60 protein-coding genes and 2 pseudogenes (2 of these 62 only partly in view) are annotated in these 56,982 nt (G+C 42.5%); 7 read left to right on the top strand and 55 right to left on the bottom strand.

What is annotated here, in order from left to right:
* From ABT997_RS04635 to ABT997_RS04585, 11 genes are all read right to left on the bottom strand, one after another.
* Positions 1–686: the 5' portion of a segregation/condensation protein A gene (locus tag ABT997_RS04635; RefSeq protein WP_154853585.1), read on the bottom strand. It extends 25 nt beyond the left edge of the window; 686 of the gene's 711 nt are visible here — the first part of the coding sequence; the start codon lies at positions 684–686; its stop codon lies off the left edge, out of view.
* A complete protein-coding gene (gene xerD, locus ABT997_RS04630) occupies positions 686–1,417 on the bottom strand; it encodes a site-specific tyrosine recombinase XerD (RefSeq protein WP_006595787.1) in 732 nt (243 codons plus the stop codon). Before xerD ends, ABT997_RS04635 begins: the two co-directional genes overlap by 1 nt.
* Positions 1,414–1,875, bottom strand: coding sequence for a cyclic-di-AMP-binding protein CbpB (gene cbpB / locus ABT997_RS04625; RefSeq protein WP_306474451.1), 462 nt, complete (start codon positions 1,873–1,875; stop codon positions 1,414–1,416). The genes xerD and cbpB overlap by 4 nt, the downstream gene beginning before the upstream one ends.
* Positions 1,872–2,393, bottom strand: a complete 522-nt coding sequence (locus ABT997_RS04620; protein ID WP_048688308.1) for a metallophosphoesterase — start codon at positions 2,391–2,393, stop codon at positions 1,872–1,874. The genes cbpB and ABT997_RS04620 overlap by 4 nt, the downstream gene beginning before the upstream one ends.
* The gene (locus ABT997_RS04615; RefSeq protein ID WP_048688311.1) at positions 2,378–3,346 is read right to left on the bottom strand and encodes a nucleoside-triphosphate diphosphatase; all 969 of its coding nucleotides are present in this window, start codon (positions 3,344–3,346) and stop codon (positions 2,378–2,380) included. The genes ABT997_RS04620 and ABT997_RS04615 overlap by 16 nt, the downstream gene beginning before the upstream one ends.
* Positions 3,343–4,137 (bottom strand): glutamate racemase, encoded by a 795-nt coding sequence (gene racE, locus ABT997_RS04610; RefSeq protein WP_350018858.1) that lies wholly within the window; start codon positions 4,135–4,137, stop codon positions 3,343–3,345. The genes ABT997_RS04615 and racE overlap by 4 nt, the downstream gene beginning before the upstream one ends.
* 79 nt (positions 4,138–4,216) lie before the next feature.
* Entirely contained in the window at positions 4,217–4,459 is a 243-nt protein-coding gene (locus ABT997_RS04605) for a YneF family protein (RefSeq protein WP_006595782.1), read from the bottom strand.
* A 56-nt stretch (positions 4,460–4,515) separates the two neighbouring features.
* Entirely contained in the window at positions 4,516–5,766 is a 1,251-nt protein-coding gene (locus ABT997_RS04600; RefSeq protein WP_350018857.1) for a diaminopimelate decarboxylase, read from the bottom strand.
* Between the two features lie 82 nt (positions 5,767–5,848).
* Positions 5,849–6,535 (bottom strand): Bax inhibitor-1/YccA family protein, encoded by a 687-nt coding sequence (locus ABT997_RS04595; RefSeq protein ID WP_350018856.1) that lies wholly within the window; start codon positions 6,533–6,535, stop codon positions 5,849–5,851.
* Between the two features lie 29 nt (positions 6,536–6,564).
* Entirely contained in the window at positions 6,565–7,029 is a 465-nt protein-coding gene (locus ABT997_RS04590) for an HDIG domain-containing metalloprotein (protein ID WP_117744891.1), read from the bottom strand.
* 55 nt (positions 7,030–7,084) lie between these two features.
* Entirely contained in the window at positions 7,085–7,831 is a 747-nt protein-coding gene (locus ABT997_RS04585; RefSeq protein WP_350018855.1) for a TrmH family RNA methyltransferase, read from the bottom strand.
* A gap of 73 nt (positions 7,832–7,904) precedes the next feature.
* Between ABT997_RS04585 and ABT997_RS04580 the strand changes: the two genes are divergently transcribed.
* Positions 7,905–8,183 carry an acylphosphatase gene (locus ABT997_RS04580; RefSeq protein ID WP_023024118.1) on the top strand — a complete coding sequence of 93 codons (279 nt, stop codon included), beginning with the start codon at positions 7,905–7,907 and terminating at the stop codon, positions 8,181–8,183.
* Positions 8,184–8,261: 78 nt separating this feature from the next.
* Entirely contained in the window at positions 8,262–9,200 is a 939-nt protein-coding gene (yidC, locus tag ABT997_RS04575; protein ID WP_350018854.1) for a membrane protein insertase YidC, read from the top strand.
* Positions 9,201–9,599: 399 nt separating this feature from the next.
* Here yidC and greA read toward each other — a convergent pair whose 3' ends face one another.
* The 19 genes from greA to ABT997_RS04480 all read right to left on the bottom strand — a co-directional run bounded on the left by greA (position 9,600) and on the right by ABT997_RS04480 (position 31,170).
* Positions 9,600–10,082 (bottom strand): transcription elongation factor GreA, encoded by a 483-nt coding sequence (gene greA, locus ABT997_RS04570; protein WP_154853600.1) that lies wholly within the window; start codon positions 10,080–10,082, stop codon positions 9,600–9,602.
* 61 nt (positions 10,083–10,143) lie between these two features.
* Entirely contained in the window at positions 10,144–11,745 is a 1,602-nt protein-coding gene (mltG, locus tag ABT997_RS04565; RefSeq protein WP_491009174.1) for an endolytic transglycosylase MltG, read from the bottom strand.
* A gap of 62 nt (positions 11,746–11,807) precedes the next feature.
* Positions 11,808–12,308, bottom strand: a complete 501-nt coding sequence (locus ABT997_RS04560; protein ID WP_117744578.1) for a GNAT family N-acetyltransferase — start codon at positions 12,306–12,308, stop codon at positions 11,808–11,810.
* 12 nt (positions 12,309–12,320) lie between these two features.
* Positions 12,321–12,749 (bottom strand): GNAT family N-acetyltransferase, encoded by a 429-nt coding sequence (locus tag ABT997_RS04555; protein WP_117744579.1) that lies wholly within the window; start codon positions 12,747–12,749, stop codon positions 12,321–12,323.
* 9 nt (positions 12,750–12,758) lie between these two features.
* The gene (gene murC / locus ABT997_RS04550) at positions 12,759–14,093 is read right to left on the bottom strand and encodes a UDP-N-acetylmuramate--L-alanine ligase (protein WP_195213678.1); all 1,335 of its coding nucleotides are present in this window, start codon (positions 14,091–14,093) and stop codon (positions 12,759–12,761) included.
* 14 nt (positions 14,094–14,107) lie between these two features.
* Positions 14,108–14,776 (bottom strand): divisome accessory protein ZapJ, encoded by a 669-nt coding sequence (gene zapJ, locus ABT997_RS04545; RefSeq protein WP_117744580.1) that lies wholly within the window; start codon positions 14,774–14,776, stop codon positions 14,108–14,110.
* Between the two features lie 57 nt (positions 14,777–14,833).
* The gene (locus ABT997_RS04540; RefSeq protein WP_350018852.1) at positions 14,834–17,929 is read right to left on the bottom strand and encodes a pilus expression-regulating Snf2 family helicase; all 3,096 of its coding nucleotides are present in this window, start codon (positions 17,927–17,929) and stop codon (positions 14,834–14,836) included.
* Between the two features lie 309 nt (positions 17,930–18,238).
* Entirely contained in the window at positions 18,239–18,685 is a 447-nt protein-coding gene (locus tag ABT997_RS04535) for a hypothetical protein (RefSeq protein ID WP_350018851.1), read from the bottom strand.
* A gap of 6 nt (positions 18,686–18,691) precedes the next feature.
* Positions 18,692–20,002: a ribosome biogenesis GTPase Der gene (gene der, locus ABT997_RS04530; RefSeq protein ID WP_195550065.1), complete on the bottom strand. Its 1,311-nt coding sequence runs from the start codon at positions 20,000–20,002 to the stop codon at positions 18,692–18,694.
* A 16-nt stretch (positions 20,003–20,018) separates the two neighbouring features.
* Positions 20,019–20,735 (bottom strand): NADPH-dependent oxidoreductase, encoded by a 717-nt coding sequence (locus tag ABT997_RS04525; RefSeq protein ID WP_350018850.1) that lies wholly within the window; start codon positions 20,733–20,735, stop codon positions 20,019–20,021.
* Complete coding sequence (gene dnaI / locus ABT997_RS04520; RefSeq protein WP_350018849.1) at positions 20,732–21,631, bottom strand: primosomal protein DnaI; 900 nt, start codon at positions 21,629–21,631, stop codon at positions 20,732–20,734. Before dnaI ends, ABT997_RS04525 begins: the two co-directional genes overlap by 4 nt.
* Positions 21,632–22,804: a replication initiation and membrane attachment family protein gene (locus ABT997_RS04515; protein ID WP_270285239.1), complete on the bottom strand. Its 1,173-nt coding sequence runs from the start codon at positions 22,802–22,804 to the stop codon at positions 21,632–21,634.
* On the bottom strand, positions 22,805–23,278 hold the full coding sequence (gene nrdR, locus ABT997_RS04510; RefSeq protein WP_006595763.1) for a transcriptional regulator NrdR: 474 nt from the start codon (positions 23,276–23,278) through the stop codon (positions 22,805–22,807).
* 113 nt (positions 23,279–23,391) lie between these two features.
* Complete coding sequence (locus ABT997_RS04505; RefSeq protein ID WP_023024137.1) at positions 23,392–24,207, bottom strand: endonuclease/exonuclease/phosphatase family protein; 816 nt, start codon at positions 24,205–24,207, stop codon at positions 23,392–23,394.
* Positions 24,208–24,270: 63 nt separating this feature from the next.
* Positions 24,271–26,460 (bottom strand): PTS transporter subunit IIBC, encoded by a 2,190-nt coding sequence (locus tag ABT997_RS04500; RefSeq protein WP_117744892.1) that lies wholly within the window; start codon positions 26,458–26,460, stop codon positions 24,271–24,273.
* A 275-nt stretch (positions 26,461–26,735) separates the two neighbouring features.
* Complete coding sequence (locus tag ABT997_RS04495; RefSeq protein ID WP_117744587.1) at positions 26,736–27,425, bottom strand: response regulator transcription factor; 690 nt, start codon at positions 27,423–27,425, stop codon at positions 26,736–26,738.
* 9 nt (positions 27,426–27,434) lie between these two features.
* On the bottom strand, positions 27,435–28,859 hold the full coding sequence (gnd, locus tag ABT997_RS04490) for an NADP-dependent phosphogluconate dehydrogenase (RefSeq protein WP_125334835.1): 1,425 nt from the start codon (positions 28,857–28,859) through the stop codon (positions 27,435–27,437).
* A 168-nt stretch (positions 28,860–29,027) separates the two neighbouring features.
* Positions 29,028–30,506, bottom strand: a complete 1,479-nt coding sequence (locus ABT997_RS04485) for a flotillin family protein (RefSeq protein WP_023027165.1) — start codon at positions 30,504–30,506, stop codon at positions 29,028–29,030.
* Between the two features lie 124 nt (positions 30,507–30,630).
* A complete protein-coding gene (locus ABT997_RS04480; protein WP_129822396.1) occupies positions 30,631–31,170 on the bottom strand; it encodes a YceD family protein in 540 nt (179 codons plus the stop codon).
* Positions 31,171–31,377: 207 nt separating this feature from the next.
* Here ABT997_RS04480 and ABT997_RS04475 point away from each other — a divergent pair, with 207 nt between their 5' ends.
* The 3 genes from ABT997_RS04475 (at position 31,378) to ABT997_RS04465 (ending at position 33,892) form a co-directional block, all read left to right on the top strand.
* Complete coding sequence (locus tag ABT997_RS04475) at positions 31,378–32,238, top strand: helix-turn-helix domain-containing protein (protein WP_350018848.1); 861 nt, start codon at positions 31,378–31,380, stop codon at positions 32,236–32,238.
* Positions 32,239–32,501: 263 nt separating this feature from the next.
* The gene (locus tag ABT997_RS04470; protein WP_314369094.1) at positions 32,502–32,678 is read left to right on the top strand and encodes a hypothetical protein; all 177 of its coding nucleotides are present in this window, start codon (positions 32,502–32,504) and stop codon (positions 32,676–32,678) included.
* Entirely contained in the window at positions 32,675–33,892 is a 1,218-nt protein-coding gene (locus ABT997_RS04465) for an MFS transporter (protein ID WP_350018847.1), read from the top strand. The genes ABT997_RS04470 and ABT997_RS04465 overlap by 4 nt, the downstream gene beginning before the upstream one ends.
* Positions 33,893–34,354: 462 nt before the next feature.
* Here ABT997_RS04465 and htpX read toward each other — a convergent pair whose 3' ends face one another.
* Together htpX and ABT997_RS04455 are read right to left on the bottom strand one after the other, a co-directional pair.
* Entirely contained in the window at positions 34,355–35,251 is an 897-nt protein-coding gene (gene htpX / locus ABT997_RS04460; protein WP_350018846.1) for a zinc metalloprotease HtpX, read from the bottom strand.
* A gap of 1 nt (position 35,252) precedes the next feature.
* Positions 35,253–35,813, bottom strand: coding sequence for a LemA family protein (locus ABT997_RS04455; protein WP_350018845.1), 561 nt, complete (start codon positions 35,811–35,813; stop codon positions 35,253–35,255).
* A 71-nt stretch (positions 35,814–35,884) separates the two neighbouring features.
* On the opposite strand from ABT997_RS04455, the gene rsmG reads away from it, so the two are divergent.
* On the top strand, positions 35,885–36,598 hold the full coding sequence (gene rsmG, locus ABT997_RS04450) for a 16S rRNA (guanine(527)-N(7))-methyltransferase RsmG (RefSeq protein WP_048716547.1): 714 nt from the start codon (positions 35,885–35,887) through the stop codon (positions 36,596–36,598).
* Positions 36,599–36,775: 177 nt separating this feature from the next.
* Here rsmG and ABT997_RS04445 read toward each other — a convergent pair whose 3' ends face one another.
* The 6 genes and pseudogenes from ABT997_RS04445 to ABT997_RS04425 all read right to left on the bottom strand — a co-directional run bounded on the left by ABT997_RS04445 (position 36,776) and on the right by ABT997_RS04425 (position 41,790).
* Positions 36,776–37,678 (bottom strand): carbohydrate kinase family protein, encoded by a 903-nt coding sequence (locus tag ABT997_RS04445; protein ID WP_350018844.1) that lies wholly within the window; start codon positions 37,676–37,678, stop codon positions 36,776–36,778.
* A gap of 72 nt (positions 37,679–37,750) precedes the next feature.
* A complete protein-coding gene (locus ABT997_RS04440; protein WP_350018843.1) occupies positions 37,751–38,506 on the bottom strand; it encodes an SDR family oxidoreductase in 756 nt (251 codons plus the stop codon).
* A 4-nt stretch (positions 38,507–38,510) separates the two neighbouring features.
* Complete coding sequence (locus ABT997_RS04435; RefSeq protein ID WP_125329119.1) at positions 38,511–39,341, bottom strand: energy-coupling factor transporter transmembrane component T family protein; 831 nt, start codon at positions 39,339–39,341, stop codon at positions 38,511–38,513.
* Positions 39,334–40,137, bottom strand: a pseudogene (locus tag ABT997_RS09810) (energy-coupling factor ABC transporter ATP-binding protein); the annotation flags it as partial. The pseudogene ABT997_RS09810 and the gene ABT997_RS04435, both read right to left, overlap by 8 nt.
* 27 nt (positions 40,138–40,164) lie before the next feature.
* Positions 40,165–41,016 (bottom strand): annotated as a pseudogene (locus ABT997_RS09805) (ATP-binding cassette domain-containing protein); the annotation flags it as partial.
* On the bottom strand, positions 41,017–41,790 hold the full coding sequence (locus tag ABT997_RS04425; RefSeq protein ID WP_350018881.1) for a nucleoside phosphorylase: 774 nt from the start codon (positions 41,788–41,790) through the stop codon (positions 41,017–41,019).
* A gap of 662 nt (positions 41,791–42,452) precedes the next feature.
* Between ABT997_RS04425 and ABT997_RS04420 the strand changes: the two genes are divergently transcribed.
* Positions 42,453–43,733, top strand: coding sequence for a uracil-xanthine permease family protein (locus ABT997_RS04420; RefSeq protein WP_167470833.1), 1,281 nt, complete (start codon positions 42,453–42,455; stop codon positions 43,731–43,733).
* 33 nt (positions 43,734–43,766) lie between these two features.
* On the opposite strand, the gene ABT997_RS04415 is transcribed toward ABT997_RS04420, so the two are convergent.
* From ABT997_RS04415 to ABT997_RS04335, 17 genes are all read right to left on the bottom strand, one after another.
* Positions 43,767–44,663 (bottom strand): DUF4299 family protein, encoded by an 897-nt coding sequence (locus tag ABT997_RS04415; RefSeq protein WP_350018841.1) that lies wholly within the window; start codon positions 44,661–44,663, stop codon positions 43,767–43,769.
* A gap of 93 nt (positions 44,664–44,756) precedes the next feature.
* Positions 44,757–45,740, bottom strand: coding sequence for an oxygen-dependent tRNA uridine(34) hydroxylase TrhO (gene trhO, locus ABT997_RS04410; RefSeq protein WP_006595741.1), 984 nt, complete (start codon positions 45,738–45,740; stop codon positions 44,757–44,759).
* 157 nt (positions 45,741–45,897) lie between these two features.
* Positions 45,898–46,374, bottom strand: a complete 477-nt coding sequence (locus ABT997_RS04405; RefSeq protein WP_350018840.1) for a DUF6773 family protein — start codon at positions 46,372–46,374, stop codon at positions 45,898–45,900.
* Positions 46,375–46,402: 28 nt separating this feature from the next.
* Positions 46,403–46,597 (bottom strand): helix-turn-helix transcriptional regulator, encoded by a 195-nt coding sequence (locus tag ABT997_RS04400; RefSeq protein ID WP_003005328.1) that lies wholly within the window; start codon positions 46,595–46,597, stop codon positions 46,403–46,405.
* Positions 46,598–46,889: 292 nt separating this feature from the next.
* On the bottom strand, positions 46,890–47,441 hold the full coding sequence (locus ABT997_RS04395; RefSeq protein WP_350018839.1) for an ECF-type riboflavin transporter substrate-binding protein: 552 nt from the start codon (positions 47,439–47,441) through the stop codon (positions 46,890–46,892).
* 13 nt (positions 47,442–47,454) lie between these two features.
* Complete coding sequence (locus ABT997_RS04390; RefSeq protein WP_006595737.1) at positions 47,455–48,303, bottom strand: SAM hydrolase/SAM-dependent halogenase family protein; 849 nt, start codon at positions 48,301–48,303, stop codon at positions 47,455–47,457.
* Positions 48,304–48,320: 17 nt separating this feature from the next.
* Positions 48,321–48,899 (bottom strand): MptD family putative ECF transporter S component, encoded by a 579-nt coding sequence (locus tag ABT997_RS04385; RefSeq protein WP_350018838.1) that lies wholly within the window; start codon positions 48,897–48,899, stop codon positions 48,321–48,323.
* 15 nt (positions 48,900–48,914) lie between these two features.
* Positions 48,915–49,607 (bottom strand): methionine ABC transporter permease, encoded by a 693-nt coding sequence (locus tag ABT997_RS04380; RefSeq protein ID WP_006595735.1) that lies wholly within the window; start codon positions 49,605–49,607, stop codon positions 48,915–48,917.
* A complete protein-coding gene (locus tag ABT997_RS04375; RefSeq protein WP_350018837.1) occupies positions 49,604–50,671 on the bottom strand; it encodes a methionine ABC transporter ATP-binding protein in 1,068 nt (355 codons plus the stop codon). The genes ABT997_RS04380 and ABT997_RS04375 overlap by 4 nt, the downstream gene beginning before the upstream one ends.
* On the bottom strand, positions 50,664–52,037 hold the full coding sequence (locus ABT997_RS04370) for a M20/M25/M40 family metallo-hydrolase (RefSeq protein WP_125334839.1): 1,374 nt from the start codon (positions 52,035–52,037) through the stop codon (positions 50,664–50,666). Before ABT997_RS04370 ends, ABT997_RS04375 begins: the two co-directional genes overlap by 8 nt.
* A 68-nt stretch (positions 52,038–52,105) precedes the next feature.
* Positions 52,106–52,978 carry a MetQ/NlpA family ABC transporter substrate-binding protein gene (locus ABT997_RS04365; RefSeq protein ID WP_135782720.1) on the bottom strand — a complete coding sequence of 291 codons (873 nt, stop codon included), beginning with the start codon at positions 52,976–52,978 and terminating at the stop codon, positions 52,106–52,108.
* A 32-nt stretch (positions 52,979–53,010) separates the two neighbouring features.
* Entirely contained in the window at positions 53,011–53,838 is an 828-nt protein-coding gene (locus tag ABT997_RS04360; RefSeq protein WP_129822409.1) for an amino acid ABC transporter substrate-binding protein, read from the bottom strand.
* Positions 53,839–53,965: 127 nt separating this feature from the next.
* Positions 53,966–55,108, bottom strand: a complete 1,143-nt coding sequence (locus tag ABT997_RS04355) for an amidohydrolase (RefSeq protein WP_129822410.1) — start codon at positions 55,106–55,108, stop codon at positions 53,966–53,968.
* A gap of 188 nt (positions 55,109–55,296) precedes the next feature.
* A complete protein-coding gene (locus ABT997_RS04350) occupies positions 55,297–56,013 on the bottom strand; it encodes a YebC/PmpR family DNA-binding transcriptional regulator (protein WP_126404732.1) in 717 nt (238 codons plus the stop codon).
* A gap of 173 nt (positions 56,014–56,186) precedes the next feature.
* Complete coding sequence (locus ABT997_RS04345) at positions 56,187–56,441, bottom strand: Txe/YoeB family addiction module toxin (protein WP_126404733.1); 255 nt, start codon at positions 56,439–56,441, stop codon at positions 56,187–56,189.
* Positions 56,442–56,444: 3 nt separating this feature from the next.
* Complete coding sequence (locus ABT997_RS04340; RefSeq protein ID WP_193389209.1) at positions 56,445–56,699, bottom strand: type II toxin-antitoxin system Phd/YefM family antitoxin; 255 nt, start codon at positions 56,697–56,699, stop codon at positions 56,445–56,447.
* Between the two features lie 233 nt (positions 56,700–56,932).
* Positions 56,933–56,982, bottom strand: partial view of a nucleotidyltransferase gene (locus ABT997_RS04335; protein ID WP_350018836.1) — the 3' portion only. Its footprint extends 1,045 nt past the window's final position; 50 of the gene's 1,095 nt are visible here — the last part of the coding sequence; its start codon lies beyond the right edge, outside the window; its stop codon occupies positions 56,933–56,935.

The following is a 56,982-nucleotide window of genomic DNA, read 5'->3' as shown; positions in this document are numbered from 1 at the left end:
ATAATATCTCCAAATGGTTCTTCCTGAAGAGCCTCAACTTCTTGTACTTTAATTAATTCCAAAGTCGCCAAAAAGACTGTAATCAGTTTGTTGACATCCTTGGCTTCCTCAAAAATATCTTGTAGTAAGATTCTCTTACCAGGTTGACACAAGTGACGAACAACATTCATCAGGTCTTCAATTTTATACTCGTCTCGAACAATGGTCGTATGATTTTGTCGAAATTCTTCCTTCTTTTTCGTTAACAATTTTGAAAAGGCCAAGAAAAGATCTATCGTGGTCTTGTCATGGACCAATTCAGCATCATCATAGACTAATTCCGTTTTGGGTTTTGAAAAGTACTGGGCTCTCTCCTCGTGTTGAAGGGCCATCTTTTCACCCAATAGTTTAAACTTCCGGTACTCTTCGATTTGAGACAGGAGATCCTGCTCCAAATCTTCTTCATCCGTTGCTTGCTCCGCAATTTTTGGAAGGAGACGCCGACTCTTAATCAAGGTCAATTGACTGGCCATCAGCATGTATTCACCAGCAACCTCAAGTCGCATGGCTTGAAGGGTCGTTAGATAGGCCAAGTACTGCTCGATCACCTCAATTAGAGGAACCTCATAAATATCCATTTGGTATTTTGAAACGAGGTGTAAGAGAAGATCCAAGGGACCTTCAAAATCCTTTATTTTAATATCCATTACTTATACTTTTCTAGGGTTACTAGGGTTTTTAAACCGAGCTCTCGGGCGATGCTAAACAGATCCATCCCCTGTTCTCTTTGTTTTAAAATGTATTGTTCCCGTAAGGATTGCGCCGAAAGATTTTCAAAACCTTTTTCCAATAGGAAGGACTCTAATTGACGGAAGCCCCACTGTCGTGAATAGGCCTTGCCCTTGTTATCAAATAAATAAGTCCCTGTCATCAAATCTGTCAACTCTCCCAGAAGTGCATCCGGGATACGCAAAACCCGTTTCTGTCCTTCTTTCCCTACTCGTAAAACCTGGAAATCCAGTTCAATATCAACGATTTTCAACTGAAGAATTTCACTAGGCAACAAGCCCATCTCGACAATCAATAGGGCAATCAAGCGTCCTTGAGATAAGTCTGATCCTTCCCACAAGAGGGATAAGTCCAATAGTTCTTGATCGTGGCTTTTCGGCACAGAGACTTTTGGAAGGACCAAACGATGGTAATCCTCAATAACCTGGTGCTGATAAAGATAAAACAGAAATTGGTTGACGGCTGATAGCTTCCGTTTTTGAACAGCTGGTTTAAAATCCTTAATCGAAGCTTGATAAATTCGAAGATTGGTATCTGAGACATGGTTATGAACAGTATCCACGAACTGATCCAAATCATAAGAATATGCCGTCTGTGAATTTTCACTTAAGTCTTTTTCTTTGATAAAACTAGCTATGTATTCTTTCATTTTTTCCTCATCTCATATTCATTTGAGAAATTGTGCATGAGGGAGTTGATGGCTTTTAAAATGGATTTTCGAGTGATGATCCCTTCAAAGACTCCATCCTCTGAAACAACTGGTAAAAAGGATTCCTCTACCAACTTATGCAAGACTTCTGTCAAATTATACTCTTTTTCTAAGTACTCTCCATCCTTCTTCGTCATATGAACGATATCCATGGATGAAAAGACTTCATCAGAATAATCATGTTTCATTTGGTAAGAAAGAATGTCTGTTAAAGAGATCGTCCCTACGTACTTCATCTGATCGGTTACAACAGGAACACGAGTGTAGCTAATTTGACTCAGCACCAAGATGGCATGATCCACATTGTGGGTATCAATTAAAACAGCCAAATTCCGCGCTGGTGTCAAAAAAGTCTTTTCTTCTTGAAGAATAAATTCTTCAAATTCCTTGGCGATCATCGATCAAACTCCTTTGTAAGAGGTTCATAGACCTCATGCTTCCGATTTAAAAATTCAACTCGATAGGAATCTGCATCAATTTCCACTTTAGCATAGAGGCACTCTTGAATAGGCCCCCTCGGTAAACTGACTGACCCAGGGTTCAGAAAAAGGGTACGCCCTTCCTTCCAAGCATCCGGAATATGCAGATGGCCATAGAGGCAGATATCTGCATCTTCTTCCTGGGCCCACAAATCTAACTTTTGAAAACTAAAATTAATTTGGAAAAGATGACCATGGGTTTGAATAATCCGAGTAGGACCCAATTGCGTCACCAACCGTTCTGGGTACTCCCCATAAAAGTCCATGTTCCCTTTAACAACATGAATGCCTTCCCATACAGGGTCGGTACTTTCTAACTCAGAATCACCGTTGTGAAAAATGGCATCGACCTTTCCTTTATAGTGGTTTTTGATTTCTTCTACGATCTGACGATCGCCATGAGAATCGCTCATGACGATAATTACTTGTTCTGCCATGCTGGGAATACCTCCACTAATTTCTTCACGGCTAAAGCACGATGCGATTGTTGATTTTTCTCCTCTAGAGTTAGTTGAGCAGATGTCTTACCTGTTTCTCCTACCAGAAAGAGGGGATCATAGCCAAACCCGTTCTCACCTTTTGGTTCAAAATTGATATATCCTGGCCAATCCGCCTCCACAACAAGGCTCTCCTTACCAGGACTGGCAACCACTAAGGTTGTATGAAATTTTGCTGACCGATCCTTCAATTCAAAGACCATCGCCAACTCGTGTAAGAGCTTGGCATTGTTCTCTAAGTCGGTCGCTCCTACACCTGCAAAGCGAGCAGACCAGACACCTGGTAAGCCCCCAAGGATATCGACCATGAGTCCTGAATCATCTGCCAACACCATTTTCCCTGTTAGCTGTGAAATTGTCTCAGCTTTTAGGCGAGCATTTTCTTCGAAAGTCATTCCTGTTTCAGCGACTTCTGGAAGATCTGGATAGTCATTGAGATTCTCGACTTCAAAACCCATTTGTTCAAAGATCTGACGAAACTCTTTGGTTTTTCCTTCATTCCGAGTAGCGATTAGCAAGCGATCCTTAAGACCTTCCTGGCCCAAAAAATCTGCAAGTGGAAGACCATTCTTTGGCAGATAAACAGAGAGCAATTGCTCTCCTTCTACAATGAGAAGAGCTCCTTGACGCTGCACGATTTCAATTTTGCGACCTAGTGTTTCCTCAACGATTTGAAAGAGGAAGGTCAAAAACTGCAAACTAGAGGCGTAACGAACAACCGTTACATTTAGGGGAAAGCCCAAATCTGTGTCTCCAACTAGTGATTCTACTAGGTCAACAAGCTCAGAAGCTTCTGAAGAGACTTCACTATATTCGTTATAGTCACTCCGATCTCCCCATTCAGCTAGAAACCAATTTAAGGCATCTTTGTATTCATAAATCTTTTGGTTCATAATTCTACATGCTCCACATGAACGACTTGATGCAACCAAGTCTTGGCAATCGCTGCAAAACTGGCTGCATTGGCCGTTGTATAAAACTGATGGTGGCAGTCCTCCAGTTGACGACTGCGATTAATCTCAAAGTAGTTGAGCAAGACCGAGATATCCCGGACACACTCAGCACCGCTATCAATTAATTGAACCTCTGGCCCCATGACATTTTGAATAATAGGGCGAAGGAGAGGATAATGGGTGCATCCCAAAACCAGCGTATCCACTTTCCCAGCCAAAGGTTTCAATGTTTCATAGACGACTTTTTTTGTAACACTGGACTGCAACTCATTGGATTCCACCAGAGGGACAAACTTCGGACAAGATAAACTCTCTACTGCCATTTCTGGTGACAGGCTTTGAATTTTTTTCCGATAAATATCTGAGGCAACCGTCATTGGAGTCCCAATCACCCCAATTCGTTTGCTTTTTGTCGCCTTGATCGCTGCGGAAGCTCCTGGCAAAATCACTCCTAAAACAGGGATGCCCAATGCTTCTTTCACCTCTTCCCATACAACGGCTGTCGCCGTATTACAGGCCAAAACAATCATCTTCACATTTTTCGTTAGGAGAAAACGAACCATCTCCCAAGTATAGTCACGAATTTGATCTGCTGGTCTCGGCCCATAAGGTGCTCTAGCGGAATCACCAATATAGACCACCTCTTCATGGGGAAGTTGCCTCATCAATTCGCGAACAACGGTCAACCCTCCGACACCCGAATCCAAAAAACCAATTGGTCGATTGTCCATCTGCCTTCCTTTCAAAACAAGGGACCAAGAAAAATCTTAAAGTCCCCCTACTTATTTTATTGTGTCATCTGTTTTGCTTTTATTTCTTCTTCGTATTCAAAGATGCTTTTTGTTGATTCAGAATTTGACGGTAAACTTGTTGCACCTTCGCTTCACTTGGACGTTGACCACTAGCTCCCAACAATGTACGAACTGCTTCAACATTCAAACGTGGGTTTGATGCAAATTCTTTTTCAAACTGCTTGCGAAGTAGGTACATACCTGCCAACATTCCACCAAAGAAAGCAAGGATAATCAATAAAATTGTCAAAAATGTAGACATAAGTGTTTTTCTCCTAAATTCAATATTTACACATTTTCTATTATACCAAAAAGGCCCTATTTTTCAAAGTCAAAGCCATACAATGTTGCAAAGTAATCCTCTGGTTTTTCGGCCCGTCGGATGAGACGAGTTTGACCCGATTCTTCTAATAAAATCTCGGCAGAGCGAAGCTTGGCATTGTACTGATAACCCATAGAATAACCATGCGCTCCTGTATCATGGATGACCAAAAGATCTCCAATCTCAGAGACAGGAAATTCCCGATTCTTGGCAAACTTGTCATTGTTTTCACACAAACTACCAACGATGTCTACTACTTCGGTCTCTCCATCTGGACGATCCAGATTGGTGATATGGTGGTAGGCACCGTACATAGCGGGACGGAGGAGATTGACAGCCGAAGCATCTACTCCTAGATAGGTCCGATAAGTCTGTTTCTTATGGGTGACATGAGTGACCAATAGGCCATGGGATGCCAGCATAAAGCGGCCTAATTCCGTATAGATTTTCACTTGATCTAAGCCGGCCGGAACTAAAATGTCCTCGTAAGCCCGACGAACACCCTCACCAATCACAGCAATATCATTTGGTTGGTCTTCTGGTTTGTAGTTCACTCCAACCCCACCTGAGAGGTTGACAAAGTCCAAGGTCACCCCTGTCTTTTCAACCACTTCTACTGCCAACTGGAATAATTGCTTGGCCAATTCTGGATAATAATCATTGGAGACGGTATTCGAAGCTAAAAGGGCATGGATCCCAAAGCGTTTGACTCCTAAGTCTTTCAACTCAATAAATGCTTGGATCAATTGCTCCTTGGTCATGCCGAACTTTGCCTCTTCAGGGTGATCCATGATATCCGTTCCTAGTTCAAACACCCCTCCTGGATTATAGCGGCAAGAGATGACCTCTGGTAGTGACGCAACAGATTGTAAGAAGGCTACATCTTCGTAGGCATCCAAGTTGATAGTCGCTCCTAGTTGACGAGCAAAAACCATCTCTTCAGCCGGCGTATTGTTGGAAGAAAACATGATCTCTTGACCTGTAAATCCTAATTTTTGTGCCATCAGCAACTCCACATAGCTAGCACAGTCCACGCCACAGCCTTCTTCTTTGAGGATTTTTAGGATGGCTGGATTCGGGGTCGCTTTGATAGCGAAATACTCCTTAAATCCTGGATTCCAAGAAAAAGCTTGATGGAGGGCACGGGCTGTCTGCCGGATCCCAGCTTCATCATATAGGTGAAAGGGAGTTGGATAGGTTTCCGTAATTTGTTTTAATTGCTCTCTGCTAATAAATGGGCGTTTCATTTGAAGCTTCTCTTTTCTATCAATTTTCTTTAGTATATCACAAGTTTTCCAACAAAAAAAGCCGGTTCCCCGGCTCTTTTTCTTAATCGTTGCGTCTAAAAATACGTAGAATATTGATGAACAAGTTGATGAAATCAAGATAGAGTTCTAAAGCCAAAGCAACAACCCATCCATTGGTTGGCTGACCATTGGATTGTTCATAGACATAACGAATCTTTTGGTTATCCCAAGCAGTCAAACCTGCAAAGATAATCACACAAAGAATGCTAAGGACATAATCCATACCAGAGCTTTGTAAGAAAATATTCGCAATCGAAGCAATGATAATTCCAATCAAGGCTCCCATAAATGCTCGGCCCATTCCAGACAAGTCTTTTTTGGTCACACGACCAATGGCTGACATGATAAAGAACATCAAGGCACTAACGACGAAGGCTTTATAAACTGTCGCTTGAGCATAGCGTGCAATGATAAAACTCAAGGTAAACCCATTCAAAGCTGAATAAGTTAAAAAGAGAGGCAAGGCCATGGGATTGTTTTTCACCGATTGTCTAGAAGCGACAAGGACCAAAATCAATTCAACGGCAATAGCAATATAGTAGACCCATGGAGCCTGAGTTAGAATATATATGAAGGTTTCTTGGAAAAGGGTCATCATCAAAGCCGATACAACAGCTGAGATTCCAACTCCAACTCCGACTAGAGAATAAATTTTGCTATAAAAGCTATTAATCCCACTTTGTTCGTGGATAACGGTTTGTTGATTCATGATCAATCATTCCTTTCAAACTTAAATTATTATGATTTTAACATTTTTCGATGGAAAAGTCTCCTCTTTGACCACTTTTTTCTCATTGGTTCTGAGGCTTCTTTGATAGCCCAGTACTTATCGACCATGGTCACGAGGAAAGATTCTTTGTAGCGTGGTGGAGCAAGCGTCAAGCCCCACATATGTTTGAGGATGATATCCTCTTCTTTTTTATTGAGGCTTGTTATCTTTTTTGCGTTTCGGACAGCTATCCGAGGATGTACCCAGGCATGGCTCTTGTTAAATTTGACCTGTCGCCAATCGTAGTAAAAAAGATCGTGTAAGAGTGCTCCCCTTGCTGTACTTTTGGTATCCCAGCCCATCTTCTTAGAAATACGGTAGCTGGTGTAGCTAACATGAATGGAATGCTCCAAGCGGTTGGAATGAATATGGTGGGGAATTTCCTTTAATTTTTGAAGTTTGGGATGCTGGATCAAATGTCCGACCTCAGCCATATATTCTTTGTCTTGTCAATACATGCGTCTCACCTCCTCACATCTTACTAGCGCACTATTCTTCAATCATAGAAAAGATCAAAATCCCAGCAGCAACAGCGACATTCAGGCTCTCTGCCTGACCTGGCATGGTGATATGAACCAGCTGATCTGCACTCTCAGCCATCTTGGAACTAATTCCTTGTCCTTCATTGCCCATGACCAGTACAAAAGCAGGGACTTTCTCCACTTGCTTATAGTCAACAGAGTTTTGGGACAGGGTGGTCGCATAGATAGGTAGCTGACTTTCTTCAATGGCTGTTAAGAGTTGCTCCTTAGGTAAACGGATAACAGGAAGATGAAAATGACTCCCCTGCATAGAGCGCAAGGTTTTCATATTATACAAATCTGCCGATTGATCGGTTAAAAGCACCCCGTCAAAGCCTGCTGCATCGGCAGTCCGAATCATGGTGCCGACGTTGCCTGGATCTTGAACATCCTCTAACAATAAATACCGCCCTTGAGTCAGCTGAAGATGCTGAATGGGCTGTATCTTAATTTCTGCCACGATTCCTTGAGGGCTTTTGGAATCAGTAATTTCTGATAAAACCTCCGGAGTTACGATGGTTACTTTCGCATCGACCTTGATTTTATCAACAAACTCTTCCAGAACAAAGACTTGTTCAATCGGAGCCTGATGATTGACAGCTTCTTCATAAAGATGCCAGCCTTCAATCAGGTATGAGTCTGTTCGGTATTTTTTTTGATGAAGTTTTTTAACTTTTTTAATCCCATTATTGGACTTAGAGGTTATAATATTCATAAGACTATTATACCACATTCACAGGAGGAGCTTCTCCGTCCTGAGTAGGAATTCAATCACAAGGAGAACAAGCATGCAAAAAGTTGAAATGACAGCCCAAGGTCGAGTCCAAGGTGTTGGCTTCCGCTGGGGAGTTTATAGCTTAGCACTAGAAATCGGAGGTATTACAGGTCGAGTCTGGAACAATGATGACGGCACAGTCACTATCCTTGCCGCCTGCGAAGACAATGCCCTCATGGCCAAATTTATCCAAGAAATACGAAAAGGTCCTACTCCTTTTTCCAAGGTTTCTTATCTGGACGTCCATCTGGCAAACTTCGAACCCTACAAAGATTTTAAAATTTCAAATTAAGTCCAGAGAACTATTGTTAATTTGATAAAAAAACAGTAGAATAGAAAGGTATTATTTAAAATTAAAGGATAAAAACTCGTGAAAAAATATAAACGTTATCTACTTGCAGCCCTCAGCTTGTCTGCCCTCCTCCTCTTAACGGGATGTGTCAGCATTGACAAGACGACCAAACAACCGACCGGTTTCGTCTGGAATCTCATTGGAAAACCAATGGGAGAAGCCATCAATTTCTTTGCGACGGATCTTGGACTTGGCTTTGGTCTAGGGATTATCTTAGTAACCGTAATCGTTCGAATCATCATCTTCCCTCTAGGTATTTATCAATCTTGGAAGGCAACCTACCAATCAGAAAAGATGAACTACCTCAAACCGATTTTTGCACCGATTCAAGAACGTATTAAAAATGCAGAGACTCAAGAAGAAAAACTACTTGCCAATTCTGAATTGATGAATGCCCAAAAAGAAAACGGCGTCAGCCCATTCGGCGGTATTGGATGCTTGCCCTTGTTGATTCAAATGCCATTCTTCTCAGCTCTTTATTTTGCAGCTCAATATACTCCAGGAGTCAACAAGAGCAGTTTCCTTGGCATTGATGTCGGTTCGAAAAGTCTGGCTTTAACCTTAGTTGTTGCTGTTCTTTACTACATTCAAAGCATGCTCTCTCTCCATGGTATCGAAGATGAAACCCAAAGAGAAACTATGAAGAAAACGGCTCTCATGAGTCCAATTATGATTGCCGTCTTCTCTTTGATGGCACCAGCTGGTGTAACCCTTTACTGGGTAGTCGGTGGTTTTGTACAGATTATTCAACAGTTTGTCATTAACTATCTCATCCGTCCAAGATTGCGGAAACAAGTAGCTGAGGAATATAAAAACAATCCTCCAAAAGCTCCAGCATCCAATGGACGTCGCGTTAAAAAAGATATTACACCTACTAATCCAACCAATGCGAATCGTTCCCTTCCAACTAACGGAAATAAAAAACGAAATGCTGGAAAACAACGCAACCGTAACTAATATTAGCAAAAAAGCCGAGATGATATCTCGGCTTTTCCATTACTAAAAAAAATGAGAGTGACTCATTCTCATATAATAATAGATACAAACTATTGTTTTACATAAAACAGTTAGATGATTATCAAAAAATGACTTTTATTTTTTTGTTATTTAAGAAGATGAAAAACTTTCCGCTGTGAGAAAAGTGCCTGAAACTATTGTGTTTCAGGCACTCGGGAGTTTTGAGAGTAAAACAGTTTGGGGAACTGTTTTAGCCTGAGCCTGGAAATTAAAGAGCGAAGGTCTCAAAACTAAGTCATGGAACTTCTTCGAAGTTCGCTGACGTCCGTAGTCACCTAAGGAAAGTTTTTCAGATGACTTTATCTTCAAAAAAAAATGAGAGTGACTCACTCTCATTTTTTATTCTGTTTTTTCCACATTCAAGATTTTCACTTGGTAGCTTCCTGCTGGAGTTTCAATCGTCACAGTGTCCCCTGTTTTCTTACCAATTAAGGCATGACCGATTGGACTTTCATTTGAGATCTTACCAGCAAAAGCATCCGCTCCAGCTGAACCAACAATAATGTAGACATCTTCTTCGTCTTCGCCAATTTCTTGAACGGTAACGGTTTTTCCAATCGCTACTTCATCAACAGCGACAGCATCGCTGTCGACAATTTCAGCATAACGAATCTTTGTTTCTAGGCTGGAGATTTGCCCTTCAACAAAAGCCTGTTCGTCTTTAGCGGCTTCGTATTCACTGTTTTCTGAAAGGTCTCCGTAAGAACGAGCAATTTTAATCCGCTCTACAACTTCTGGACGACGAACTAATTTCAATTCTTCTAATTCTAGTTCTAACTTTTGCTTTTCAGCTAGGGTCATTGAATAGGTTTTTTCTGCCATATTTTTTTCTCTTTTCTATTATTTTTTTCGAACTAAAAAGGTGTGGCATGCCACATCCTCCTTAGTTTGAGCTGCTTTCTGTTAATTTGCTATTCACGTGTTCTTCCACGTTTTTAGTGTGTTCCTCATAAGTTTTCGCAAAATAGACTTCCCCAGTCTCTACATTTGCTACAAAGTAGAGGTAGTCTGTCTTGCTTGGGTTGACGGCTGCTTCAATTGCAGATAACCCTGGACTATCTACTGGGCCAGGCATCAAACCAGTATTCTTGTAGATATTATAAGGTGAATCGATATTGGTGTCAATCGTTGCGTCTTCTTTTAGTGTCGTCTTCTTGCCTAATTGGCCTTGTGCGTACAAGATGGCAATATTACTTTGAAGAGGCATATCTTGATTCAAACGGTTATAAAAGACACTGGCAATATCCTTGCGGTCTTTATCTGTAGCGCCTTCTTTTTCAATCAAAGAAGCCAGAGTCAATGCCTCATTGACATCAATGTCTTTAGCTTCCATAGTGTCATAGTAGGCTGAAAGATTTTGGTCCATTGCAGCTAACATTTGGTCCACAAGATCTTCCATTTTACTATCTTTTCCATAGCCGTAAGTAGCTGGGAAGAGATAGCCCTCTAAGCGATAGCGTACCCCACTTTCTTTGGACGGTAAGGTTGCTAGTAACTTAGGATATTTGGCTACCATCTTTTCAATAAAAGCATCATCTTGGATTACTTTTAAGAATTCTTCTTGCGTATATGGAGTCTTGGCACCAGATTTAGAACTAGCATCCACAGAAACCACTTGCGCGATTTGATCAATTGTGTAGCCCTCAGGAATCGTAATTTTTCCTAAGACCGGTGGTTCCGGAGTTTTGGTCCCTTGCTCTTGCAATTTTTGAATAATGGTCTCTAGATCCATACTCTTTTGTAGATTGAAATAACCGGATTGGAAGTTTCCATAATTCTTAAACTTGGTGTAATAGTTGAAGAACTGACCATTCTTAATCAAGCCTTTTTTCTCCAAGATAGTCCCAATTTCACGATTGCTAGATCCAGCAGGAATTTCAACGGTTACAAACTCTGTAGACTTGACATCCATTGCATTTAAGTTAGATCGAACATAGGTCACTGCGAAAATTCCAGTTGCAACCATTAAGACAAAAAGAATTCCTAGAACCGTCAAGACGATTCGTTTAGCAATAGTATTCTGTTTTTTCTTTTTCTGAACACGTTGGTCACGATCCTTGCGCGAAACACTAGATACCGGGGTTTCTTTTTTCGAAACAGTTACTGGCTGACTTGAGACTTCTGGTTCTCGAGTTGGCTCTTGAACTGGTAGAGGTGTTTCTTCTTGAGTTTCATCTTCTATACCTTTAAGGTCGGGAATTTCCGTAACTTCTGGTACTTCTGCTTCCTCTGGAATTTCTACTTTGTCCTGAACTTCGGACTCTTCTGACACAAGTTCAGGAAGTGATCCTTCCGTCTCTTCTTCTTTGTTTTCTGGACTAGAGATTTCTTGAACAGGTAAATCATATTCTTTTTCAACCTGTACAATCTGCTTATTTGCTTCTTCAAGATCACGGAGAATCCGCTCTTTAAAGCTTAATAATTTTTCATTCTCTTGTTGGTTATCAGTCAAATACTTGACCCCCCTTGTCATAATCCTTAATATTATATCTTAAAAGGGATAGAAAAGCAATAGGAACGAGGCTTGAGGGCCTCAAATCCTATTGATTACTTACTTGATGGGACCTCCCATACTAAATCGTACCAGACTTCCCCAGCATAGTTAGAGGCCGAGCGACCTTCGTTTACAAAGCCGTTCCTTTCATAATACTCAATCAAGTAATCATGACAGGTCAGGCTGATCCCTTCCCGTCCTTCTTCTAAAGCAACCCTCTTCATGGTCTCAAGCAGGGCTTTCCCAACCCCTAAGCCTTGTGCAGACTGAGCTATCGAAAGACTTGTAATGGTAATAAAACCTCCTGGTAGATGCGACTCATCCCTTACATCCACTGTAAAAGAACGGTCATCCACATATCTCTTTTGAGTAACTGGTCCTTCTAGATAGCCTAGGAGCTGGCCATCCTTTTCAGCCACTAAAAAGCTATTATGAAACGATTCGATATGTTTGGCAAGCACTGTCTCATCTATTGCTTCTTCTGGACTAAAATTTTCCAGTTCTATGGCAAGAATGGCTTCTAAATCATCAATAGTTGCACGACGAATGTTCATTTTTCTTCCTTTCTATAGGGACAGGCACCAACTTAGTTGATAGCCCTCAACTCCTTCTTCGTTACCCCCTATCTCTAGTTGGAAATCATTCATTTCAAAATACGGAATCAGTTCTTCCTGGCAGAGCACATGAATCCCTAACAAGGATTCTTGAGCTACAAGAGACTTGAGTGAGGCCAGTAACAAGGTACCAAAACCTTGTTTTCTAAAGTCTGGAAGAATTTCCAACCACAATAATTTTAAAGAGGGATTTTCGAGCTGATCCTCTGTTTGAATCAGGCAACTCCCAATCACTTGCTCTTCAAATTCCAAGACCAGGGTCCTGAATCCGTTCAGTTCTTGTCGTTTAGCACTTTGAAAAGAAAAATTTTGGGACGTGATCTGTTCGATCTCATCCCAATCAATTTCTTTAGCAAACCGAATCCTAAGGTTTGGTTGCATGGTATCTCCTTATTGAACGTTATTGGTCAAGTTCCCAAGTAAACGTTCAAATGAATATTCATAGGTCTGGATATCTCCTGCTCCCATGAAGACATAGACAGCATTGTCATGATCCAAGAGTGGAGAAACGTTTTCAGCTGTAATCACACCTGATTTCTTGATGATTTTCGCTTCTAGATCTTCCACTTTTACATCCCCATGATCCACTTCACGGGCTGATCCATAAATCTGTGCCAAGTAAACTGCATCGGCCTGGTTCAAGGCATCCGCAAATTCATCCAAGAGAGCAATCGTCCGAGTAAAGGTATGAGGTTGGAAGACCGCTACGATTTCCTTACTTGGATACTTTTGACGTGCCGCATCCAAAGTGGCAATGATTTCAGTTGGATGGTGGGCAAAGTCATCAATGATGACGGTATCGTTGACAATCTTTTCTGTAAAGCGACGTTTGACCCCGCCAAATGTTTTTAAGTGTTCCCGAACTAAATCAAGATCAAAGCCAGCGATATAAAGCAAACCAACGACCGCTGTAGCATTCATGATATTGTGACGTCCGAAGGATGGGATTTGGAATTGTCCCAAATCTTCTCCACGGAAGTGAACACTAAAGGTTGATCCAGTAGTAGAACGCAAGAGATCACTGGCTACAAAATCATTGCCCTCTTCTTCAAAGCCATAGTAATAGATTGGGGCATTAGCTGTAATCCGACGAAGCTCAGGATCTTCCCCATAGATGAACAAGGCTTTGGAGATTTGTTTGGCATAATCATTGAAGGCATTAAAGACATCTTCTAGGCCAGTAAAGTAGTCAGGATGGTCAAAATCAATATTGGTGATAATCGAATACTCTGGGTGGTAAGGCATAAAGTGACGTTCGTACTCGTCTGATTCAAAGACAAAGTACTTAGCACCTTTGGAACCACGGCCAGTTCCATCACCAATCAAATAGCTGGTATCTGTGATATTAGACAAGACATGGGACAAAATCCCTGTAGTAGAAGTTTTCCCGTGAGCTCCTGCTACTCCCATGCTGACAAAATCACGCATAAATTCACCCAAGAATTCATGGTAGCGTTGATAGGTGTAGCCTTGAGCATCTGCATAAGCAATCTCTACATTATTTTCAGGTTTAAACGCATTCCCTGCGATCAAGATTTGATCACCGGTAAGATTTTCTTCACTGAATGGTAAAATGGTAATCCCTGCCTGCTCTAAACCTCTTTGTGTAAAGTAGTATTTCTCCACATCAGATCCTTGTACAGTGTGTCCCATCTGATGGAGCATCAGAGCCAAGGCGCTCATACCTGCTCCTTTTATTCCGATAAAATGAAATGTTTTTGACATAGTTTCTCCTCCTGCTAGTCCAGATTGGTCACATCGAGTTCTTGTTTAATGGGTCTCGTTTGGATGTTTTGATGATCCTTGTTATAGATTTGACTCTTTTTCAAGAAATCATAATTATTCTTCTTTGGCTTTTCTTCTTGGTGGGACTCTTGAACCGGAAGTTCCTCTGCCTCCTCTAAAAGAATCAATTGCTCTTGTTTCAGTCGCTCGCCATATTTGATTAATTCACCTGGATTTTCTTTTTGAAAAGGAGCTGTTGGCTTCACTTTTGGCATGAAAGAAGGGGTGAATTTTTTCCGATTGGGTTTAGAGGCGATATCTGCTGTTAAATAAGGAGCCGTTCGCTTCTTTTTCAAATCAGCTCGCGCTGCTTCACGCGCCTCTTCTGCGTAGCGATTTGCCGGGCTCTTTTTATCAACAGGTTCCTTGAAATCCGGAGCCATTGGCTGCCTTCTTGACTTGGGCACTTCAAATGGTTTTTGAAGAGACTTTTGAAGGGATTTCTGATAGGGCTGCTCTGCAGTTTTTCCAGTAGCAATCGGCTCCCATTCTAAATAATTTTTATCTGTATACTCTCCAAGAATATTACTAATGAAGTCCCCGTCATCATATAAATTCATATGGGGCATTTGAGTTAGCATGATTTCATCATCTGCTACTTGTGGGAAATGCTTATCCGTCATCCTTCTTCTTCCTTTCGACACTTCATTAATTATAAACTATTCATTTTATTTTTCAAGTTATTCCACCGAAATACCCAAAATTTCCCGAATTTCTTCAATAGAAAGACTAGAGCGCGTTTCGGTACCATCTAATATGGTAGAAACTAAATGACGTTTGCTGGTCTGGAGCTCTTGTATTTTTTCTTCAATGGTCCCTCGAGTGATCATCCGGTAGACCTCAACATTCTTATCTTGTCCCATTCGATGGGCACGGCCAATGGCTTGATCTTCTACCGCAGGGTTCCACCATAGGTCAACTAGAATAACCGTGTCCGCACCTGTCAAATTCAAACCAACTCCACCTGCTTTCAAGGAAATGAGAAAGGCATCTCCTTGACCGGAATTAAAGGCATTGGTCATGTCTTGGCGTTCATTAGCTGGCGTAGATCCCGTGATTTTAAAAGAAGTCATCTTCAGAGCGTCCAACTCTTTTTCAATGATATCTAACATCCCTCTAAATTGTGAGAAAATCAAAACCCGTTGGTTGCCATCTTTGATCTGCTCTAGCAGTTCTCGAAGGCTATCTAGCTTTCCACTTTCTCCAGCATAGTCCTCTAAAAAGAGAGATGGCGTATCACAAATCTGACGAAGACGCATCAAGCCAGATAAGATTTCCATCTTACTGCGATTGAGTTCCTCTTCAGAAGAGCTTAGAATGCGATCTTGCATTTGCTTCAACTGAGCCAAATAGATTGTTTTTTGATCGTCAGCCAATTCATTCTTATAGGTCATCTCTATCAGATCCGGAAGTTCCTGCAAGACTTCACTTTTTTTCCGTCTCATGATAAAAGGCTTGACGTAGTGAGAAATGGTCTCTGGACTCAATTGTTTAAATTCTTTTTTACCGGGAAATAAACCAGGAAGAACAATTTGGAAAATCGACCAGAGTTCCTCCACATGGTTTTCTATTGGTGTTCCCGACAAAGCAAAAGTATGAGGAACATCGAATTTCCGTAAGTATTGAGCAATTTTGGTTTGGGAATTTTTCATGACCTGCGCTTCATCCAAGATTAAGTATTGGTACTGATTTTTTTCGTATTGCTCTACGTCCTGACGGAAGGAAGCATAACTGGTAATCGCTACCTGAGGATTGCTTGCAATAATCTCGTCGCGACTTGCTTTAAGGCCATAAATGACCTCTACTTTCATTTGTGGGGCGAACTTTTCGAACTCCTCTTTCCAATTATAGATTAAACTAGATGGAGCTAAGATCAAAATCTTAGAATCTGATGTCACAACACTCGAGAGAAAGGCAATAGTCTGGAGTGTCTTTCCAAGTCCCATATCATCTGCCAAAATCCCCCCAAAACCGTAGTGATTAAGCATGGATAGCCAGCGGACTCCTAGTTCCTGATAATCTCGTAGTTTAGCTGTTACTTGCAGCTTACCTAATGGAAATTGCTCTGGATGAATCAAATCATGAGCCAAATGACGAAATTCTTCAGAAAATTGGACATTGTCAGCTGTCTCAAATAACTGGGAGAGCTGGAAAGTTGCAATGCGATTGGTTTGCAGCTGACCTGTTTTTGTCTTCTTTGCGCGAAGATTCAATAAGGTCTGACTGATCCGCTTGGTTTCTTCATCAAAGATAAGGACCTTTCCTGTTTGACTAATGTAATAGTCATTCTTCTCGATTAAGGCACTCATGACTTGGTCAACTTCAGAGGGATCAATGGAGTCAAATTCAAAACCAATTTCAAGCAGTCGTCCACTGGTTTGAATGTCAATCTTGGGCTTCTCCACCTGATACAAATCCAACAATTTCTCCGAAACTTCTACCTCTCCTAGTTGTTCAAATAATGGAAGGGTCTGCTGAAAGAAAGGATAGATTTGTTTAGGAAGAAGAGGAGACCGTTTGGTTTGAAAGTGTTTGGTAAAACCAGCTGCCAAAATGGTTTCAAAAACCATACGTTCCTTATCAAAGTTACTAGAATAAGGCAGATCCTTGAGATTTTGCTCAGAACGAACGATACGGTCCTCGTAGACAAAAGCCACTTCTAACAACACTTCTCCCTGTTCAGATAAATCGAAAGTAAAGTGAGGTTGAAAATCATGGATATAGAAGTTACTTGGTGCTTTCACCTCACCAATTTTCCTGAATTGCTCTAAGCTATAGGTCAATTTGGTCTGATCCGACAAATCAAACTGAACATGTCTCTTCTGATCACTGGATAGGGGTAAACTCTGAACCGCCTCAATCAAAATCTTTTGAAGGGGCGAGATTTGGTAAAAATGGCCATTTGCCAAAAGAAAGCGGCCTTCCACCATTTTATAGGAAGACACTTGGACCTGTAGTTCGATAAACTCCTTCATTTCCACGACTTGGAAAGAAAACAAGCCCGAATCTTCCTGGAGTTCTTGAAAGAAAACTTCCTGATAGGTATCCATCCCAACTTCAAGGGTAAAGGACGGTAAGTCCATCAATAATTGCACAGCCTCTTCAAAGAAGCTCATTGGAAAGTAAAGGTGACGACCTCCATTTGGAAAGAATAGAGCATCATGTACCGTGTCCCCCGATAATAACCCTTCTAAGAATCGTATCAAGGCGCGACTTTCAGGGTCAAAGGCCGCATAGGAAATCGGCTCATAATAACTTTTCCCAATCGCAAAATGGGACTGTTTTCTGATAGCTTGCAAAAAAGCCACAACATCCCGCACTACATACGTTCTCTCATCCGGTCTGCGATAGATACGAAGGGTCCACAAAAACTGACCAGAATAGTCGTCCACATGACCGGTTGCTGAGAGACCAAAACGGATCTCTTTACTTTCAATTTTTGGTAGGACCTGATCTAAAAACAAACTTCCAAAGGATACTTTTTCCTTTGTTTCTTGGCTTTCTGTTGCATCTTGCTCCAAACCAAGCAAGAGTTCCTTCCCTTTTTCATCATTTTTTAAAAAGGCTTCACCCGCAGCTAAATGCACACAGAATTTTTTCTTCTGGAAAAAATCACAACTACAAAAAATTGCTTGATCATCCAGGCTATATCGGAGGGAGTCATTGTCAATTCTGAAATAGAGGTACTGATTTTTCATTTCCTGTAGGGTTACTTTGCCGTTTTCATAGAGAAGGATTCCTTCTGAACGGATTTTCCCAGGAATTAATTTTGCCATATTTACCACCTTATGTTTATCTCTTTATTATAACATATCCCCTCTAAAATAGAAAAAGAAGACAAAGAATTGTAAAGAATTCAATGCCTCATTTTACAATCATCTAAGCCCACTTTTCTTTTTTTATTCAAAAAGAGGCTGGGACAAAAGTCCTAGCCTCTCAATTGTCTTTGGATTGTCGAGCAAGACGCAGTGGTTGAGTGGGCTCTACTACGCTGATTTCATCAGCTTTTACAGTCCTACTCAACTGTGCGGAGGTGGGACGACGAAATCGAATTCTTACGAATGACCGATTTCTGTCCCACTCTCTTATTTTATTCTCTTATAGCCTTCTTTTTTGAAATTTTTGATATGTTCTGAATAGTTGGCCAGTTCTCCAAACGTTTTTTTATCATCGTTGGCTTTATTGAAGGCTTCAACGTCTAAGTCTTGGTAGACGATCTTTGTATGAACCATCAGTCCACCCTCTTTCGTCCGACTCACATCTGTTGTATAGCCCGAAATTCCTTTTTTAGGATCAACAATTTCTTTTTTAATATATTCAAATTCAGAATCATCTTCAATATTTACATTAAAATTATCAGCCCAAAACTCTTCAGAGATCATTTGATTGGATCTGTGTCGAATAGTCACTCGAAGAAGAGTGTCTTTAGTTTTTTTCTCATAGGTTTCTTCTCTTTCAAGGCTACAAGCCGTCAGTCCCAGAAATACAAAGAATGTGACTACAAGCAGGAGTCCTTGTTTCAAAGTTTTCATAAAGCCCTACTTCCGTTTCCGGGCAATCAAGTGAATCGGGGTTCCTTCAAAGACAAAGGCTTTCCGAATTTGATTTTCCAAGAAACGAAGATAAGAGAAATGCATGAGTTCTTCTTCATTGACAAAGACCACAAAAGTTGGTGGCTTGGTAGCAACCTGAGTCGCATAGAAGATTTTCAGGCGTTTTCCTTTATCTGTCGGTGTCGGATTAATGGCAATAGCATCCATAATGACATCGTTCAAGACAGCTGAAGGAATGCGAGTATTTTGGCTCTCACTAATTTGCTTGATCATGTCTGGTAGCTTGTGCAAGCGTTGTTTGGTCAAAGCAGAGACAAAGATAATGGGAGCATAAGAAAGATATTGGAATTGATCGCGAATATCTTCTTCCCATTGCTTCATGGTGTGGTTGTCCTTTTCAAGAGTATCCCACTTATTGACCACGATAATCATCCCTTTTCCTGCTTCATGGGCAAATCCAGCAATCCGCTTATCGTACTCTCGAATACCTTCTTCCGCATTCAAGACCATCAAGACTACATCCGAACGATCGATAGCCCGCATAGCCCGCATCACAGAATACTTCTCTGTATTTTCATAGACCTTACCAGATTTCCGCATTCCTGCAGTATCAATCATGGTATATTCTTGGCCTTCAGCATCCGTGAAATGTGTGTCAATAGCATCTCGCGTAGTCCCAGCCACAGGACTAGCAATGACGCGGTCTTCTCCAAGGATGGCATTGATCAAGCTTGATTTTCCAACATTTGGACGACCAATCAAACTAAACTTAATGACGTCTGGATTTTCTGCTTCGCGATCCGTTGGAAGATTTTCAACGATGGCATCCAAGACATCCCCTGTACCAATCCCGTGTACAGATGACACTGGCAAGGGTTCTCCCAGGCCTAGAGCGTAGAAATCATAGATGTCATTTCGCATCTCTGGATTATCCACTTTATTGACTGCTAAAATGACTGGTTTGTGAGTCTTGTAGAGCATCCGAGCGACATATTCATCCGCATCGGTAATCCCTTCTTTTCCAGATACTACAAAGACAATGACGTCGGCTTCATCCATGGCAATCTCAGCTTGGTGCTTGATTTGCTCCATGAAAGGTGCGTCCACGTCATCAATCCCGCCAGTATCGATAATACTAAATTGGTGGTTTAGCCACTCCGCCGTTGCATAAATACGGTCCCGAGTAACTCCTTCGACATCCTCGACAATGGAAATCCGCTCACCGGCAATCCGGTTAAAGAGCGTGGATTTCCCGACATTAGGACGTCCTACAATGGCAACAGTAGGTAAAGCCATGGTATCCTCTTTTCTCTTATTTTTCTAGTTGGTGTTTCTTTAATAACTCTGCCGTAGCAGCTGGTTCCTCCTGTCCAAATTGGGCAGCCAAGCGTTGACTCCAAGTATCTGTTGCCCGTGCTCCAGCATAGGCAGTCTGTACTTGGTCAAAGGCTTCAATCACCTCAGTAGTCTGCACTTGATAGCTTTCCTCAAATACAACAGCTTCCAAAGGAAGGCGTGGTTTAACAGGATGATTCTGATTTGGCACCCCTAAAGCCATCCCAAAGACAGGATAGGTATAGTCTGGTAAATTAAATAATTTAGCCACTTCAGAAGCTTGATAACGCACCAAGCCGATAATGACCCCTCCATAGCCTAAACTTTCTGCAGCCAACAAAGTATTTTGACCTGCCAAAGCAGCATCTACAGAAGTAATCAACAAATTATCCGGTCCTTCTGGATGAAATTGATCCGTATGCATCCGAACCCCTTTTTCAGCTCGGTTGAGATCTCCTACAAACAATAGGAAGACAGAGGATTGACGGATGGCCTCCTGAGGGACAAGTTGATAAAGTGCTTCTTTCTTTTCTTGGCTTCTCACTAAGATGATGGAATAGGACTGAAAATTTTTCCAAGAGGAAGCCATTTGACCAGCTGACAGAATCGCTTGAAGATCTTCCTCCTTGATAGCCTCCTCTTTAAAGCGACGAACAGAGGAATGAGATTTCATCAAATCAATAACGGTATTCATCGGCGATTTTCTCCTTCTAGGCGCACTTCTTTAGCCAAGAACTTAATTCGCTCCATGACACGTTTGGCTTGCCAAGTCTCATCTCCATTCCGAGACGTAGCAAAATGACGTTCCAAGTCTTCAAAATTGAAATTCGAGGTAAAGAAGGTTGGAAGAATCTCCTGCATCCGGTGTTGCAAAATCACTTGCAAGACTTCATCCCGCACCCAAGGCGACATTTGCTCTGCCCCAATGTCATCAAGAATCAAGATTTCAGCCTTCTTAACTTGATCAAGCATCTCTTTAACTTGGCCTGTGTTAATGGCATTTTTGACATCGATGACAAAGCTTGGAAAATGCAGAATCGTTGAAGAAGCCTGCCGTTTTTCAGACAAGTCGTGGGCAAGGGCTGCCATCATATAGCTTTTCCCAACTCCAAAATCTCCATACAGAAAAATCCCTTTACGAGCTTGAGGATAGGAGGCAACAAAATTGGCCAACTCTTCAAAGGCTCCAAAACGTCCACGATCATCCAAGTCTACTTTCGCTAAGGAAGCTTCCTTCAAGGTGCTTGGTAAGTTGATCAGCTGCAAGCGTCTATTGATAGCGGCTTGTTTTTGTGCCTCGATTAATTCAGGTGTCTCCTCATAGGAAACATCCGCATAACCTTCATTCATTACTAAAACAGGCTTATACCCTCTTGCAATATAATCTGTATCCCCTAGGACAAAGCGATTACGCTCACTAATGTATTGGTTAAATTTGGAAATGCTACGACGGATTTCTACATCCGATAAACCTTCCTTTTGAATAAAGGTCGCAATCTCAGGTTCGGCGAGAATTTGAGCTACCAATTCTTCATAATTGAACTGCTGTGATCGATTCATCTGGGACATGGTTTTCCCTACGCTCTCCATTTACTCCCCTCCTTGATTTAATTTCTCGAGCAAGGCTCGTTTTTGTTGTTCCAGATTAGCCTGTTCTTCTTGGCTAGTCTGATTGGTATAGTTAGGCTGACTCCACTTCGGAACATTGGTCTTTCCTGTCGCTGACCCACTCTTAGCTACTTTCTCTTTTGCTTTTTGTAAATGGGAGTCTTGGCGCTGGCGGATCTTCAGAACGGCCTCCTCAGCCGTCTTTATCCCCTCATAAGCAAAGTCATTTCCAACTTTTAAGGCATACTTTTCATTAAGATTGGCGGAAGCAACCTTGTTAAAGGTAAACAACAAGATCACATTTATGACTTCATCTAACAGGCCTAAACGGGCCAAGTCAGAAATTACTTGGCGTTCTGATTGGGTCACAACAGCCTTACGCGCTTTTTTAATTCCTGCTAAAAATTGACGACTAGTCTTATTTTTAGCTTCCCGGATAATAGCTCTTTCCTGCGGAGTGAACTCATCCTTACCTTTTTCTTGTGGCTCTTGGGTCAGTTTTTGTCTCATCCGTTTGGTCGAAATGACCAAATTAACCGCTGTCTCTTTGGCCAACAGATAGGTCTCGTACCAAGTCCAATTCTTCTCTTCGGTGATGGCATAAAGAACTAAGAGGTCCTCTTGTTCGTTCTCAAAACGAAGGCCATCCCGCACCATTAATTGTTTAAAGTGCTCTAAACTGAAGGAAGATACTTTCCTCTGAGGGGTCGAAACACCATCAATCCCAAAAACAGAGGCAAAGTTTACCTTCCGTTTCTCTCCCTCTGGTTTTTCAGGAAGCAAGTCACGAACTGCTGCTTCTCCTATTTTTTTCTCCAGCAACTTCTGATAAGCGACATTCGCGAAAAATTGATCTGCTTCTAGCGGAGCCAAAAATCGGAACTGAAGTCCTTCATCTGTCTCAAAAACCTCTAGTAAATTCATGGCAATCAAACGGTCTAGACTTTCGAGAAAATGAGCGAACCCTAGATCCAAGTGATTTAAAACAACAGCAATCAGCCGTTTTTCTTTCCCCTGATCATAGAGACTCAGCAGAAACGTATATAATTGACTTGCTTGAACACCTAATATTGGTCCATACAGATGCGTGAAAGAGGCTCCTGTAGGCGCTAAATAATTATTCTTCAAGAAAGAAAATGAAGTATTGGGCTTCATCTATTTTTCCTTTTTCTTCTTCGTTCCTTTGGTAATCTGCTTTAAGAGACTTTCCAATTCACCAACATCCTTGAAACTACGATAGACACTCGCAAATCGAACATAGGTAATTTCGTCCAACTCTGCTAACTCGTCCATGACAAGTGATCCGATATAGTCACTCTGGATCTCATTTTCACTCTGACTACGAATCTTTTGTTCGATTCGCCCCACAATTTCCTCAATTTCGTCACTCGACACGGGACGTTTCTGAGCAGATCGAATAATCCCATTAAATATTTTATCTCTAGAAAACTGTTCCCGGGTGCCATCTTTTTTCACCACAACAAGAGTCCGCTCTTCTACTCGTTCATAAGTGGTGAAGCGATGATGACATTCATCACATTCTCTTCTTCTACGAATCGTTTTCCCGTCTTCTGCCTGGCGACTATCTACAACACTAGACTTATTTCCGCCACATTTTGGACACCGCATGGACACCCTCCTTATCGTTTCTTAATACTTTATTCTATCATATTTAGGGCTAAAGTGAAAGCAAGGGAAATAAAGAAAATCCCTAGCCTCCTGGAGGGATAGGGATTTGAATATTATGGTAAATACAAGTCAGCTGACAAACCATAATGGTCGCTAACGAGAGGCTGACTAGAACCATCAAACACAACTTCTAGCCGTTCGATAACCCATTCTTTTGAGGTGAAAATATAATCAATCCGCAAGGGTACTTGATTATCATCCCATCCATCAATTCCAGGACCTACAGTGTAAGTCCCCTTGGTCTGGCGAGCTTCAATAAAGCTATCTTGAAGAGCTAGCGGGCTCGCTAAAATGGCTTCATAACCTTCTTGCCCAGCTGGATTATTAAAGTCCCCAGCTAAAATCAAAGGCTTTTGCAATTGGCTAAAGCGTTCTTCTAAACGCGCCCACTCTTGCTGGAAGCCTTTGTCCCACCAAGAGAGGTGAACACTGGCAACAGCAATGTCTTTCCCATCAACTTGGGTTTCTGCAATGGCAATCCGTCGTGTATGATAATCTGTTGGATCATTCACATCTGAAACCAAGAGTTCGCTTGCCTGGATTGGGGTACGCGATAGAATCGCCACGCCTTCATGATAACGGTCATAGCCGATATGGTTATAAGCCCATGTCCAGTGGTAGCTCAATCCTTCTTCTTCTAATTTTTCAACTAAACAACGAACATAGTGATCCTGATGGATCGGCTCCGCAGAAGGAGTTGGATGGTACAAGTCATTAACAGGAACAACTGGACTTTCGATGGTCTGATTTATTTCTTGGAAACAAATCACATCGTATTGCTTTGCAAGAATGTCTTTTAATAAGTCCTCAAATTTTTGTTGGGGATTTTCTTCCATCCAACTATGAGTGTTTAAAGTTAAAAATTTCATGATCCTACTCTCCTAATAGAGAATTCCCTGTATCCAATAGATACAAGGAATAACTCTCATAGATTATAATTCAACCTTAGCAACCACAGCATCTGCTGGAAGTTGACCAGTTTGTGTAAGAGTGACAGATTGAATAGCTGCACCATTTGTGAAGACTACAACTGTTGTAGTTGCACGTCCAGCTTCACGAATAGCATCCAAATCTGCTTCTACCAATAGGTCTCCCGCCGCCACTGTTTGGCCTTCTTCTACCTTCACTGTGAAAGGTTTACCTTCCAGACTTACAGTATCAAGACCGATGTGAACGAGGACTTCAAGACCAGATTCTGTTACCAAACCAAGCGCATGTTTGGTAGGGAAGACGCTTGTCACCTTACCAGCTACTGGTGAAACAATCTGACCATTTGCTGGTTCAACTGCAAATCCGTCACCCATCATTTTTTGTGAGAAGACTGGATCTTGAACTTTTTCTAATTCAATGACTTGTCCTTCAGCAACTGAGTGAACTTCTTCCGTCACCCCTTTAAAAGCAACTTCTGCTTGTTGAGCCGCTGTCTTTTGACTTGGAAGAGTTTCAGGAATCACTTCACCTGAGTCTAACAAATCTTGGATATCTGATTTCAAGACGTCCGCTTTTGGACCGTAAATCGCTTGGACACCTTGTCCTTTCATGACAAGTCCCATTGCTCCTTCAGCCTTCCATTGTTCTTCTGTTCCGACTTTAGTTTCGTCTTTAACAGTAACACGAAGACGAGTCATACATGCATCTACATCGACGATATTGGCACGACCACCAAGAAGGTTGATCACGTTAACTGCTTGAGAAGCAGCGGCCACTTTACCTGAACCTGAAGTTTCAGATGCATCTACATCTCCTTCAGCTTGTTCGTAGTTTCCATTACGTCCAGGAGTTGCGTAGTTAAATTTCTGGATCATGAAGTTTGCAATGAAGTACATGATCACAGCAAAGAGAATCGTTACCCAAATGAAGTTAAAGATGTCCATACCAAGGCCAGCTTTAATGGTCATTGGTGTACGAGTCAAGAACTCAATTGATCCAAATGAATGGACACGGAGATTGACGATATCTGCCATCGCGAAGGCTGCACCTTGTACCACTGCATAAACGAGGTAAAGAGGCATTGCTACGAACATAAACATGTACTCGATTGGTTCTGTAACCCCTGTGAGGAAGGTTGCAAGAGCAGTCGCAATCATCATCCCTTTGTATTTGTGTTTCTTATCAGGGTCTACATTACGGTAAATGGCAAGGGCAACCCCCATCAAGATACCGAATGAACCGATCATTTGTCCCACTTTGAAACGAGCAGGTGTGACAGTATCCAACAAGTGTTGGTAAGTAGCAGGGTCAGAAACTTTTGTATTTCCTAAGTCTGTAATCCAAGCCAACCAAAGTGGATCTTGACCAAATACTTGAGTGCCTTTTGCTGCACCAGTTAACACTTCATAAGTACCACCCAATTGTGTGTAGTTGATTGGGATAGTCAACATGTGGTGAAGACCAAATGGAAGCAAGAGACGTTCCAAGGTACCGAAAGCAAATGGTGCTAAGATTGGAGCAGTCTCTTTTGAGTTAGCAATCCAAATACCAAAGTTGTTAATTCCTGTTTGGACTACTGGCCATAAGAATGACAAGATAAGAGCCACAATTGCAGAACGAAGGATAACGACAAATGGAACAAAGCGTTTCCCGTTAAAGAATGATAGGGCATCTGGTAACTTGCGGTAGTTGTAGTATTTGTTAAAGGCTGTTGCCCCTACAAAACCGGCAATAATCCCAACGAAAACTCCCATATTCAAGGCAGGTGATTCTAACACACTCGTGAAGTAATCAGCAACCTTGATAGATCCACCAAGAAGTGTTTTCACCTTCGCTTCTGGATCTTTCAGCATATCTCCTGTTACACCGAACATCACACCAGTGATCCGGTTAATCAGGATAAAGGATAGACCTGCTGCAAAGGCCCCACCCGCACGTTCTTTCGCCCAGCTACCACCGATAGCGAGAGCAAAGAGGATGTGGAGGTTTCCGATAACCCCCCAACCGATCTGTTCAAGAACACCACCGGTAGTTACCAAGAAACCAAGTTCTGGATTAATCATTGCAATGGTTTTACCAAGACTGATCATCAGACCTGCCGCCGGCATAACTGCAATGACCACCATCAACGCTTTACCGAATTTTTGCCAAAATTCAAAGCTTAATAGACTTTTGAATGATTGTTTATTCATCATTCGACCTCCTTATAAAATTGAAATGCCCGCAATACGAGAAAACGTTTGCATATTTCACTTACTATTATACCACTTTTTTTTCTTTTGTAAAGCCCTTACATGTAAATTTTTAATTCACAAACATTATATACAAAGGCCTTGGGAATACTGTAATCCAGGCAAACGTTTGCTTCTTTCACAAGATTTTAAAAAAATTTTTTTAAAAATTTTTCTTTCTTCTTTTTTGACAAACAAAAAAATCCCTTTGAGATTTCTCATCAAAGGGATTGTTGTTATTCTTGCATTTGGTAGCCGACACCTCGGACAGTTTTGATATAGCTCTTTTGTCCTGGAAGATCTATTTTCCCACGAAGATAGCGAATATAGACATCAACGATATTGGTTTCTGCTGTACTCTCATATTTCCACACCCGCTCTAAGAGTTGCTCCCGACTAAGGACATGTTTGCTTCCCATCAAAGTTGCTAATAAATCATATTCACGACGTGTCAGATCAATTACTTCTTCTCCCCGATACACCATATGATTCTCGACATCAATTCGCAAATTCCGATAGGAAGTGGGAACTTTCATCTGATTACAATGTTGGTCAATAAAATCACGGCCTCTAAAAATAGCGACGATTTTCTCAACCAAATCACTGATCACGAATGGTTTGATGACATAAGATACCGCAAATCGTTGGATACTCTCCATATGCTCTGAAATTTTCTCACGACTATCTAAGACAATCAAGACTGCTGCAGGACGAATCTTGCTCAGACGCTGGGCAAACTCTTCCCCACTCATATCTTCTAGTTCGTAATTGAGAAGAATTAAATCATATTCTGTAGCCTGCAGGAGTTTCAAGGCCATTTCCCCTTGTTCTACCAAATCAACTACATAGCCTGCTTTCTGAAGTTCTAAATCAATAAAGCGCGCTAAATTCTTTTCATTTTCTACTAGTAATATCCGCTTTGTCATAACCTACAATTATTTTTCGTCGTACCAAGAATAGTGGAAGGTACCTTCTTTATCCTTACGTTGGTATGTGTGAGCACCGAAGTAGTCACGTTGTGCTTGGATCAAGTTGGCTGGAAGATCTGCTGAACGGTAGCTATCAAAGTAAGTGATGGCTGCTGAGAAGGTTGGGACTGGCACACCAGCTTGAACCGCAAGAGCTACGATATCACGAACAGATTGTTGATACTTAGCAGTGACATCCAAGAAGTACTCATCCAAAAGAAGGTTAGCAAGGTCTGCATCACGGTTGTATGCATCCGTGATCTTTTGCAAGAAACGAGAACGGATGATACAGCCATCACGCCAGATAGAAGCGATGTCTGCAAATGGCAAGTTCCAGTTGTTTTCTTTAGATGCAACACGCAATTGTGCAAAACCTTGTGCGTATGAAATGATTTTTGAGAAGTAAAGGGCTTGACGGATCTTTTCGATCAACTCAGCCTTATCTCCTTCAAATTTGAAGGCTGCTGGTTTTGGAAGCACCTTGCTAGCGTGTACACGTTCTTCTTTGTATGTAGAAATGTAACGTGCAAATACTGACTCCGTAATGAGTGACAATGGCACACCAAGGTCAAGCGCTGATTGGCTAGTCCATTTACCAGTTCCCTTGTTTCCTGCGGCATCCAAGATGTAGTCTACGATTGGGCCATCTTGACCTTCATCATCTTTACGTCCAAGGATGTCCGCAGTGATTTCGATCAAGTAGCTGTCCAATTCGCCCTTGTTCCACTCAGTGAAGATTTCAGCCATGTCTGCAGCTGAAAGTCCAAGCAAGTGTTGCATCAAATCATAGCTTTCTGCAATCAATTGCATATCACCGTACTCAATACCATTGTGGACCATTTTCACATAGTGACCAGCTCCATCAGGACCAATGTAAGTCACACATGGTTTGCCATCTTCTGGTGCTTTTGCAGAGATTTCTTCAAGAACATCTGCTACCAATTCATAAGCTTCTTTTTGTCCACCAGGCATGATAGAAGGACCTTCAAGAGCACCCTTTTCACCACCAGAGACACCGGTACCGATAAAGTTGATCCCAGAGTTGGCCAATTCTTCATTACGACGGATGGTATCTTTGTAGAAAGTATTTCCTCCATCGATTAAGATATCGCCTTTATCCAAGTGTGGAAGAAGAGCTTGGATGGTCGCATCTGTACCAGGTCCAGCTTGAACCATAAGCATGATACGACGTGGTTTTTCAATTGAGTTTACAAAGCTTTCGATATCATAGCTTGGCACAAAGTTCTTTTCAGGATGGCAAGCAACAACATCTTCTGTTTTTTCTTTACTACGGTTATAGATAGCAACTGTGTATCCACGAGATTCAATATTAAGGGCAAGGTTACGACCCATTACGGCCATACCAACAACACCAAAGTTTGCTTTAGTCATGTGACACTCCTCTTTATAGTTTGCCTATATTCTACCATTTTTTGACATCAAATGAAAGTAGAAAATAGCTTCCCACTTCTCCAAGAGAGAGAAGATCATACAAGTCATTTGATCTTAAAAACAAAAGTGCCCGAGAAACAGTTCTCAGACACTTACTTATGAATGGCATTAATCTTCTTTTGAAGCTAATTCATCCGCTTCAATGACCGGTTGTTCTCCTTCTTTGAGTTTGTTGACCGTCATATTGACCCCAAGAGCTCCTGCTAGTAATTGACGGATATCAAATCCAGCTCCTTGAGAGACTTGATCGATACTTTGCATGATATCACCCACCATCTTAGAGGCGTTTCCTTCACCATACATGGTGATCTTATCCACCTTGGTCAATGGCTCAGCGACAGCACGCGCAATTTCAGGCAACTTATCAACGACCATTTCAGTAATGGCTGCTTCTTGCATTTTCTTCATCGCTTCTGCCTTTTGGTCCAAACCTTTGGCTTCGGCTTCTAGTTTCAAGCGAATGGCTTCAGCTTCTGCACGACCTTTGGCTTCGATGGCTTCTGCCTCTTGCAATTGGGCAAATTTCTCTGCTTCGGCTTGAGCTTTCCGAGCTTCCGCTTCTTTTTGTGTTTCGAAAAGTTCAGCTTCCGCCTTGCGTTGGCGTTCGATCAATTCTGCTTCGGCTGCTTGTTGACGAGCATACTTTTCAGCTTCGGCTTGCTTACGGATGTTGGCATCCAATTCTTGCTCACGAACCTTAACTTCGCGTTCCTTAACTTCCGCTTCTTTCTCTTGTTTCATGATGTTGGCTTCAGCTGCCACGCGCTCTTGTTCACGACGTTGCACTTCTGCCTCAATCCCTTTCGCAGCATCTGCCTTGGCTTGAGCAATATCTGCTTCTTGCTTGAGGGCTGCTTGTTTGAGTTTCAACTCATTTTGTTTTTGCGCGATTTCAAGGTCGGCTGCGACGCGTTTGTCGTTGGCTAGCTTATCTTGTTCCGCTTCTACTTCTTTGCGCTCGCGTTCTGCTTTGGCTTTAGCAATCAAGGCATCCTTCTTGATGGTTTCAACATTTTCGATACCAAGGTTATCAATGACTCCCCCTTCATCAGAGAAAGATTGAACCGTAAAGGCGATGACTTCCAGACCCATTTTAGCCAAGTCTGGCGCTACGTTGTCTTGCACCTTTGAGGCAAACTCTTGACGGTCATTGACCATCTTACGGAGCTCCATCTGACCGATCACTTCCCGCAAGTTTCCTTCCAAGACATCTTGGACAGAATTGGAAATATCTGTCGTATTCCAGTTCAAGAAGTTCTCTGCAGCACGGGCAATCATCTCATCGGTTGTACCGATTTTTAATTTAACAGCTGCATCGGCACGGACGTTAATGAAGTCCAGTGTTGGGACTGCTTCAGATGTCCGAACATCTGTCGAGAATTGCTCAATATCAAGATAAGAGCGTTGTTCGACAAAGGGAATCATAAAACCAGCTTTCCCGCGTAAGTGGCGTTGCTTCCGAAGACCTGTAATAACAACAACTTCGTTTGGTTTAGCGTTCACGTAGCCTTTTACAAGCAAAACTACAATAATGACAGCAACAATGAGACCTGTTATCAACCAGCCTGGAATAAATAATGTATCCATACTTTTCTCCTTTTTTCAGAGGTCTCCCCTCTGTTGTTTATAAATCTTAGTATATCAAAAGAAGTCTTTTCCTCAAAGAAAAGACCTGTATTTATGTTTAGATTTTTAATATGTCATCCCTAGCCTATTCTTCCTCAAATAAACCTTGGAGACCAGCAAAAGGACTATTTTCTTCTTTCTTAACCGCTTGAGCTTCTTGGTACTCTTCTTCTGTCATGATTTTCCAATCATTGCCCTCGATAAAGCCGTGTCCGGCCTCTTCTTCCGGAGTGAGAACCTTGAGAGGAATATTGAGCAGGATATTATCTGCCACGCTTTCACTCAGATCAATTCTGCCCCCTTCGATGGGAAGGATCAGATCTTCCTCAAGAGCTTCGATATCTGCCTCTGACTGTGCGTCCTCAGCGAACACCTCTGTCACAGGATAGCTCTCTTGAAGCTCAACGGGTTCCATGCTTCGGCTAGAGGCAAGGACGATGGTATAGGTCAATTGGTAATCCAAGACATAGAGACCTGTATCATAGGCTACTCGCCCTGTCGCTGTCACATCCTTTAAATCAAGAATTTCTGGATTGCGCTTTTGCAGATCCTTTAGCAAATCCAAGTCTTGATCAAAAGCCAGTCCTTCAGGATTTTTACGGATTTCTTGTGTATATAAGTTCATTCTTTTGCCCTCACATCTTCTAGATACTACTAGTATATCATGAAGCTGTCCCTTCAACCAAGAAGTCTCCTAAAAAATTTGTTATAATCATGAAAAAGATACAGTGTACTAGACCTATTGGTGTTGTACACCAAGGTCCCACAATCTCTTGGATAAAAGAGGTTCATTTGCTAAGGCATTGGTCCTTGTATAGATAGAGGAGAAAACATGAAAGACATCGGAGCTGTTTTTAGACAAATACGGGAAAGTCGCCACATCTCTTTAGAGGAGGCTACAGGTGGCGAATTTTCGCGCTCCATGCTATCTCGATTTGAAAGAGGAGAAAATGACCTGACGACCCAACGTTTTTTCCTGGCCTTACAACAGGTTAAAACCAGTCTCAGCGAGTTTTCCCATCTTGCAGGGATCGATCAGCACTCCTTTATCCCCAAATTGTTGAAAGAGCACTATGAAAACATGAGCTTGGAACACGATCAAGCCTTGTACCAAAGCTACCAGCTAGCCTATCAGAAAGAGCATAAAAAAGAAGACTTATTAGCCAGCATTATTCTCAAAGTCCAAATGCTTGGCTTCTATCCCGAAGTGGAGTTAGCCGTTAGTCCAGAGGAACTGGATTTCCTCCATGACTATCTCTTCTCCGTCACTATCTGGGGAAATTTTGAGTTAAACCTGTTTTCACTGACCTCTCCTCTTTTCTCTAGTCAGCTCTATCGACAGTACACAGAGGAGTTGGTCCAACGGGAGGATTTCAAACTGCTCCTAGACTCTTCTCGTCCTGCCCTCAACTCTATTTTTCTCAATGGCTTTTTTCTGGCCATCAGTTCGAATGAATTTGAAGATGCATCTTATTTTGATCAGCTAATCAAGGACCACTTTTACTCCGAAAACGAAGCCTACCTTCGGACCGTTTATCTCTATGCCAAAGGGGAATTTCTCTATCGAAAGGGAGAAAAAGAAACTGGTCTTGAAAAGATGGAACAGGCCATCCAGGTCCTTTCTATTTTGGATTGTAAGGACAGCGTCAACTACTACAAACAGAGCATGCAAGAACTCATCAAGGAATCCTAAAAAGAGAGTGGGACAGAAATCGGTAATTCGTTAGAATTCGATTTCGTCGTCCCACCTCCGCACAGTTGAGTAGGGCTTTAAAAGCTGATGAAATCAGCGTAATAGTGCCCACTCAACCACTGCGTCTTGCTCGACAATCCAAAAACAATTTTGAGGCTAGGACTTTTGTCCCAGCCTCTTTTTGTTGAAAATATGCAACATTTTGTTTTCCATATTTTTGAGGTCTACAATAGGATCATCAAGAAAAGAAAGAGGTCCCTTCCATGATGATCAAACTAAAAAGATATTTCCTTCATTTGTTTCTCAAGCATACCAGCGTCTACCTAAAAGATCAGAAACTTCTTCTCTCTGATGATGAGAAATTACAAGTCTTAAAACAAATCTTTCGATCCATCAAACAAGTCCTAGCAACTGATTACATGAAGGAGGAAGGTTTATGAAACTCTTAGCTCGTAATAAAATTTTTGCCTTACTCAGCTTTTCTCGCTTTTTGAATACCCTTGGTGCCGCCATCTACAATCTGGTCTTTGTGGTCTTTGCTGCCAGCATGCCTCAACCTAGTCTGGCGGTTGGCATTACTAATCTCATTGTGTTTATTCCTAGCCTCTTTAGCATTTTTGTTGGCATGAAGGCTGACCATACGAAGAAAAAAGCTAACTGGTTGATCCGAATTGGCTATCTCCAAGCCATGCTCTTCATCCTTATTGCGCTCATGACCAAGATTCCAGGTTACCTAGTCTTTTCGATTGTTTGCTTTTTAAACATTGTTTCAGATTGTTTGAGCGATTATCGCGGGGGGCTACAACTCCCCATCATGAAAAAGAACATCCCAGACGAGGATTTGATGGAAGCCTATTCCTTCAATCAACTACTTAGTATGGTCTGCTCGATTTCTGGACAAGCCCTAGGAGTTTGGCTACTAGCCATCAGCCATCAACATTTTGCTCTGGTCGCTTCGATCAATGCCGTGACTTTTTTCCTGTCTTCCACTTGTCTCTTGCTGAGAAAAAAGCAGCTGACACATGACCCCGTCATTGGGCCCCAAAATAAGAATTCTTTTGTACAAGAATGCCAAGAGATGTATTCCAATGCCAAAAATATTTTTGCAGATGAGGAGGTACACCACTTTGGCAAGTTGCTCTTCTCATTGGTTCTTATCAATGCCCTAGGGGGATCCATCTCTGGTATCTACAATCTGCAACTGCTTGACTCCCCCTTCTTTCAGTTGAGCTTTAGCCAATCCCTCTTGATTTTAGAGGTTGTGACTATTTTAAGCATGGTCTGGGCTAGTCTGACACCTCACGATTATTTTTCCAAGCAAAGCCTCCACCATATCCTCCTGTGGATAGCAGGTGGGCTGACCATGCTTGGGCTCACAAATATTCTGGTGCACTGGGATTTCCTTTCCCTTCTACTCATCACTTTCCTTGGTTATCTTGTTGCAAAAATCAACCCAAAAGTTTCCAGTCTTTTAATGAGTAAATTACCCGCTGAAAAATTAGCTTCTACCTCTAGCTTTTTGGGACTGATGGTCAGCTTTGCCATGCCCCTTGGAACAGCTCTCTTTTCTAGTCTAGCTATCTGGAGCCTTCCCCTAGCTTGGGGGACCTTTGCTATCCTTGGTTTCACTACCCTCCTCTTAACAACTAAATAAAAAACCCACCATTGGGTGGATTGAGCTTAAAGACAAAGTTATCTTTTATACAATTCTATTTACTTCTATAAAGATAAATACTTTTTATTCTTTATAGTTATTCAATCATCTACTGAAACTTTCCACCGTGAGAAAAGTGCTAGAAACAAGGTTGTTTCTAGCACTCGGGAGTTTTGGGAGTAAAACAGTTTGGGAAACTGTTTTAGCCTGAGCCTGGAAATTAAAGAGCGAGGGGGTTCAAAACGAATTGAACACGGGCTGCGGATTGTGTCAAAAAGATAAGTTCTCCTAGAATCGAAAGATTCTGCGTCAAACTTCCTATTTTGACTTTATCCGCAGACGCCCTTTGTATCGTAATTTAGTCATGGAACTCATAGAAGTTCGCTGACGTCCGTACTCACCTAAGGAAAGGTTCTAAGATGATTGTGTCTTCAATCTGAATCCACTGTTTGGTGGATTTTTTTACATATTTCTTAATCTTTCAACCCGCTCAGCAATGGGTGGGTGGGTATAAAAGAGCTTTTGAAAGCCGGATTCTTTTTTAGGATCGTTGATAAAGAGAGCACTACTTGCACTATCAACTTCTCGTTGCATAGGCACACTGTTATCCAGCTTCAAAAGAGCATTAATCATCCCTTGAGGATTCCGTGTCAATTCAACACTTGAGGCATCCGCTAGGAACTCCCGTTGGCGAGAAATGGCTAACTGAACCAAGGTCGCCGCTAATGGAGCTAATACGATGGCAATCAAGGAAAGGATAAGAATAATAATTTCTAAACCACTTCCCCCTTCTCGATCATCATCCCGTCTACGGCCACCGCCCCACCACATCATACGGCCACCAATACTCGAGAGCATGGTGATGGCACTAGCAAGGGCAACAGCAATCGTGGAGATGCGGATATCGTAATTGCGAATATGGCTGATTTCGTGTCCGATGACTCCCTCCAATTCCTCACGGTTCATCACAGCCAGAAGACCTGTCGTTGCTGCAACAGCAGCATTTTGAGGATTGGACCCTGTCGCAAATGCATTCATGGACGGATCATCTACAATATAAACTCGAGGCATAGGGATTTGAGCTACCATGGCCATATCTTGGACAATATGGTAGAGTTGAGGGGCTTGCTCTTCCGTCACCTCACGCGCCCCGTTCATCCGCATCACAACTTCGGTTGATTGGAAAATCATGCTAAAGGCATAAATCCCACCAATGATCAAAGCTAGGATGACGCCGCCAAGTGAAGAACCTAACCAGAGGTAGCCAACGGCTGCTCCGATAAGAGCCAAGAGTATGAAAAAAGCAATAAGGAGAATCCAGGTTCTCCTTTTATTGCTTGCAATTTGGTCAAAGAGCATATTAGTCTCCTAATCCGCTAAAGTCCACCTTTGGTACTACTTTTTCTTCTTCAGGCACTTGAAGGAATTCGGCTTGTTTGAAGCCAAACATTCCAGCAATCACGTTTGTTGGGAAAGTTTCCAACTTGACATTGTAGTTGCTTGTGACACTGTTGTACAATTGACGAGCATAAGAAATTTTGTTTTCTGTGTTAGTCAATTCTTCTTGCAATTGCATGAAGTTGGTGTTAGCTTTCAAGTCTGGGTAGTTTTCAGCCACCGCAAAGATACCTGCCACTTGACGGGAAAGAGCATCACTGGCTGCCATTGCTTCTGCAGGTGAAGATGCTTGCGCTACTTGTTGGCGAAGTTGAGTTACTTTTGCTAGTGTATCTCCTTCGTACTTAGCATACCCTTTAACGGTTTCGATCAAATTTGGAATCAAGTCATTCCGACGTTTCAATTGCACGTCAATTTGACTCCAAGCTTCACGAGTTTGCATCCGACTTTTCACTAAACCGTTGTAAACTCCTACTACCATCAACACAAGGACCACTAGGACCCCAAGAATAATCCAAATCATTTTATTGAATTCCTTTCATTTCTTTAGTACCAGTATATCAAATTTCCCTTATTTTGTGGTAAAATTATCTTATGAAACCAGAAGAATTTTATGACCGTTTAGCCGACCTCGGCTTCCCACTAACTGATCGACAAAAAGAGCAATACGAACGCTATTTCGAGCTCCTCGTGGAATGGAATGAGAAAATTAATCTCACCGCTATCACCGATAAAGATGAAGTCTATCTCAAGCATTTTTATGATTCTATCGCACCCATTTTGCAGGGTTTAATCGAAAATCAACCCATCCGTCTCTTGGATATCGGAGCTGGTGCCGGCTTTCCAAGCCTACCAATGAAGATCCTATTCCCTGAGCTAGATGTGACCATTATTGATTCCCTCAATAAGCGGATCAATTTCCTTCACTTGCTAGCTGAAGAGTTAGGCTTGAGCGGAGTTCATTTCTACCATGGACGAGCTGAGGACTTTGCACAAGACAAGGCCTTTCGTGCCCAATTTGATATCGTAACTGCCCGCGCCGTTGCCCGCATGCAGGTCTTGTCTGAACTGACCATTCCCTATCTGAAAGTAGGGGGACAGCTTCTTGCTCTCAAGGCTAGCAATGCTCCAGAAGAGTTGGAGGAAGCCAAAAACGCCCTCAATCTGCTCTTTAGCAAGGTTGAAGACAATCTACAGTATGAATTGCCTAATGGGGATCCACGCTATATCACTCTTGTAGAAAAGAAAAAAGAAACCCCTAATAAATACCCAAGAAAAGCGGGCATGCCAAATAAGCGTCCGTTGTAGTAAGATACAAAGGGCTAAGCGGATAAAGTCAAAATAGGGAATTCGACGCAGAATCCAAAAGATTCTAGGAGGATTCATCTTTTTGACACAATCCGCAGCCTGTGTTCATTTCAATAAGATACAAAGAGACAAGCAGATAAAGTCAAATAAGGAGTAGGACATGTTCCCTACTCCTTTTTAGTTTTGTGCGAGTTCTGCTCTTAGTACTTGGTACTGTTCCTGAGTCAGATGAACGCCCTTACTTGCAACAATCTGGCTAGAGACTTTGTTAGCAAAGGTTAAGGCATCCTCCACATCTAGCCCTTGCAAGGATGCTGCTAAAAAGGCTCCCAGATGACTGTCTCCTGCACCTACGGTATCACGAACTTCTGTAGGAAATCCGGACATCTCGTAGAACCTACCATCGTATGCGATCGCTCCTTTTTCTCCCAAGGTGACGATGACTAACTGACCCGTTCTTTGGTAGAGCTTCTTAGCAGCATCAGCAATCTCTTCACAAGCTGAAAAAGCCTTGGCTTCTGCCTCATTGACATGGAGAATGGGGCGGAGATCATAGATGGCTTCCAAACGCTCCTCGGGAATCAAGAGGCCTCGAGGTCCTGGCGCAAAGATGACTTGGCCTTTGATTTTTGACACAGATTGAATCAGTTCCAATCCAGTCGGCTCCTCGACTTCAAGGCCACAGAGATAAATAAATTCGTAGCTTTCCTGCTCCAGAGACTGGAGCCATTCCTTCTGAAAACTATATTCTACTCCATGATCTGATAAAAAGGTTCGTTCACCATCCGACTCAATAAAGCAATAACAACAACCATTTGCCCCGGTTACTGAGATTGGAGTCTGGATGCCCAGCCTCTCGAGTTCTGCCTTGACAAAGTCCCCGTAGACACCCGTCCCCACTGGCGAGATGAAGTCAACATTTTGACCCAAAGCATGAAGTACGGAGACCACATTAAAGGCACACCCTCCAAGAGACCAAGTCTGCTCATGGATATGAGCGTCTCCTTCCCGACTCGGTAGTCGATCCAGATAGACCATAACATCACAAACAGTAGAACCAATCACTAAGGCTTTTGACATGGTTTTCCCCCTCCTATTCTCTATCCTCAACATGGAAAAATAACCAGCACCGGTTCGTGCTGGTTAGTAAAACTAATCACCCCGATAGATCGGTTGTGGACCAAAGGTTTGGGAAACCGGCATGATTTCAATCCGGTTGACATTGACATGCTTGGGTTGTTGGATGAGCCAAGCTACAGTGTTGGCAATGTCTTCAGGCTGAATGGCATGGGCGTCTCGATAGAGAGCCTCTACCCGTTTTTCATCCCCTTTAAAGCGAACCGTCGAAAACTCGGTCCCTTCACAGAGACCTGGCTCAATGTTGGTCACCCGAATCTGTTTTCCAACCAAGTCCGCACGCAGATTTAATGAAAACTGTTTAACGAATGCCTTGGAAGCACCATACACATTGGCCCCTGGATAAGGCACTGTCCCAGCAGTTGACCCCATATTGATGACATAACCATCATTTCGTTCCACCATCTGAGGCAAGATTTTCCTTGTCAGATAGGTCAAGCCGATAATATTGGTCTGAATCATGGTCAGCCAATCTGCAACCTCTGCTTCATGAGCTGGAGCGAGGCCTAGGGCCAAGCCAGCATTATTGACCAAAACATCCACTCTCTCCCAAGCTTTTGGCAAACTGGCAAGTGCATGATCCACCTGAGAAAGATCCGTCACATCCATTTGAAGGGGATAAAAAGCTTCGCCCAGCTCTTCTTGAAGAGCCTGTAATTTTTCAATGCGTCTAGCAGCACCAATCACACGTTGCCCATCGGCAACTAAGCGGCGACAAATGGCTTGGCCAAAACCTGCGGATGCTCCCGTTACAAAAATTGTTTCTGCCATTTTCTTACCTCCAAGGATTATAGAAGCGACCTTTGTTTACCCAAATCAGGACGATACTCAAGACCACCATGAAGATTGAACCTAAGATAATCAAGCGATCACGAGTGGTCATCTCCTGATAGGTGTACCAGGTCCGTTTTTTATTTTTTCCAAAGCGACGCAGTTCCATGGCCGTAGAGATCGTTTCAATCCGCTCCAAAGAACTAAAAATCAAGGGAGAAATCATCTGAAGATTTCCCTTCACCCGTTGGACAAAGTTGGCCTTTTTGGACAACTCCAAGCCTCTTGCTTCTTGCGAGAGCTTGATAATCTGGTATTCCTCCTGCACATCTGGAATATAGCGCAAGGTCAAGCTCACTGAGTAAGCAATCTTGTAGGACACCCCAATCTGGTTGAGACTCGAAGCAAACTGACTGGGATGGGTGGTCATCAAGAAAATGAGAGCTAAGGGAATGGTACACACATACTTCAAAGCTAGGTTGAAGAGATAAAATAACTCTTGGGCTGTAATACTATATGCCCCTAAACCATCTAGAAGAACTGTCTTTGCTCCATAGATTTCTACCCCATATTGAGGGGCAAAAAGATAGACCATCAAGACATTTAGCAGGGCAAAAGCTAAGGCAAAACTCAGAACAAAGGAGATGTCTTTCAAACGAATGCCTGAGGTTGCAAATAAGGCGAGGGCACCTAGACCAATGACCAACAACAAGCGAGTATCGTAACTCAACATGGCAGCTAATGATACCAACAATAAGAAAAGGAGCTTGCTAGCGCCTGAGAGGCGATGCAGAAAGCTGGTTCCGGCATGGTAGCCGACTAAGCGATTATTCATGACCTTCCCCTTTCTGATTCATATAAAACTGGGTCAAGGCAAGAGGATCGACACCAAGTCGATTTGCCAAGGCAAAAATGGACGTTTCTTTCAAATTAGCCCGTCTTAAAATTTCTGGTTGGGTCAAGAGCTCTGCCGGCGTCAAATCTGCCAAAATCTGCCCATCCATGACCACAATTGCCCGGTCGGAATAATCCAGCATCAGTTGCATATCATGGGTAATCATGACAATGGTATGTCCCTTTTGCTGGAGTTCATCAAGAAAATCCATAATTTCTGTATAGTTTCGTTGATCCTGGCCTGCCGTCGGTTCATCCAGTACCAAAACCTCAGGCCCCAATACTAAAATCGAAGCGATGGTCACCCGCTTCTTCTGACCATAAGATAGAGCAGAAATTGGCCACTTACGAAATTCGTAGAGACCACAGGTTTTCAAGGCTTGATGGACACGACTTTCAATCTGGTCCTCTGGGACATTTCTCAAGCGAAGACCGAGAGCTACCTCATCAAACACCATGGTCGATGAAATCATCTGGTTAGGATTTTGCAGGACATAACCTACTCTCTCTGCTCGCTCCTTGACACTATCACCCTTGATATCCTCTCCCTTTGAGAAATAGGTTCCTTCCGTCTGGATGAAGCCACAAATCGCCTTAGCAAGGGTAGATTTTCCAGCCCCATTTTTACCAACAATCGCTAGCCGTTGGCCTTTTAGAACGGTTAAAGAAAGATCTTTAAGAATAGGCTGGCTTTCTCGATAGGCAAAGTTCAAATGACCAAGCTCTAAGATTGTCTCTGCCTCTGCACCTTTTTCAAAATGTGGAGTTGGAATTTCTACTGATAAATCTTCAAGTGGTATTTTTTCTACCTTGTCCAAATGCGGTAGCTTGCTGATATCCTGGCCTAACTGGCGAAGAGTTGTTAAATAGAGGGGTTCTCGAATCCCATTTTCAGCCAGCAGTGTCGTTCTCAACAACTCATCTGGCTCCCCATTAAAGAGGACTTGCCCTTGATTGATCAAGATGACCCGATCGATAGGACGATAGAGCACATCCTCTAAACGGTGTTCGATGATAATGGTTGTTGTCCCTTGCTCTTCATGAATTTGATCGATTAGATCAATGATATCCTGACCCGACTTGGGATCTAAATTAGCCAGTGGCTCATCAAAGAGCAGGATCGGACTTTCGTCGATCAGGACGCCAGCCAAGCTCACCCGCTGTTTTTGCCCACCGGATAAATCTTGAGGCCGATGGTCCAAGAGCTTGCTCAAGTCCAAGCGCTCTGCCCAGGTGTGAACCCGAGATTTCATACTTTCCAGCTCCACCATATCGTTTTCAAGAGCAAAAGCCAAGTCTTCTGCTACACTAAGACCGATAAACTGGCCATCCGTATCCTGTAAAACCGTACTGACCAAGTGAGATTTTTCGTAAATACTATGATCAAAGGCTTCTGTCCCCTGAATGAGAAATTGCCCACTGCTGGTTCCCTTATAGATATTGGGAATAATCCCGTTTAGACACTGACCAATGGTTGACTTACCAGAGCCAGATGGTCCCACAATCAGGACCTTTTCCCCCTCGTAGATGGTCAGGTTAATCCCCTTTAAGGTCGGCTCAGACTGAGCCTTATACTGGAAGGAAAAATCCTTCAATTCGATGATTGCTTCTTTCATTTAGTTTGCCTTTTCCCATAAGAGCGCAAATTGCATTGCCAACTCCGCGATTCGGTCCTTACCATCTAAGTCCTCATGACTAGATAAGGTTCGGATATCCCATTTTTCTTCAGAGAGGTGGTCCGCTGCGTAGAAGAAATGGCAGAGTTCAAAGCCCCTAAAAGCTGCTAAGGCTGCCACGGCAGAGCACTCCATATCGACGCAGATGGCTCCTGCTTCCTTTCGACGCTTCATCTTGTCGATGGTTTCCCGATAGGGAGCATCGGTTGTCCACACTTTTCCTGACTGATAAGAAACCTTGTGACTGTCCAGAAAAGCTTGGAAGAGAGGAAGGCTTTCCTTATTTACTTCCACTTCATCACTAGCCGGAAGATAGTGATAGCTGGTCCCTTCGTCTCTAAGAGCTGCTGTTGGAATGATGATGGAGGTCGCCTCAATATCTTGGTCCAAAACCCCACAGGTCCCAAAGAGCACTAGTTTTTCCATCCCAAATTGAATCAAATCCTCTATAATCCCCACACAGGAAGCAGCCCCAACTGGTGCATTAAAGACAGCAATCTCTTGGTCTTCAATCGTAATCCCATAGACAATGACTTCAAAGTTAGCCATGGAAGTTCTTGCAATCACCTCATGTTCATATTTTTCAAGGAGGCGAGCAAAAGTTACTCTGGAAAAGCAAGAGATGACTACTTTGGGAAATCCTTCAATTGGTTTGTGTAAGTCTTGTGGATTGATAATCGCCTGTCGATTGGCATCAAATTCTTCTAACAGCATCTCTTGCTCCTCTTTCATATATTCTACTTCTAGTCCTCTATTATACCATAAAACCGGCTTCTTTCCTTCTAACAAAGGAGCGAGAAGCCCCACTTGTTCGCCTTTTGTGCTAGGAAACAACACAGCTGTCCTCCCAAAAAAATAAAGAGGGAGCACACACCTACTTCGTCAATCGCTGACCTCTTTTCTGATGCAAAAATGAAAACCTTAATGACTCCCTCCTCGCTTTCTTGTTTTCAGGCTCGGGAAAAGGGAGAGGGACAGAAATCGGTTACCATTTAAAATGACGGATTCGTCGTCCTCCCCCGCAAAGTTGAGTAGGGCCATCCAAGCGAGAATTAGAGCGGGGATGGGCCACTCAACCACTGCGTCTATCGCAGACCTCTTTCTTGATGATAATAGATAACACTTACTAACTCCTACCTCGCTTTCTCATTTTCGGGCTCGGGAAAAATTCGTTTACAAAACGAACCTCGCTCTCGTGTTTTCAGGCTCGGGAAAAATTCGTTTACAAAACGAATTTTTTCTGCTATACTTCTTAGAAGCAAAGGTTTTTAATGTCATCCTGTGAGGTGACAAAGACACAGAATATGAACAATCTGAGGGCCCTTGCTATGCAAAAAATCATGGGCTCTTTTTTGGTGCCCAAAAGTGAGGTTATTATGAAAGAAGAATCAACTGTTGATTTGCTCCTGGATGTCGACCAAAATCCGGCACCCCTAAAAGGAATCTTATTAAGTTTCCAACACGTATTTGCCATGTTTGGGGCAACCATCCTGGTACCACTCATCTTAGGTATGCCCGTATCTGTTGCGCTCTTTGCATCAGGCGTTGGGACGCTGATCTATATGACTTGTACCGGCTTTAAAGTCCCTGTTTACCTCGGCTCTTCCTTCGCCTTTATCACCGCTATGGCTTTGGCGATGAAGGAAATGGGCGGAAAAGTCGATGCAGCACAAACTGGGGTTATTCTGACTGGTCTGATCTACGTGCTTGTTGCTGCAGGGGTTAAAGTTGCTGGCACTCGCTGGATTGACAAATTGCTTCCTGCCGTTGTTATTGGACCTATGATCATCGTCATTGGTTTAGGGCTTGCAGGATCAGCTGTTAAGAACGCCGGTTTTGTCGAAGGAGGAGACTGGAAAAATGCCCTTGTCGCTGTCGTGACCTTCCTGATCGCTGCCTTCATCAACACCAAAGGAAAAGGCTTCTTCAAAATTATTCCTTTCCTCTTTGCCATTATCGGTGGCTATGTCTTCGCAGTCTGCTTGGGCTTGGTTAACTTCGATCCAGTCCTCAAAGCCAACTGGTTTGAGATTCCTGGCTTCTATCTTCCTTTCAATACAGGTGGTGCCTTCAAACAATACAACTTGTATTTTGGGCCTGAAACCATTGCCATCTTGCCAATCGCTATCGTAACGATTTCAGAACATATCGGTGACCATACAGTGCTTAGCCAAATCTGTGGCCGTCAATTCTTGAAACAACCAGGACTTCATCGTACCCTTCTTGGTGATGGGATTGCAACTTCTGTATCAGCCTTCCTTGGTGGTCCAGCCAATACCACTTATGGAGAAAACACCGGTGTAATCGGAATGACCCGTATCGCTTCTGTTTCCGTTATCCGAAATGCTGCCTTGATCGCTCTTTCTTTGAGCTTCTTTGGTAAGTTTACTGCCCTCATTTCTACCATTCCAAACTCTGTTCTCGGTGGAATGTCCATCCTTCTCTACGGAGTTATCGCAAGTAACGGTTTGAAAGTTTTGATTAAAGAACGCGTCGACTTCAGCTTGATGCGCAACTTGATTATTGCAAGCGCTATGTTGGTTCTTGGACTTGGTGGAGCAACTCTGAAACTTGGTCCAGTGACCCTCGCAGGAACAGCTCTCTCAGCTATGACAGGAATCATCCTCAACTTGATCTTGCCACATGAATCAAACTAAAAGAAAAAGTTCTCAGAATTGAGAACTTTTTTATTAGAGTTGGGCTAATTGCAACAAACGTTCCTTAGACAATTTTTTGATTTCAATTTGATTGGCATCCAACAATTCAAATTCACTTGAGTCCAAAGAACTCAGTAAGGCTTCTAAAGTCACAGCTGCCACTGGCTTATAACTCTCTGGCATATCGGGATTTCCAGTAATTTCCACTAAATTCACTTTCCAGTCGATGATTTCATCCATATTCACCTTCTCTACAAACTCAGCAGGTACAAAAGGCACTCGTGGCAAGACAGTATCCGTATCTTCTGTTAGACTGTAACTGCCAATAATACCTCCCGTTTCGTTCTGTCTGTAGAAACGAACTTGACTAAAGAAGGCGGAGCTGTATTGAACCTTTTTAACCACTTGACTGAACTCCTCTAAAGGTTGAGCGGAGTCTAGAATTTTACGAAGGAGCTCACGATCTAAAATCACAGGATGAGCGAAACCCTGAAGCTGGTATTGATGGAGGTCTGGATCTTTTTCTAAATTCTGTAGATTCTTCAGCAAATAGTTCTCATAGTCAAAAGAGAAAATAGAGTCTGCGTCATAGCTGGTCCCCAAATTATCGTGAATCTCATTTCCTAACTGGCGAGCTAGGGCACTGAGCCATTCTAAGATGAGTCGCCAATCTTCAAGGGTGGCAAAATCTGCAAGGATGAATTGGTAAGCATGTTCTTGATCCAGATAACGAAGGATGATGGGCAAGCAGCTCTTGCCATAACGGATACACATCATAGCTGGAAAATCTTTGAGAGAGCGACCAAGCATAGCTTCCTCAAAACTGTAAGTAAGAATTCCCTCCACCAAATTTAATACATCTTTAGCTGGCATCACCTTTTGATAGCCAAACATACTCTTTTTATTTCGAATTGAAAACACAACGGACATTTGTTTTCTCCTTTTTTTGTAATCGCTTACCAAATTATAGCACAAATTTTCATGACTTTCCATAGAAAAAACAGCCTTTCGGCTGTTTTTAACTTATGCAAGAGTTCCATCAAGCGTCTCACCGATAACAGCCAAACGCTCAGCAACCTCTGCTTGTGACAAGTTGTGTTCTTCTACATAGCGATTGCGTGGATGAACACGGCACTCATGTGAGCAACCACGGAGGTATTTGTCTTCGTTTTCTTCTGAAGTCAAGATGCGACGGTTACAGAAAGGATTTCCACAGTTGACATAGCGTTCACATGGTGTTCCATCAAACCAATCTTTTCCGACAACACTTGGATCAACATGGTTAACATCGACAGCAATCCGCTCGTCAAAGACGTACATTTTACCATCCCATAGCTCTCCTTGAACTTCTGGGTCTTTTCCGTAAGTTGCGATACCACCATGCAATTGGCCAACATCTTTGTAGCCTTCACGCACCATCCAGCCTGAGAATTTCTCACAACGGACTCCACCTGTACAGTAAACTACGACACGCTTGTCCATAAATTTCTCTTTGTTATCACGGACCCATTGTGGCAACTCACGGAAGTTGCGGATATCTGGACGAATAGCCCCACGGAAGTGTCCAAGGTCGTACTCGTAGTCGTTACGAGTATCAAGGACAACTGTATCCTCGTCTAGAAGAGCTTCTTTAAATTCTTTTGGCGACAAGTAAGCACCTGTCGTTTCAAGGGGGTTAATGTCGTTATCGAAGTTATCATCCTCTAAACCAAGATGGACAATTTCCTTTTTATAGCGAACAAACATCTTCTTGAAAGCTTGCTCTTCTTCCTCATCCATCTTGAACCAGAGGTCTTCCATGCCTGGAAGACTGTGAACGTAGTCCATGTACTTTTGCGTAGTTTCGTAGTCGCCAGAAACAGTACCGTTGATTCCTTCGTCAGCCACTAGGATACGGCCCTTGAGCCCGATTGATTTACAGAAAGCCAAGTGGTCTGCCGCAAATTGCTCGGCATTTTCGATGGGAACATATTTATAGTAAAGTAAAACACGAATAGGTTTTGCCATAAGATTCTCTTTTCTAAGATTAAATTATCAGAATTTTTCATTCAACCATTCTAGTATACTCTGCCTCCATACGGGATGCAATTAATTTGACTGAAAAATAAAAGCCTGGTGTTCCAGACTTTTATTCAAATTATTAAATAACTTTATGAGCTCCCCCTTAGTCCTCCAACTCTGCCTCGATCTTCTTCTGTTTTTTCCGATTGATGAAGGCAAGTGGTTTCTCTAACAGATAAGTCAAAAGGGCAAAGACGAAAATGGCAAGAACGATCTTGAGCAGATACTTGGGAGCGAACATAAAGCTCATCGTTTCTCGCTTCCCAATCACATCTGTTGCAATCACAAATAAGGCAAATAGGATGCCTGACCCAATGCGGCTGAACCAGCTATCTTTTTCTAACATATCTCGAACATCAATCCCTGAACTGATCCTTCTCACAAAGGCATAAGCTCCCATGACAATCAAGAGAATGAGCTCTGGAATATAAGCTACTAGGTCTAAGTCCAGGATACTAGCCTTCACAAAGGCAGAGACTGCAATAAAGCAGGTCATTCCTAGAACAAGTTCCCCTGCAATTTTTCCATCAAGCAGCATGGTCCGCTCATCTTTTACAATTGGTTCTTTCTTTTGTTTCATATATTTCCTCTTTCTTTTGTTAAAACTGTTACTCCCAGAATAGTTGATCCAGCGTCTTATCCAAGGTCTTACAAATTGCTAGGCAGAGGCTGAGGGTCGGATTGTACTTCCCTGCCTCGATCAGGCCAATGGTCTGACGCGTCACCCCGATGGCATCTGCAAGATCCCCCTGGGTCATATCATGCTCGACCCGGGCCATTTTTAATTTGAGATTTTTCGCCACATGCTTTTCCTTTCTTGTTTTTATAGCTCTATTATACACTATATTTTCTATTTTGCAACATATGTCTTACATTTTGTAAAAAATATTTTTTGCTCACAAAAAGAGGCTGGGATAAAAGTCCTAGCCTCTCAAATGTCTTTGGATTGTCGAGTAAGACGCAGTGGTTGAGTGGGCTTTACTACGCTGATTACATCAGCTTTTACAGCCCTACTCAACTGTGCGGAGGTGGGACGACGAAATCGAATTCTAACGAATTACCGATTTCTGTCCCACTCTCTCTTCTTATTTATGATTAGTCTTTAGACAAACTTCCGTCTTTTGTTTGGGTACGAGCATAGGCAATCAAGAGGAGTGAACCTGCAATAGCTACCACTAAAGCATTGACAGAACCTGCTACAACACCCTGAAGGAAGACCTTGTTGGCACTTTCTTTGTAAATCATCACATCCCCAATCGGAGCAATCAATCCCCAAATAAGCAAGTTGGCAATGACTTGCACAACGTTAAAGACGATCAATTCTTTCTTGGTCACTTCTCCTTTGAGGTCACCGATTTGTTTACGGAAGAAACCAACAAAGAGACCAAACAAGCCACTAGAAATGATCCAAGTCCACCAGAGGCCATAAGTCATCGCATCTTTAATAGCATGACCGATAAAGCCCATTAAGAAACCAACAATCGGACCAAAGACCACACTAAAGAGGGCTTGAAGGGCGTATTGCAACTGAATGTTGGTATTTGGAGCTGGCGCTGGAATTGGAATCATCGCAATGACCACAAAGAGGGCTGCTCCAACCCCGATAGCTACAACATCCTTAATTGAAAAAGCTTGTTTTTGTTTCATATTTTATCTCCTATTAATTTTCCATTTTTCTAATTTCGATATGCCAAGAAGCCCCAACTCCTACATTATAGGCCTTAGCAAAGGATCCCTGGTTGATGGCAAGGCCAACACGATAGAGGGAATTGATATACAGGATCGGCTGTCCAATCCGCACATCGGCGAAAGACTTGCCGTAGGTTACTTGGTTTTGGTAAACCAGCATGTCATTGTTATAGATGGTTACTTCAAAGCGTTCCCCAAATTCGGGTTCCAAATGATTAAACTCTTCCCGAGTAATCGAGGTCCAAAGAGAACCAAAGCGCACATCCAAGATGTCAACGGCTCCTTTGACAAGATTGTCCTCCATAACAGTTTCCACCACAGGGATTTCTACAATGTGTTCGACACTGAGTTCTGGTCCCACTTCCTCAAAGCTGATATGACCACTGGCTAACTTAGCTCCTGTATAGGCATAGACATCACGCCCGTGGAAGGTATAAGAAAACTCTGTATTGGCCCGGCGGTTCTTCACCTCTGAAATCTCACGAATGGCAACGATTCCTACATGTTTCTTGATGAAAGAGAGGGTCCCATTATCCGGTGTAACAATGTATTGATTCTTGGCCGTTTTGGCTACAACACTTTTACGTTTGGAGCCGACACCCGGATCGACGACCGATACAAAGGTTGTCCCTTCTGGCCAGTAATCCACCGTCTGAAAGAGGCGGTAACTTCCTTCAAAGATATTATAAGGTGTAATATCATGAGTCAAGTGGTGAATCTTGAGGGTGGGTGATTCCTCTAAAGCTACTCCAATCATAGCAGAGACAGCCCCATCCACCAGACCAAAGTCTGACTGAAGGACTAGTAAATTATTGTGCATGTTTCTTCTCCATTATGTTATTTTCTATTTAGTTTTTGACAGACCAATTGTCCCAGAAGATAACCTAGCAGAGCTCCAAGAAGAAGGGTCAATAAAAACCAGCTCACCGTTCCCATATTCGACGGTACCATAACGCGTTCGATATAATCCATCGACTTCCCACGGGCTAGTAAAGAAGCACGATAACTAGCTGGTTGGAACCACATCATAAGGATAGGCCCTGTCGTCGTAAAGGAAAAGAGGAGGAAAGACACCGCATTGCCTAACTTCGACTGGTAGTGGCCACGGCCTGCGACCAATTCTGCCAAAAGCCCTCCAACAAGAGCAGGCAGAAAAGCTCCAGCTCCATGACGAGTGAAAAGGAAAAAAGCACCAATCACAAGAGCAACGACTAGAATGGCTCCTGTTCGTTGAATTTTCTCAACATAGACCTGATAGATTCCTCCACCAACCAGGGCAGAGAAGGCTGGAGCATAGAACATGTTGCCTTGATGATCAACCAGACTTCCAAGTAGGACACCTAAGCCAATGGCAAGAAAATACAAGCCTGCAAAGGCCGCAACCTGCTTAAACTGATGTTTCTGTATTATTTTCATGTATCTATCCCATCCTTACCGGTGGCTAATTTTCTTGGTCAAGAAATCACCGATAAACTGAATAAAGAAAATCAAAAGCAGAATCAAGAAGGTTGCTAGCAAGGTAACGTCATTATTAAAGCGTTGGTAACCATATGAAATAGCGACGTTTCCGAGACCACCTGCTCCAATCGCACCCGCCATGGCTGTTTCACCAACCAAGGAAATGAGGGTAACGGTTGTGACACGAATCAAATCAGGAAGTCCTTCACGAAGGTAGACACCAACAATATCCCAAAATGTTGCCCCACTAGCTTGAGCTGCTTCAATCACCCCACGGTCCAATTCAGACAAAACGACTTGAACTTGGCGAGCAAAGAAAGGAAAGACAGCTAAAGATAGGGGAACTAAGGCCGCCGTAGGACCAATCCCAGTTCCGACAATCATACGAGTAAAGGGATTGATCAAGGCTAGCAAGATGATAAAAGGAATGGCACGGAAGATGGACGTGATTTTATCCAAGATATGGAAAACCAATTTATTCTCGATAATCCCACCAGGTGCTGTCAAGACTAATAATAATCCTGCAATGAGTCCCAATAAACCACCAATCACAAAAGAGATAAAGGTCATGTAAAGGGTCAGATAAATCGCTGTTCCCCATCCAGCTTGGCCACTCCAGCCCATCCGGTAAACATTTGGTAGATAGGTTTGAATAAAGTCAATCATGCATTACTCCCTTCTTTTAAGACACGCACAGAAACACCTGCTGCTTTTAGATCCCGCTGTGCTGCAGTTAGATTCGCTGCTTCCCCAGTAAGGATAACAACCAACTCACCAACAGGGGTATGATCCAAAATTTCAATATTTCCGTGTAGAATATTAGCAGACACTTGGTACTGTTTATAAATATCGTTGATTATCGCTGTGTCTGTCACCGAACCAGAATATTTCAAATGGGCCAAAACAGAATCAGCCGGCAATTTCTTAACAATTTGTTGCTGGTTGATTTTCACCATAGCTTCCTCGATTCCTGTTGCAGTTGTGATGAAGTCTTGTGTCAATTCGTTCTTAGGATTAGAGAAGATATCTAAAACAGAACCTTCTTCAATCAATTCACCATTTTGCATAACAGCAACCCTATTGGCAATGTCTTTGACAATTTGCATTTCGTGGGTAATCAAGACCACTGTCAAGCCCAATTTCTGATTCAGCTCTTGCAGAAGAGCAAGGATTTGTTTGGTCGTTTTTGGATCTAGGGCAGATGTTGATTCGTCAGAAATCAAAATCTTTGGATCGTTGGCGAGCGCACGCGCAATCGCCACCCGTTGTTTTTGTCCACCTGACAATTGAGCAGGATAGTTGTCCGCCCGATCTGACAGTCCTACTAGTTCCAACAACTTAGCCACTTTTTCAGCCTTTTGCTCTTTAGACAAATTTGAATGTTTGAGGGCGAAGGCCACATTTTCAGCTGCAGTCATTTGGGCCATAAGATTGAAGTGTTGGAAAATCATACCAATGTCCCGGCGTTTTTGGCGTAAAGCCGCAGCATTCAAGGTCACCCGATCTTGATAGATGACATCACCATCTACGGTGATAGTACCTGCTGACGGTACTTGCAAGAGATTGATGACCCGTACAAGCGTTGACTTCCCTGCACCAGAATACCCAACAATCCCGTAAATATCCCCTTCATTGATATGAATGGTCACATCCTTCACGGCTGCAATTTCACGTTTTTTCTGATGAAAGGTAACATCGATATGGTCCAGTTTGATAATTTCTTTACTCATAACTTGTGATTAACTCCTTAATTAATTCAATATGGGTATAGTAGTCTGCAATTTTCACATTTTCATCCCCACCATGATCTCGACTATTGGCATTTCCGATACCAAAGGCAGCCATTGGAACTTGCAAGGCCTCAAAGACCGTATGCATGGGACCAGTGCCTGCGGTTGTCGGAAGGACACAGACCCCTTCTGGATAAAAGCGTTTGGCCAAATCTATCACGTTGAGAATGGACGGTGCACTCATATCACTCCGATAGCTCATTTCCCCTAGTGTGAAAACAAGTTCAATCTTCTCAAAGCCATTCTGATCCAATTGTTTACGAATCAACTCCAAGACTTGTTTAGGTTCCAAGCCTGGCACCAACCGAACTTCCATCTTGGCTCGAGCTTCTGCAGGGAGAATCGTCTTGACTCCTTGTCCCTGATACCCTGTTCCCAATCCTTCAATGTTCATAGCTGGCTCAAAATAAAAACGTTTTAAGAACTCACTTCGTTCTTCTTTCAAGATAGGCAATTGGAGATTGTAGATTTCTGTCACATCGTCCGCCGTTTTATTGGCATACCGATCAATTAGGGCCAGTTCCCGCTCGTTAGGTTCCTCAATCAAGTCATAGAGGCCATCCACCAGGATGCGACCGTCTTTATCTCGAAGACTGGACAAACCATTGAGCAGATACCAAGATGCTGATTCCACCACTCCACCATAGCTAGAATGGATATCCACATCTGCACTTTTGACCACCATGTCAAAGGTAACAATCCCCTTGTTGCCACCCGAGATTTCCAGTTCCCCTTGTTGGTTACGAGTCCCTTGTTCCCAGACTAAGAGATCTGCCCCACGCAAGTGTTTTTTGTGTTTGGCTAGATACTTATCCAGGTCGGTCGAAGCAGATTCTTCTGCTCCTTCGATGATAAAGGTAATGTTGACCGGCAGGTCGCCATTCTCACGGATATATTTGCGAATAGCCGTCAAGCGTGCAGTAATATGCCCCTTGTCATCGTCTACCCCTCGACCATACATGGTCCCGTAATGGACCGACAGCGTAAAGGGATCACTCGTCCAAGGTTGGTCGCCATCTGCTGGAACAGTATCGTAATGGTTGTAGAAAATGATGGTCTTCGCGTCCGGATTGGGTGAAACAAATTTAGCAATGACAAATGGCGCTGTGTAACTGTCATCCACAGTTACCTTAGCTCCTGCAGCTGTGAAAATTTCTCCCAAATAGGTCGCCACTTCCTTTAAGCCAATCTGCTGGGCAAAAATGGAGCGCTTGGAAATGAGGGTCCTCAGGACTTCAAAATAATGCTGAGCCACCTCATCATTTTCAAATTTGCGTATTTGTTCTGTCTCTCTTGGATTGGACATCATTTCCTCCTACTATACACGATAAGAGGCAGAGAAAACCTTCTCCACCTCTCTATTCATCCTCTCAATTACCAAACTGGTTGGTCCATACCGTCTGAAGATTCTTCAATGACTTTCTTCACGTTGTCAGTATGGTAGGCTTTAATAATGGCTTCGATTGCCTTCGCTTTATCAGATGATTTCCAATCTTTCTTAGCTGCAATCAAGTTGTACCATTGTTTAGAGTTGCTGTTTGCTTTTTCTACAAAGAGAGCTTTCTTGTAATCAATACCTGCTTCACGAACAAAGGTGTTATTGATGATTGCTGCATCAACTGATGGAAGTGAAGAAGCTGTTTGAGAAGCGTCCAACTCAGAAATTGTCAAGTTCTTTGGATTGTCTTTGATGTTGCTGATGGTAGCCAATTCCCCATCTTTTGTATCCAACTTGATCAAACCAGCTGATTCCAATACATACAAAGCACGGCTTTCGTTTGTTGGGTCATTTGGTACTGCAATGGTTCCTTTTTCTGGAATGTCTTTCACATCAGTGTATTTGTTCTTCCCATCTTTAGTACCAGAGTAAAGACGGATTGGCGCAATGTAAGTATCTGCTACAGAAACTAGGTCTGCACTGTTTTCTTTGTTCCAGTTTTCAAGGTAGTTGTAATGTTGGAAAGCGTTGATATCCACATCCCCATCACGAACAGCTTGGTTTGGTTGTGAGTAATCTGTAAACTCAGTGAATTCCAACTTGATGTTAGCTTTTGCATCATCCAAGTTCTTTTGCACTTCTTTCCAACGAGCTTCTTCTGTATCGCTTAAGCTCATCACCCCAACTTTAACAGTTGTCACACCATCTTTATCAGATGATTTAGATGATTTTGAAGACCCACATGCTGCTAAGGCAAAGGTTGCAACGGTAGCAAGAGCTGCTACACCAAAAAGTTTTGTTAATTTCATATTCTTTCTCCTTATGATGTTTTTAAATAACCTTATTTAATATCAGAAGCTTCTGGAAGGTAGGTCCCACCAAAGTACTTCTTAGACAACTTTTCAAGTGTCCCGTCTTCGTACAACTCTTTGATCCGTTTGTTGACGAAGGTTTCCAATTCTTTCTCACCTTTAGCAAGGATTGGGTATACATATGGTTGTTGATCACTTGGAAGTTCGATGACCTCCAAATTATCTAAGCCTTGGTCCTTAATTAAAGCCTCAACTGTCAAGCGTTCAAAAATCTTATAATCTGAACGGCCATCGCTCAAATTAGCAAGAATGGATTGGATGGTACCCTCTGTAAATTTGAGCTCAGTTGGATTATCCTTATGCTCTTTATTGTAGGCTTCCAACTGTTTCGCTGTAGAAGTTCCTTGGATGACCTCTGTAGACTTGCCACCGATATCGTCTAGTGATTTGATACCTGAATCTTTACGGACTACTAAGACCACTGGGTTCTTAGCGTAAGGATTTGGGTACAAGTATTTCTCCGCACGTTTTTTATCGTAGCTAAGGTTGCTGACACCGATCTGGTAACGATCACCGTCTAAGCCCGCAAAGATAGAAGACCACTCTGTCTTATTAAAGTTGACTTCATACTTATCTGAACCTTTGAAGATTTCACGCATGACTTCGATTTCATAACCAGTCAATTCCCCGTCCTTATCATAGGTGAAGGGTTTGGTTGTTCCAACTGTTGCAACTTCAATGGTCCGTTTTCCACTTGATTTACTTGATGACTTGGATGAGCAGGCTACCAAAGTCCCAACTGCTGCTAAGCCCACAAGGCTTAAACCAACATATTTGATGAATTTATTCAATTTCATTTGTTCTCCTTTTTCACTAAAATTGTTTATTCCTCTTTAAAAAACAGCTTTTTCCATCATATCAAAATTCCCGACTCTTGGGTATTATATTTTCTTTATGGCGGTGATAGGTTTTACCTATCACGTCTCATTTGGTTGAAAATTTTTCCAGTAAAGCGAGGGCATTTTCTACGTAATATGGAACTGATACTGCAAAAGCTGCATCATCTATGACCATGCTATCATGGTGGAGATCCGGTGCATCTGCTGCACCATTAGATCCGATAAAAGCAAAGACTCCAGGGATTTTCTCTTGATAGAAGGCAAAATCTTCACCCGCTGTCGATGGCTGGGCCTCAACAACTTCTGCAAAAGACTTGGACCAACGAAAGACTTTTTTAGCCAAAGCCTTATCATTATAGGTAACCGGTGGTGTCTTGCCCCAATCAAAATGGACCATGACTCCCGTGCTGTTGGAGATCTGTTCGATCACGCGAATGAAATCCGCCTTGAGCCGTCTCTGGAGATCCGGATTAAAGGTTCGAATGGTTCCTTCAAAGTAACCAGACTTGGGAAGAACATTCCAGGTTGAACCAGCTTCGATATGGGTCACCGATAGAACAGCTGTCTCAAATGGCGAAACCGTACGCGAGACCAAGGTCTGCAACTGCTGGACCATACTAGTGATTGCTACAACCGTATCTAAACCGAGATCCGGTCGAGCCGCATGACTGCTCACCCCAGTGACAGTCACCTTGAACTTTTCAACCCCCGCCATCATGGCACCTGGACGCAGGGCCAACTGACCCGCAGACAATGATGGCATGTTGTGAAATCCAAGGATGGCCTGTACATTCTCTAGGAGCCCGGTCGCTAATACCGCAGATGCTCCTTCAGAAGTCTCCTCAGCCGGCTGAAAAATCAACCGAACCGTTCCCTTTAAGTCTGCTTCCATACCTTTTAGGACTTCTGCAGCCCCTAATAGGCTGACCTGATGGAAATCATGGCCACAGGCATGCATGACACCAGGGTTTTGACTTTGGTAGTCGAGACCCGTGTTCTCCTGAATTGGAAGGGCATCAATATCTGCGCGAAGGGCAATGACTGGTTTACCGCTTCCGATTTCAGCAATCAGACCGGTTTTTAATCCACTGTTTAAAATGCGTACACCTAGCTTTTCCAAATAGGCTTTAAGATAAGCTGTAGTTTTGTATTCTTGTCCAGATAACTCTGGATGCTGATGCACGTAATGCCGAATGGGCACTAGATGTTCATAGGAAAATGATACCATTTCTCGTCCCCTTTCTAGCATAGTTCTATTCTATCACTGCCTCCCCTATTCGTCTAATTCCTATTTTTTTCTCTCAGTTATAGCCAGGAACTATATCATTATTTTTGCGACCTCTGCTTTCCTTCCTAAAAATTCCAAACCTCAAGAAAAAAACCTTCGAAGAAATCATCTTCAAAGGTCTATTTCTATTAGAATCCATCTACGTTAGTGTAGATCTTTTGCACGTCCTCATCATCTTCAAGAACGCTGTAAAGTTTTTCAAAGGTTTCCAAATCTTCACCTGACAACTCAACTTCTGATTGAGGAATCATTTCCAATTCAGTTACTTGGAATTCTTCGATACCAGATTCACGCAAAGCAACGATCGCTTTGTGAAGGTCAGTTGGAGCAGTGTAAACAGTGATGGTTCCTTCTTCTGCTTCTACATCATCTACATCTACATCTGCTTCCAACAAAAGCTCAAAGATGGCATCCGCATCATTACCTGCAAAGACGATGACACCTTTGTTGTCAAAGAGGTAAGATACAGAACCTGAAGCTCCCATGTTTCCACCGTTTTTACCAAAGGCAGCACGGACATTGGCAGCTGTACGGTTAACATTTGAAGTCAAAGTATCCACGATCAACATGGAACCATTTGGTCCGAACCCTTCGTAACGTCCTTCTGTAAAGGTTTCGTCTGTGTTTCCTTTTGCCTTATCGATCGCTTTATCAATTACGTGTTTTGGCACTTGCGCTTGTTTGGCACGGTCGATAACGAATTTCAAAGCAGTATTCAATTCTGGATCTGGCTCACCTTTTTTAGCGGCTACATAGATTTCTACTCCGAATTTCGCATATACTTTTGAGTTGGCGCCATCTTTGGCAGTTTTCTTGGCTACAATATTGGCCCATTTACGTCCCATGAGGATTCTCCTTGTGTTTGATTCATATTATTTTCAATCTTTAACATTATATCACAAATCGCTGAACTTGGACTAGAATTTTCTATTTTTAAAGGGGGATTTTATGGGAACTTTCTATGAGTTGGAAACTTAAAATATCTAGTTTAACTATAAAAAGACTCTCTGTTAGAAACTTAATAATGGTCTTTAAAAGAGAGGAAAGCGACACCTGACTCATCTATCATATAAATCAGGCGATTTTCTGCATCAATCCGTCTTGACCATGCTCCTTGAAAGTCATATTTCAAGGGTTCAGGCTTACCAATCCCAGCAAATGGATCTTTTTGGATCTCTTTGATAAGAGTATTGATTCGCTTCAGTGTTTTTTTGTCCTGACTTTGCCAGTAACAATAATCCTTCCAGGCATCTTCTGTAAATTTGAGTAACATCCGTTACCCCTCAATCTCATGGAGTTGAACCTGACCAGCTCGGACTTCTGCCATGCCCCGCAAGACCTTACCTGACAATTCCTTGTTCTGAGCTAGTCTCAGAGTTTCTTGTAGACTGTCCCACTCGCTCTTAGAGATGACCACAATATCTTCGTCTGGATTCTTATTCACGACCGTCAAAGGCTCAAACTCATCATTCACCTTCTTCATATAATCCTTCAAATGATTGCGGAATGTTGAATAAACGACTGCTTCCATGACCATACCTCATTCTACCTCTTTTCTATTATTATACATGAAAAAGAAAAACTTGTCAGGAACTTGTACAAGTTTTCCTTATCTACCTAATTATTCGTAAAAAGTTTTTAAAATTGGTAAAAAAAATCTACTGTCTAAAAAGATCTTTTAGACAGTAGATAAACATTGTTTCCGTATATCATAAACTTCTTGCCTTACGTGAATGTGGGCAGAAAAAATTTACGTGAGACTTTCTATTCTTCCACTCTCACTGGCACCCGACCCCAGATCTGCTCTTGCAACT

This window comes from Streptococcus australis, from assembly GCF_040226615.1.
Lineage (GTDB): Bacteria > Bacillota > Bacilli > Lactobacillales > Streptococcaceae > Streptococcus > Streptococcus australis_E.
This window is presented reverse-complemented; position numbering and strand designations above follow the sequence as displayed.

Excerpts from the sequence above, each read along its gene's own strand:
- ABT997_RS04425 (WP_350018881.1), bottom strand. The coding sequence starts at position 41,790 with ATGCTGTTAGAAGAATTTGATGCCAATCGACAGGCGATTATCAATCCA.
- ABT997_RS04535 (WP_350018851.1), bottom strand. The coding sequence starts at position 18,685 with ATGAAAACTTTGAAACAAGGACTCCTGCTTGTAGTCACATTCTTTGTA.
- ABT997_RS04580 (WP_023024118.1), top strand. The coding sequence starts at position 7,905 with ATGCAAAAAGTTGAAATGACAGCCCAAGGTCGAGTCCAAGGTGTTGGC.
- ABT997_RS04615 (WP_048688311.1), bottom strand. The coding sequence starts at position 3,346 with ATGAACCAAAAGATTTATGAATACAAAGATGCCTTAAATTGGTTTCTA.
- racE (WP_350018858.1), bottom strand. The coding sequence starts at position 4,137 with ATGGACAATCGACCAATTGGTTTTTTGGATTCGGGTGTCGGAGGGTTG.
- ABT997_RS04590 (WP_117744891.1), bottom strand. The coding sequence starts at position 7,029 with ATGGCTGAGGTCGGACATTTGATCCAGCATCCCAAACTTCAAAAATTA.
- ABT997_RS04495 (WP_117744587.1), bottom strand. The coding sequence starts at position 27,425 with ATGACAAAGCGGATATTACTAGTAGAAAATGAAAAGAATTTAGCGCGC.
- cbpB (WP_306474451.1), bottom strand. The coding sequence starts at position 1,875 with ATGATCGCCAAGGAATTTGAAGAATTTATTCTTCAAGAAGAAAAGACT.
- htpX (WP_350018846.1), bottom strand. The coding sequence starts at position 35,251 with ATGCTCTTTGACCAAATTGCAAGCAATAAAAGGAGAACCTGGATTCTC.
- ABT997_RS04405 (WP_350018840.1), bottom strand. The coding sequence starts at position 46,374 with ATGAAACAAAAGAAAGAACCAATTGTAAAAGATGAGCGGACCATGCTG.
- der (WP_195550065.1), bottom strand. The coding sequence starts at position 20,002 with ATGGCTTTACCTACTGTTGCCATTGTAGGACGTCCTAATGTCGGGAAA.
- ABT997_RS04605 (WP_006595782.1), bottom strand. The coding sequence starts at position 4,459 with ATGTCTACATTTTTGACAATTTTATTGATTATCCTTGCTTTCTTTGGT.
- ABT997_RS04455 (WP_350018845.1), bottom strand. The coding sequence starts at position 35,813 with ATGATTTGGATTATTCTTGGGGTCCTAGTGGTCCTTGTGTTGATGGTA.
- greA (WP_154853600.1), bottom strand. The coding sequence starts at position 10,082 with ATGGCAGAAAAAACCTATTCAATGACCCTAGCTGAAAAGCAAAAGTTA.
- ABT997_RS04505 (WP_023024137.1), bottom strand. The coding sequence starts at position 24,207 with ATGAAATTTTTAACTTTAAACACTCATAGTTGGATGGAAGAAAATCCC.
- nrdR (WP_006595763.1), bottom strand. The coding sequence starts at position 23,278 with ATGCGGTGTCCAAAATGTGGCGGAAATAAGTCTAGTGTTGTAGATAGT.
- ABT997_RS04465 (WP_350018847.1), top strand. The coding sequence starts at position 32,675 with ATGAAACTCTTAGCTCGTAATAAAATTTTTGCCTTACTCAGCTTTTCT.
- ABT997_RS04595 (WP_350018856.1), bottom strand. The coding sequence starts at position 6,535 with ATGAATCAACAAACCGTTATCCACGAACAAAGTGGGATTAATAGCTTT.
- ABT997_RS04555 (WP_117744579.1), bottom strand. The coding sequence starts at position 12,749 with ATGCAACCAAACCTTAGGATTCGGTTTGCTAAAGAAATTGATTGGGAT.
- ABT997_RS04345 (WP_126404733.1), bottom strand. The coding sequence starts at position 56,441 with ATGTTACTCAAATTTACAGAAGATGCCTGGAAGGATTATTGTTACTGG.
- ABT997_RS04370 (WP_125334839.1), bottom strand. The coding sequence starts at position 52,037 with ATGTCCAATCCAAGAGAGACAGAACAAATACGCAAATTTGAAAATGAT.
- gnd (WP_125334835.1), bottom strand. The coding sequence starts at position 28,859 with ATGACTAAAGCAAACTTTGGTGTTGTTGGTATGGCCGTAATGGGTCGT.
- ABT997_RS04380 (WP_006595735.1), bottom strand. The coding sequence starts at position 49,607 with ATGATTGACTTTATTCAAACCTATCTACCAAATGTTTACCGGATGGGC.
- ABT997_RS04435 (WP_125329119.1), bottom strand. The coding sequence starts at position 39,341 with ATGAATAATCGCTTAGTCGGCTACCATGCCGGAACCAGCTTTCTGCAT.
- ABT997_RS04375 (WP_350018837.1), bottom strand. The coding sequence starts at position 50,671 with ATGAGTAAAGAAATTATCAAACTGGACCATATCGATGTTACCTTTCAT.
- ABT997_RS04470 (WP_314369094.1), top strand. The coding sequence starts at position 32,502 with ATGATGATCAAACTAAAAAGATATTTCCTTCATTTGTTTCTCAAGCAT.
- ABT997_RS04500 (WP_117744892.1), bottom strand. The coding sequence starts at position 26,460 with ATGAATAAACAATCATTCAAAAGTCTATTAAGCTTTGAATTTTGGCAA.
- ABT997_RS04395 (WP_350018839.1), bottom strand. The coding sequence starts at position 47,441 with ATGAAACAAAAACAAGCTTTTTCAATTAAGGATGTTGTAGCTATCGGG.
- ABT997_RS04340 (WP_193389209.1), bottom strand. The coding sequence starts at position 56,699 with ATGGAAGCAGTCGTTTATTCAACATTCCGCAATCATTTGAAGGATTAT.
- ABT997_RS04355 (WP_129822410.1), bottom strand. The coding sequence starts at position 55,108 with ATGGTATCATTTTCCTATGAACATCTAGTGCCCATTCGGCATTACGTG.
- dnaI (WP_350018849.1), bottom strand. The coding sequence starts at position 21,631 with ATGGAGAGCGTAGGGAAAACCATGTCCCAGATGAATCGATCACAGCAG.
- ABT997_RS04420 (WP_167470833.1), top strand. The coding sequence starts at position 42,453 with ATGAAAGAAGAATCAACTGTTGATTTGCTCCTGGATGTCGACCAAAAT.
- ABT997_RS04525 (WP_350018850.1), bottom strand. The coding sequence starts at position 20,735 with ATGAATACCGTTATTGATTTGATGAAATCTCATTCCTCTGTTCGTCGC.
- ABT997_RS04600 (WP_350018857.1), bottom strand. The coding sequence starts at position 5,766 with ATGAAACGCCCATTTATTAGCAGAGAGCAATTAAAACAAATTACGGAA.
- ABT997_RS04360 (WP_129822409.1), bottom strand. The coding sequence starts at position 53,838 with ATGAAATTGAATAAATTCATCAAATATGTTGGTTTAAGCCTTGTGGGC.
- ABT997_RS04620 (WP_048688308.1), bottom strand. The coding sequence starts at position 2,393 with ATGGCAGAACAAGTAATTATCGTCATGAGCGATTCTCATGGCGATCGT.
- ABT997_RS04480 (WP_129822396.1), bottom strand. The coding sequence starts at position 31,170 with ATGAACTTATATACACAAGAAATCCGTAAAAATCCTGAAGGACTGGCT.
- ABT997_RS04350 (WP_126404732.1), bottom strand. The coding sequence starts at position 56,013 with ATGGGACGTAAATGGGCCAATATTGTAGCCAAGAAAACTGCCAAAGAT.
- ABT997_RS04540 (WP_350018852.1), bottom strand. The coding sequence starts at position 17,929 with ATGGCAAAATTAATTCCTGGGAAAATCCGTTCAGAAGGAATCCTTCTC.
- ABT997_RS04365 (WP_135782720.1), bottom strand. The coding sequence starts at position 52,978 with ATGAAATTAACAAAACTTTTTGGTGTAGCAGCTCTTGCTACCGTTGCA.
- ABT997_RS04585 (WP_350018855.1), bottom strand. The coding sequence starts at position 7,831 with ATGAATATTATAACCTCTAAGTCCAATAATGGGATTAAAAAAGTTAAA.
- ABT997_RS04385 (WP_350018838.1), bottom strand. The coding sequence starts at position 48,899 with ATGAAAATAATACAGAAACATCAGTTTAAGCAGGTTGCGGCCTTTGCA.
- ABT997_RS04445 (WP_350018844.1), bottom strand. The coding sequence starts at position 37,678 with ATGTCAAAAGCCTTAGTGATTGGTTCTACTGTTTGTGATGTTATGGTC.
- trhO (WP_006595741.1), bottom strand. The coding sequence starts at position 45,740 with ATGGCAAAACCTATTCGTGTTTTACTTTACTATAAATATGTTCCCATC.
- zapJ (WP_117744580.1), bottom strand. The coding sequence starts at position 14,776 with ATGACGGATAAGCATTTCCCACAAGTAGCAGATGATGAAATCATGCTA.
- ABT997_RS04390 (WP_006595737.1), bottom strand. The coding sequence starts at position 48,303 with ATGCACAATAATTTACTAGTCCTTCAGTCAGACTTTGGTCTGGTGGAT.
- ABT997_RS04440 (WP_350018843.1), bottom strand. The coding sequence starts at position 38,506 with ATGGCAGAAACAATTTTTGTAACGGGAGCATCCGCAGGTTTTGGCCAA.
- ABT997_RS04485 (WP_023027165.1), bottom strand. The coding sequence starts at position 30,506 with ATGGATACATTATTTATTCCAGGCTGGTTGATAACAGGTCTCATTGTT.
- xerD (WP_006595787.1), bottom strand. The coding sequence starts at position 1,417 with ATGAAAGAATACATAGCTAGTTTTATCAAAGAAAAAGACTTAAGTGAA.
- ABT997_RS04560 (WP_117744578.1), bottom strand. The coding sequence starts at position 12,308 with ATGAACATTCGTCGTGCAACTATTGATGATTTAGAAGCCATTCTTGCC.
- ABT997_RS04515 (WP_270285239.1), bottom strand. The coding sequence starts at position 22,804 with ATGAAGCCCAATACTTCATTTTCTTTCTTGAAGAATAATTATTTAGCG.
- rsmG (WP_048716547.1), top strand. The coding sequence starts at position 35,885 with ATGAAACCAGAAGAATTTTATGACCGTTTAGCCGACCTCGGCTTCCCA.
- murC (WP_195213678.1), bottom strand. The coding sequence starts at position 14,093 with ATGTCAAAAACATTTCATTTTATCGGAATAAAAGGAGCAGGTATGAGC.
- ABT997_RS04475 (WP_350018848.1), top strand. The coding sequence starts at position 31,378 with ATGAAAGACATCGGAGCTGTTTTTAGACAAATACGGGAAAGTCGCCAC.
- ABT997_RS04415 (WP_350018841.1), bottom strand. The coding sequence starts at position 44,663 with ATGTCCGTTGTGTTTTCAATTCGAAATAAAAAGAGTATGTTTGGCTAT.